Here is a 57,671-nt window from a genome sequence, read left to right on the forward strand (position 1 = left end):
GCCGGCCGCCGGGCAGCCCGTCGCGCATCGCGAAGCCCATGCCCGCGCCCTCGTAGGCGAACCCGCGGAAGCGGTCGGGAAGCTGTTCGAGTTTCTCCTCCGCCTCGGCCGGCACGCGGCACTCCACGGCGTAGGCGTACCCGCGCAGGAACATCTTGCCGACCGTTTCGAGCAGTTCGGTCGACTCCGGGGTCTTCTCGTTGAACCCGCGGACGGAACTGGACGTCTGAGAATCCGCCGGCGTCAATATGCGCCGCCTCAGGCTGCGCAGTGCACTGGTCACGTTCGCCTCCTCCTCGGTGCCACAAGGGAAACAATTCCCCGCATCATCATTCCTGCTCACACCGCGGGACCACTACTCCCAAATTGCCGAGCAGAGGACAAGTGCGTGATTGAGTTTCCAATAACCCTGCCGTTAGCCTGAGTTCTATGGTACCCACGGGAAATACGAATTCGGCAAGGCCGAATCATTCGGTCGCCGTACTGGCCACGGTGTTCGTCGCCGTGTTCGTGTCCAATGTCGACCTCTTCGTGGTGAACGTCGCGCTCCCGGACGTCGGCCGCGACTTCCACGGCGCCTCGCTGGGATCACTGTCCTGGATCCTGAACGCGTACGCCATCGTCTTCGCCTCACTGCTGGTGGTCGCCGGCCGGCTCGCGGACCGGCACGGCCAGCGGTCCGGATTCCTGCTGGGACTGGGCCTGTTCACGGCCGGCTCCGCGCTGTGCGCCGCGGCGGGCAACGTACCGGTGCTGGTCGCCGCGCGGGTCGCCCAGGCGGGCGGGGCCGCGGTGCTGCTGCCCACCTCGCTGGCCCTGATGCTCGCCGTCACCCCGGCGGCCCGGCGGCCCGCGATGGTCCGGGCGTGGAGCGCGGTCGGCGCGGTCGCCGCCGCGCTCGGCCCGGTGCTCGGCGGACTGCTGGTGCAGGCCAGTTGGCGCTGGGTGTTCGTGATCAACGTGCCGATCGGCGTGCTGGCCCTGGTGGTCGGCATCAGGGTGCTGCCCAGGCTCACGCCCGACGCGTCGGGGCCGGGCCCCGACCTGCTCGGCGCGGTGCTGCTGACCGCGTCCGTCGGCGCGCTGTCCCTGGGCCTGGTGCAGGGCAACGACTGGGGCTGGGGCAGCGGCCGGGTGGTCGGCAGCTTCGTCGCGGCCGGCGTGCTGCTCGCGCTCTTCCTGGCGCAGTCCCGCCGGCACCCGGCGCCGATGGTGGAGATGGCGATCCTGCGCATCTCCCGCTTCAGCACCGCGAGTCTGGCGACGCTGCTGTTCGCGCTGGCCTTCGCCGGGATGATCCTGTCCTCCGCGCTGTGGCTGCAGAACGTGTGGGGCTACTCGGCACTGCGCACCGGCCTGGCGATGGCGCCGGGCCCGCTGATGGTGCCGCCGCTGGCCGCCGCCTCCGGCGCGCTGATCAAGCGCTTCGGCGCGGGCCCGGTGTCCGCGGTGGGCAACCTCGTCTTCGGCGGCGGCGTGCTCTACTGGGCGGCCAACGCCGGGGCCGGCCACCACTACGCGAGCGACCTGCTGCCGGGCTTCCTGATCGGCGGCATCGGCGTCGGCCTGACCCTGCCCACTTTGACCGCGGCCGGCGCCATCGCGCTGCCCCCGCAGCGCTTCGCCACCGGCTCGGCGATCCTCACGATGGCGCGGCAGCTGGGCTCGGTGCTGGGCGTCGCGGTGCTGATCGGCATCCTCGGCACGCCGCACTCGGTGGCCGGCGTCGTCTCCGGCTACCACCACGGCTGGGAGGGGCTCGCCGCGGCCAGCGTGCTGGCGGCCGGCGCGGCGCTCGCGGTACGGCGGCCGAGCCCGGCGGGCCAGGCCCCCGCGGCCGGCGCGGCCGACTCGTCGGTGGGCGCGGGCCCGGCCTCGCTCGTCGAGCAGTGAACGCGACGGCCGGTCGCCGCGAGGCGACCGGCCGGTGTCACGCGCGGGAGGCGGCGCTCACTCGTCCAGCAGCGACCTGACGATGAGCACGGACAGGCCCGCGTGGAAGCCGGCCAGCTCGTGCTCCGCCGCGCCGATCGCGCCGGCCGCCTCCGCGCCCAGCGACGCCAGGTGGCGGCGGGCCACCTCGGCCATCGCCGGATCGCCGGCCGCGCCGCACAGCGCGAGTTCGAAGCGCATCAGGTCGCGGCGCGCCCGGGAGGGTTTCGCGAACGCCTCCGCGAGTTCGTCGCCGGACGCCGTACCGCATTCCAGGCCCGCCTCGCGGACCAGTCGGCGCAATTCCGTCAGCGCCCATTCCGCGGTGGCCTCGAAAAGCCTTCGCTTGGTCTTGAAGAGTCGGAAGAGATACGGCTGCGACACCCCGACGCGTTCGGCGATCGCCATCGTCGAGGTGGCTTCGTAACCCCATGTCCCGAATTCGATGAGTGCGGCGCGCAACACCATGGCGCGCCGCTCGTCCGCCTTCACCTCGGCGGTCAGTCCGCGACCGGGGCGGCCGCCTCCGCGAAGTGCGCGCGGATGGCCTGCCGCCACAGCTCGTACGCCGGCACCGCGGCGTCGTCGCGGGCCGCCTCCTCGGTGGCGTCGGCGAGTTCGAGGATCTCGCCGAGAGTCATGCCGTCGGTGAGCGCGTCGGCCGCGGCGGCGCTGTGCTCGGGCATGTGGCCCGCGTAGTCGCGCGCCTTGACCGCGAACGTCGCTCCCAGTCCCACCTCGGGGCGGAACTCCCCCGACAGGTCGGCGAGTTTGCGCAGGTCGGAGGGGGTCGCGCCGCCCGCGAAGGTGGCCGCGAGGCCGACGCCGCTCCACAGGTCGCGCTTGCGGTGATCGGCGAAGCCGTCCACCCGGGCCGCCACGCCCGCCACATCGGCGCCGTGGATGAACCACAGCGCCCGCCCGATGCCCTGGTCGACCGCGCGCAGGAAGTAGTCGCTGTCGCCGGCCCACGGGTAGGGGGCGGGCACGTACTGCTGGTCGACCCAGCGCTTGATGTCGAAGTAGGCCCGGTCGAAGCCGTAGCCGTCGACCGCCAGCCAGCTCATCGTCGGGAAGTACGGGGACCCGCTCAGGTCGGGCAGCACCTTTCGCCACGTCGGCCTCGGCAAACGGGCCATCGCGAAGCCTATGCCGATGTAGGTCAGGAAGATGTGCCGCTGGCCCGGCCCGAGCAGGAACTCCCGGGTACGCGCCCCGTGCATGACGTCGCGGATGGTCAGCGCCATCGTCGCGCCCTCGTAGGCGAAGCCGCGCATCTTGGGCTCCACCAGCTCCAGGCGCCGCTCGATCTCCCACTGGCTGCGGGAGTCGATGGCCCACTCGAAGCCGCAGATCACCGACTGGGGTATCGCCTCCAGTGCCTCGGTGATCGCGGAGGGCTCGACGGGGAAGCCCCGCCGCACGAACGTCACGTCCTCCAGTGAGGGCGCCATCGCAAGGCGCCGCAGCGAACCGATTACGGTCGACATCGCTCTCCTCCAGAGGCCTCGGGGTCGCCTCCCCATGGTGCTGACCGCACCGCGCCGTCGGCCTCTTCCGGATTGCCGCGTCGCGGACGGCGGGCGGGGCAGGGGCGGAGCGGAGGCCGGGCGTCGCGACGGCCGCCCCGGCGGAGCGCCGTTGACAATGATCACGCCGCCGGGTGGACTGGCGGCCGGAGCCGGGCCGTCCGACGCGCCGGCGGAGGGGACGTTCGTATGACCGGCCACGCAGGACGACCGCTGCCGCGCAGCACGCCCGCCGCCGAGGGGGTCGACGCCGCGGGCGTCCTCGCCCTGGTGGACGCGCTCGGCGCCGAGCCCGGCGTCGAACCGCACGGCCTGATGCTGCTGCGGCACGGCAAGGTGGTCGCGGAGGGCTGGTGGGCGCCCTACGCGCCGCACCGCCCGCAGCTGGTGTACTCGCTGAGCAAGAGCTTCACCTCCGCCGCCGCGGGCCTGGCCTTCGGCGACGGCCTGATCGACCTCGACGCCCCGGTGCTGCGGTACTTTCCCGAGCTGGACGCGGAGATCACCGACCGGCGGGCGCGGGCGATCCGGGTCCGGCACGTCGCGTCGATGGCCTCGGGCCACCTGTCGGACACCGTCGAACGGGCGCTGGCCGTCGACCGCGAGCACCTGGTGCGCGGCTTCCTGAGCCTGCCCGTGGACCGCGAGCCCGGCACGGTCTTCGCGTACAACCAGCCCGCCACCTACACGCTCGGCACGATCGTGCAGCGCGTCACCGGAAAGACGCTGACGCAGTACCTGCGGCCCCGGCTGTTCGAGCCGCTCGGCATCGCCGACGCCTTCTGGCGGCAGTTCCCCGAGGGGCACGACCTGGCCTTCAGCGGGCTGCACACCACGGTGGACGCGATCGCCCGGCTGGGGCAGCTGCACCTGGCGGGCGGGGTGTGGGAGGGGCGCCGGCTGCTGCCCGCCGAGTGGGTCGCCGAGGCCACCCGCCCGCACGTCGCGACCGCGGGACCCGAACCGGACCTCGGGTCGGACTGGGCCCAGGGATACGGCTTCCAGTGCTGGATGTCGCGGCACGGCTACCGCGGCGACGGCGCGTACGGGCAGTACATGCTCGTGCTGCCCGAGCACGACGCGGTGCTGGCGCTCACCTCCGACACCGAGGACATGCAGCGCGTGCTCGACCTGGTGTGGCAGCACCTGCTGCCCGCGTTCGACTCCGCGCCGGCGGCCGGTGCGGGCGCGGCGGGCGGCGACGCGGTCGGCGCGGCGGGCGGCTCCGCCTCGGGCTCTGCGGCGGCCGGCTCCGCCTCGGACTCCGCGGCGGGCGGCGACGCGGGCGGCGACGTGGCCGCGGCCGACCGCGAACTGGCCGCGCGGCTGGAGGCTCTGGCGCTGCCGCCGGGTGAGGCGGCGGGCGCCGGGCCGGGCCCCGACTGGCCCGACGAAACGCACTTCACGCGCGCGGGGACCGGTCCGGACGACGGCGCGGACGCGGAGGCGGGCCGCGCCTTCTTCGCGGCCGGCGACTCCCCTCGCGACCAGCCGAAGCTGACCGCGGCGCGGGTCGCACGCGGCGCGGACGGCGCCTGGACGCTCACCCTCACCGAGGACGGCCGCCCGCTCGACCTCCGCTTCGGCGGCGCGGGATGGACGGTCGACGCGGCCGACGACGCGCGGGCGCGCGCCGACGCGGACGGCGTCGCGGGCCCGGGCGCCGACGCCGGGCCGTCCCGGCCGCCCACCGCGGTGACCGCCGGGTGGACGGACCCGGACACGCTGGTCGCCGACGTGATGACCCCGCACCACCTGCTGGTGACGTGCTCGCGCCGCACCGGCACGTTCACCGTCCGCTGGCGCACCCGCCCGCTGCACCTGGGCCGCCTGGTCTCCTACCGCGCGCCGCGGCCGTAGCGGCGAAGCCGGGGCGGAAGGGCCGCCGGCGGGGGACGGAGCCGGGGGACGGAGCCGCGGGAACGGCAGGGGCCACGCGGCCGGGGGCGTCACCAGGCGGCCGGGGCGTAGTCCTTGAGGAAGCAGCCGAACAGGTCCTCGCCCTGCTCGCCGCGGACGATGGGGTCGTAGACGCGCGCCGCGCCGTCGACGAGGTCCAGCGGTGCGTGGAAGCCCTCCGCGGCGAGCCGGACCTTGTCGGGGTGCGGCCGCTCGTCGGTGATCCAGCCGGTGTCGACCGCGGTCATCAGGATGCCGTCCTTCTCCAGCATCTCCTGGGCGCTGGTGCGCGTGAGCATGTTGAGCGCTGCCTTGGCCATGTTGGTGTGCGGGTGGCCCGGGCCCTTGTAGCCGCGGCTGAACTGGCCCTCCATCGCGGAGACGTTGACCACGTACTTGCGCCGCGCCGCTGCCGCCGCCATCGCCGGCCGCAGCCGGCTGATCAGCACGAACGGCGCGGTCACGTTGCACAGCTGCACCTCCAGCAGCTCCACCGCGCCGACCTCGCCGACGGTCTGCACCCAGGTGTTGGTCGGGTCGAGGTCGGGGACCAGGCCGCCCGCGTCGATCGCCGTGCCCGCCTCGATGCGGGCGAGCGACGCGGAGCCGCTGACCAGCGCCAGGTCGGTGACGTCCTGCGCGGTGAGCGCCTGGCCGCGCGGCGCGGGCAGCGCCGCCGCGGTCTGGGCGCCGGACCCGAACGCGCCGAACACCTCGGAGGCCGGCAGCTCCCCCGCGGGCAGCGGCGCGGACTCGGCCGCGACCAGCTCGCTGTACGCGCGCTCGGAGCGCCGTACGGTCTGGGCCGCGTTGTTGATCAGGATGTCCAGCGGCCCCGCGGCGGCCACCGAGTCGGCCAGCGCCACGACCTGCGCCGGGTCGCGCAGGTCGATGCCGACGATCTTCAGCCGGTGCAGCCACGCGTCGCTGTCCGGCATGGCCTTGAAGCGGCGGATCGCGTCGACCGGGAACCGCGTGGTGATGGTGGTGTGCGCGCCGTCGCGCAGCAGCCGCAGGGCTATGTACATGCCGATCTTGGCGCGTCCGCCGGTGAGCAGCGCGCGCCGCCCGGTCAGGTCGGTGCGGGCGTCGCGCCGGGCCCGGTTCTGCGCGGCGCACGGCGGGCACAGCTGGTGGTAGAACGCGTCGACCTCGACGTACCGGGTCTTGCACACGTAGCACGAGCGGGGCCGCTGGAGGATGCCGGCGATCTCGGTGGTGACGCTGGTGGTCAGCTGGATGCCGAGGGTCTCGTCGTCGATGCGGTCGGCCGCGCCGGTCGCGGTGGCCTCGGTGACCGCCTTGTCGTTGGCGGTCTTGGCGGCGCGGCGCTCCTGGCGGCGGCGCTGCTTCACGGTGCGGTAGATGCCCGCGGTGGCCCGGCGCACGGTGATCGCGTCGGGGTGGTCGACCGGCAGCGAGTCCAGCTCGGCGAGCACCGACAGGCACACCGCCATCCGGTCGGGGTCGATCCCGGGCCCCGGGTCCCCGGACTCGGCCTCCACGGACTCGGCTTCCCCGGACTCGGCCTCCACGGACTCCGCCGCCGCGGACTCCGCCTCCCGCGGCTCCCGCCGCTGCTCGCCGGAGTCCGACGCCCGGGGCTCCGGCACCGCGGACGCCGGTCCCCCGGACTCCGGCGGCTCGGGCTGCCGCTCCCCCGGCTCGTGAACGTCCTGCGTGATCGCCGTCATGCCGCTGCTGCTCTCTCGGTCGCGCCCCCGGTAACGGGCCGACTTTACGTTTCGCCACGGCGGTCCTCCAAACCCGCGGGGGCGGGCGGGCGCCGGGGCGCGCGGCCGTGCGCCCCGTCCGGCCGCGCCGGAGGGCGGACGGACCGCGCGTCGGCGGTCCGCGCGGTTTACTGGGCCCCATGCCGTTGTCGCTGCCGTCCTGGGCCTCCCTGCTGTCCGCGCACGCGCCGGAGGGCGAGACGTACCTGCTGCGCCGCAGGCGCTCCCGGGCGATCGACGCGTCGTACGGCGACCGGCGGCTCGCGGAGATCCGGGCCGCGGCGACGGCGGCGAGCGGGGCGGCCGGGGCCGCGGACGGCGTCGGCGCGGGCGCGTGGCCGGGCATCCGTGCCGTGCTGGCCGCCGCGGAGGACGACGAGGACCTGGCGTTCCTGGTGCGCGGGCTCCAGTCGGTGCCGGACGTGGAGCGGTGGATCGGCGACGCGGTGGCCGCCGACCCGGACGACCCGCTGCCGCTGCTGGTCTCCGGCGCGCGGCTGCTGGCCCGTTCCGGGTACGCAGGCGTACGGCGCCCTCCGCAGGTGACCGGGCAGCAGGCCGAGATCGCCCGGGTCCGGCTGGAGAACGCCGAGGAGCAGCTCTTCGAGGTGGCCGAGCGCGAGCCGGACTGGGCGGCGCCCTGGTACTTCCTGATGGCGAGCGCGGGCGCGGGAACACGGTCCGGGGCGGCGGCCGGCGCCCGGGAGACGGCCGCGCGGCGCTTCGCGGCGGTCGTCCGACGCGTGCCGGGCCACGCCGCCGCCCACCGGCTGCGGCTGGCGCAGCTGTCGCCCGCGTGGCCCGGGGCGGGCGCGGTCGCGTCGACGGACGCGTCCGCGGACACGTGGGCGGGCGCGACGGCGACGGAGCCGGAGCAGGCGCCGGACGCACCGGTGGACGTGTCGACGGACATGTCGGCCGCCGACGCCGCCGGTGCGACGGAGCCGGAGCAGGCGCCGGACGCACCGGCGGACGTGTCGACGGACATGTCGGCCGCCGACGCCGCCGGCACTTCCGGCACCGCCGACCGGACGCACGCCGGCGACCCGTACCGGACGATGCACGCCTTCGCACGCCGGGCGATGCTGGACGCCCCCGAGGGCAGCCGGCTCGGCGAGCTGGTCGCGCTGGCCCACCTGGAGCAGTGGCGCGACCTCGGCGCCGACCCCGACTCCCCCTACCTCACCGGCGAGGCCGTGGTGGCGGCGCTGCGCGAGGCCGCGGTGCGCTCGGTGCTGCACCCGACGTTCGAGCGCCGCGCCGACTGGGCGCTGGCGGCGAACGCCTTCGCGATGGCGTTCGCCCTGGCCGGCGACCACGTCCCGGCCCGCACCCTGTTCACCCTGCTCGGCCCGCACCGCGCGACCGAGTCCCCGTGGCACCTCCTGGACGAACGCTCCCCGCTGGTCGCCTTCCGCGCCTGGCGCGCCCGCGTCGGCGCGTGACGCCCGCCGTGCCCGAGGGACGGACGAGGGACGCGTCGCTGTTCCGCGGCGCAGCGCCGTACGACGTCCGCGGCCGGCGGCCCTACGCGCCGGTCACGCCGCCGCGATGCCGCTGCGGTCACCGCCGAGATCGCCGCTGCGGTCGCCGCCGCGCCGGGCCTGGACGCCCACGGCCCGCTGCGGGAGGTCGGCCGCGGGCCCGGCACGGTGACGCTCGCCCTCGCGCGGTCACGTCGAGGAGGCGGTCGGCGCCGCCCCGGACGCCGGGATGCCGGCCGAGGCCGCGCGGCGGACGGCGCACGCGGCGACGCCCGGCGCCCGCCGGCACGCCGCCCGCCGGCACGCCGCCCGCGCCGAGGATCTGCGCGGGCTGCTGCGCGCGGCCCTGCCCGCGGGCGGGTTCGCCGGGCGCCTCCCCGACACGGAGGTCGGGATCTGGCACAAGGGGGCGGCGCGGCCGGTCCGTTAGGCTGGCGGTGATCATCACCGCCTCCGGGCCGGCCGGGCGCCGGGGGCCCGGCGTGACGGAGGCGCGTGCATGGACCTCGGGCTCAGCGGACGGGTGGCGCTGGTATGCGCGTCGACCGGCGGTCTCGGGCTGGCCTCGGCGCGGGCGCTGGCCGCCGAGGGCGCGGCGGTCGCGGTGACCGGGCGGCGCGGCGAGCTCGCGGAGTCGATCGCCGCGGAGATCGCCGCCGCGGGCGGCCGGGCGATCGGCGCGGCCGCCGACCTCACCGCGCCTGACGCGCCGGACGCGCTGGTCGACCGGGTGGTGCGCGACCTCGGGCCGGTGGACGTGCTGGTGCTCAACGGCCCCGGTCCCACGCCGGGTTCCGCCGCGGACTTCACCGCGCGGGACGCCGCGGCGGCGGTCGACCTCCTGCTGGCGCCGCACCTCGCGCTGGTCCGCCGGGTGCTGCCGGGCATGCGCGAGCGCGGCTGGGGCCGGATCGTCGCGGTCGGCTCCAGCGGCGTCGAGGAGCCGCTGGCCGGCATGGTGGCGTCCAACGCGGGCCGGGCGGCGCTCGCCGGCTACCTCAAGACCCTCGCGGGCGAGGTGGCCGCGGACGGCGTCACCGTGAACATGGCGCTGCCCGGCCGGATCGCCACCGACCGCCTGACCTACCTCGACCGGCAGACCGCCGAGCGCACCGGCCGCACCGAGGACGCCGTCCGCGACGCCGCCCGGTCCGCCATCCCGGCCGGCCGCTACGGCTCCCCCGCCGAGTTCGGCGCCCTGGTCGCCTTCCTGTCCGGCGCCCCGGCCGCCTACATCACCGGCACCGCCGTCCGCTGCGACGGCGGCCAGGGCCACGCCCTCTGACGCCGCGCCGTCTCACCCCACGTCCTGCGACTTAGGGCGTGTCCGCAAAGTCGTGTCGTCGCCCGGCGCACCGCCGGCCGGCGGCCACATGCCGCGGCCCCTGCGGCGGAACCGCGGGGGTTCCGCCGCAGGGGCCGACGGGTGGCGGGCCCCGCCCGCCTCAGCAGGCGCGCGGCCTCACGGGGCGGGACCGCAGGGGGGTGCGGGACCGCAGGGCCCTCGACGGCCCGTCAGCGGTGGGAGTTCCCCTTTCCGGGAGAGCTCCCCTTTCCGTGGGAGCTCCCCTTTCCGTGGGAGCTCCCCTTTCCGTCGTCGCCGAACGGCCACCGGTCGTGGTCGGTCCGCACGAACCCAACCGTGTAGGTGCGGCTGACCTGGCCGTTGGGCGAGGTCACCCTGATGGTGCGAGCGGTGAAGCGGTGGCCGGACGAGGTCAGGACGGCGCTGCCGTCGGTGACCTCGACCCGCTCGCCCGGCACGGCCGGGACCGCGGTGACGGCCGGGAGCTTCGCGTTGTTCGGCAGGTCGACGACGTAGGTGGAGACCTCCGGGTCGAACCCGTCGATCGCCGCGCCGCCCACCGTGACGGTGTCGACGTCGGCGGTGCTCGCCTTGGTGGCGTCCCCGAAGTTCGTCACCGTGACCTTGCCGTCGGCGCCGACCACCACGTGCGCGGCCATCGCCGCGGCGAGGTTGATCCGGGCCCAGCTCGCTCCGCCGTCCGCGGTGAGGTCCAGCGGGTAGCCGGAGTCCGTCGCGGTCTGCTCCAGGACCTCGATCCGCTGCTCGGTGGTGAGGTTCGGGAACGCCGTGATCAGCAGCGCCGCCGCGTCGGCGGGCGTCTTCAGCGCCTGCCCCGCCTTGCCCACCTGGGAGAACCCGTAGGTCAGGCGCCGGGTGTAGACGTCGATGTCCTGCGCGGTGCTCAGCCCCGCGTAGGCGTCGCCCGAGCAGGCCGCCAGCGTGTCGCCGTAGCCGTCCTCCTCGCACGTCTGCAGCAGCACGTTCTCGATCTCCGTGTGCGCCTGCATCAGCAGGGCCGCGAAGTCGGGGTCGGCCCACCGGTGGGCCACGGTGGCCATGCCGGTGATGCGGCCGCCCATCACGTCCAGCGGGTAGTGGAAGCCGAGGACGATCCGGTTGTTGCCGTACTCCGAGGTGCGCGCGAGGATCGACGGCGCCAACTCCGGCAGCAGCGTGGCGAGGATCGTGCCCGCCTCGTAGCCGCCGTAGGTGTGGCCGCTGGGGTACGAGCCGCTGGTCGCCAGGCTGCTGTACGAGCCGTCCTGCGACTCGTAGACGTCGCCGCCGTCGCCGACGAACCCGAGCCGCACGTACGGGCGCAGGTAGCCGTAGTGGTCCTTGGCCGCGTCGTGGGTGTCCAGGTTCTGCGTGACGCGGCCGAACAGCGCGCTGGTCTTGGGCAGTCGGCCGTTCTTCAGCGCGTCGCTGTAGATCTGGCCGAGCCGGGAGCCGAGGCCGTCGGCCATCGTGACGGTGGCGCTGTTGGTCGCGTCGACCTCGGCGCGGTCCACCTCCTTCTGCGTCGCCGCGTTGTTGATGCCGAGCGCGATCAGGTCGTTCTGCGCGGTGGGCTCGGTGCCGACGGGGACCTTGGTGTTGGCGCCGAGGATGTCGGTGTGCAGGTCGTCGATCCCGCTGAGCAGGTCCTCGAAGTAGTCGCTGCCGTCACCGGTCGACGGCCAGGAGTCCGAGGGGTAGCTCGCGTCGAGGGTGCCCGCGGGGAACGGGGACGGGGTGTAGCCCGCGTCGGAGGCCGCTGCCGTCCCGGTCGCGCCGGCCGACGCGGCCGAGGCGCCCGAGGAAGCAGCCGACGGGTCCGCCGGAGCCGCCGCGTCGTCCGACGTCCCCGCCAGCGTCACCGCCGTCACCGTCGCGGTGTGCCCCTTGGCCTTGCCGCCGCCCGTGGCGGTGAGCAGCGCGGTGTCCGCCGTGGCGGGCAGGTGCGCGATGGTCCCGTCGTCGAGGGCGACGGTCCAGCCGATGACCGGGAAGCCGCCGTCGCCGGCCGGCCGCCAGTCCACCCTGACCTGCTTGCCGTGGGTGGTCACGCCGGTCACGGCCGGCTTCTGCGGCTTGCCGCCCGCGGTCACCACGGGCGCGGTGGGCGCGCTCTGCGGCGAGGCGCCGACCGCGTTCACCGCCTGGACGCGCGCGGTGTACGACCGGCCGGCCGGCAACGCGGTGAAGGTGGTGGCGCGGCTGCCCGGATCGGCGATCGCGACCTGGTGCCCGTCGCCGAGGGTGACCCGGTAGCCGGTGACCGGCGAGCCGCCGGTGTCCGCGGGCGCGGACCAGGCGACCGTCACGCTGGAGCCGGAGGACGTCGCCGAGACCGCGTCGGGCGCGGCCGGCACCGTCCTCGGCTTGGTGGTGAGCGCCGAGACGGCGTGGTCGAGCGCCTGGTACCGGGCGGTGAGCGCCGCGTCCGCGGCGGAGTCGTCCGCGAGCGCGGTCTTCGCCTGGGCGAGCGCGGTGGTGAACGCCTGCCACGACGCGTCGGTGTAGCGCGCGTTCTCCAGTGCCGACGCGGTCGTCACCAGGTTCTCCAGCGTCAGCCGCGGCAGCGGGATCAGCTGGTTGGCGGCGAGGGTGAGGCTGCGCGTCTGCGTGTCGACCTCCAGCTGGGTCGCGCCGTCCGCCGTCAGCAGGGCGCGGGCGGTGGCCAGTTCGCGCTGGAAGACGCCGAAGTCGATCGTGTCGTAGCGCGCGGCGTCGGCGGACAGGCCCTGGTAGCGGTCGACGGCCTGCCGCAGCGCGGAGGTGTCGGTGGCCGGGGGCGTGTCGGCGTGGCCGAAGGTGATCCGCCCCAGGTTCGCGCCGTACGGGTGCGAGGAGTCCGGGGTGGTGACCAGCCGCAGGTGCACGTCGTGAGTGCCGGTGATCCCCTTCGGCAGGGTCAGGCTCGTCGTGCCGCCCGAGGACCACGCGCTTCCGGTGACCGGCAGCGGGACGGTGGCGTACGGCGTGCCGGGGTTGCCCGTGTCGTAGGAGTCCAGGTAGAGCTGGGCGGCCGAATCGGCGCCGCAGCGCGCGGAGTTGTTGACGTAGGTGAGGGTGAGGGTGTTCTTCGGCGTGGAGCCGAAGTCGATGTCGCCGTAGTCCAGCCAGGCGCCGTTGTAGGTGCCGCCGAGGTCGGTGGCCGAGCCCGCGTCGCTCCACCCGGCCGGCTCGCTCTTGAGCCCGCCGCCGCTGTTGGCCTTCCACGCGGTGGCGTCGAAGCCCACGGGGGCGTCCGGGGCCTGCGTCAGCGTCAGCGCGTAGACGTTGGCGACGTACGGCTGGGCGCTGGACTGGGTGCTGGAGACGAAGTCGGCGTACACGTCCTGGACGCCGGTGAAGACCTTCGGGTCCAGCGGCACGGTCGCGGTGGCGACGGTCCCCCAGCCGGAACCGGTGTAGTCCAGGGGCACGTCGACGCGTGTGGCGCCGTCCTTCGACCCCAGGTGCAGTTCGATGTGGGAGTCGGAGGCGGCCCGCGTCTGCGGCTTGTCGTAGGAGACGGTGAGGGTGTCGGCGCCGTCCCCGAGGTCGGTGGCCTTCCACTGCGCCCAGGCGCCGTCGGTGACGTTCTCGAAGATGCCGCCGGACAGCTTCAGCGGGAGCGAGCCGTCGCCGGTCGCGCTCGCGTTCGCCGCGGTCAGCGTGGCGAGGGTGGTCGAGGACTGCGAGGAGGGCGCGTTGGGCGAGAACTGGTACCAGTCGAAGTTGGACACCCACTGCTGGCCGGCCGGCGCGTGGAAGACGAACGTCGCGCCGGAGGCGGCCAGCAGCGCGGCCGGGTCGGTGACGGCGGCCTGCACGGTGGTGTAGAACTGCCAGCCGCCGGTCCCGGGCAGCGACACGGTGGCGACCACCGGTCCGTCCGCGCCGCCGGCGTGGACGTCGACGCTGCTCGGCTTCGCCGTCGGGGCCTGCGAGTTGGCGTAGCGGACCGAGATGCTCTTCGGGGCGACGCCGCCGAAGTCCAGCTTGCCGTACCGCTCCCAGGCGCCCTCGGTGACGCCGCCGAGGTCGCCGTCGGAGTAGTACGCCTCGCTGACCAGGCTCGGACCGTCCTTCTGGTCGGGGGTCTCGGCCTGGAGGACCGCGTAGCCGCCCTCGTCGATGCCGAGCGCGCCGATCGCGGCGTTCAGCGCGTCCTGCGCGGCCATCAGCGTGCCGGTGCCGGAGGCGGTGTCCGCCAGGGCGGTCCGCGCGTGCTGGAGCGCCGACTGGAAGAGCGTCCAGGAGCCGTCGGAGTAGTTGCCGCCGCGGACCAGGGACGCCTGGTCGACCAGCGTGCCCAGGGACGCCCGGTGGACCGCGGCGGCGGACACCGTGAGCGGGTCGGTCGCGGTGACCCCGGCGCCGGAAAGCGTCGAGGCCCGCACCCCGTGGGCGAACGCCGCGTCGCGGAAGCTGATGCCCAGGCGCGCGTCGACCGTCGCGGTGCCGGTCAGCGACAGCGTCGCGGTCCGCGAGCCGGTCACCGTCAGGTCGGCGGTGACGCCGTCGGGCAGGCCGGTGACGTTGGCCGCGCCGGTCCTGGTGAGGCTGGTGCCCTTGCGGGCGGCGAACGACGCCGGCCCGGACAGGGTGAGCTTCATGCTGCCGTCGAGGCGGCCGTTCGCCGCGGTGGCGACGGTGTCGGGCCGCGCGGTCACGACGGTCCCGGTGGCGCCGGTCCCGCTGCCGTCACCGGTGTCGGTGTCCAGCGAGTACGCGGGCTTGGTGGCCGCGCCCCACCGGGACGGCTTGGAGCCCATCGTGAAGTCCAGCGTGCCGCCGGCGATGATCTGCGAGTAGTCCAGCCAGGTGTTGTCGAACCGCGCGCCGTCGAGGGTCGCGCTCTGCACGTAGTAGGTGCTCGCCGAGACGCCGTCGGCCTTCACGGTGAACCGGCGGCCGTCCGCGTAGCTGATCGTCGTGGAGTCGAAGAACGGGCTGCCGATCTGGAACTGGCTGGAGCCCGCGGTCACCGGGAACAGGCCGAGCGCCGCGGCGACGAACATCGTCGACATGGTGCCCGCGTCGTTGTCCATGGTCGGCAGGAAGCCGTTCGGCGCGAGCTTGTACACCTGCGTGTCCACCGGCGGGGTGAACTCGCCGCCGGAGCTGGGGGCTTCGTTGGTGGAGCCGGTCGCGATGTAGCGGTTCCAGGTGGTGCCGGTGTAGATGGCGCGCACCCACTTCTGCGTCAGGCTGGGCTCGCCCACGTAGTTGAAGAGGTACGGCGCCTGGAGGTCGATCTCGTTGGCGTTGGAGTGCAGCATGGTGGAGCCGTCGTTCTTGGCGGAGTCCTCGCCGAACATGTGCTCCACGGCGGCCTTTCCGGCCTTCGCGCCGCCCATGGCCTTGATCAGGCCGCCCATGTCGTAGGCGTCGTACCAGTGGTACTGCCAGAGGGTGCCCTGGTAGAGGCCGGCCGCCTCGAACTTCTCGTAGTCGGCGGCCTGCCAGTCGCCGCCGGTCGCGCGCGGGGTGAGCAGGCCCACCTCGGTGCCGTCGGCCGCGGTCCACGCGCCGGACTTCACCAGGTGGTCGATGGCCATCGTGGACTGGGCGCGCAGCTTCGCCGCGTCGGCCTGCTTGCCCAGCGCGCCGGCGATCACGGACAGCGCCCACTGGTCGTAGCCGCGCTGCACGGTGGTGCCGGGGTCGCCGGAGACGTAGCCCTGCCGCAGTTGCGCGCCGGTGTAGTAGCCGGTGTAGGACAGCAGCGCCGGGTAGGCCTCGTCCAGTCGGTCGAAGTTCTTGTAGCCCTTGGACAGCGCGTCGGCGATCACCACGGCCGAGCGCTCCCAGCGCACGGTGGGCACCGAGTGGGTGAGGCTGCCGAGGGGCTTGCCCGCGGTGTGCGCGTCGGCGAACAGCTCGATCAGCGACTGCACCATGTCCCGGTAGGTGGCCGGGTCGATGTACGCCTCCACCGAGTACTTGCGGAAGTCGTCCCAGGTGGACCAGCCGTCGTAGTACGTGAAGCCGTTCGTCCGGTGCACCGATCCGTCGGCGCCGCGGTAGGTGCCGCTGGTGCTGGTGGCGTTCACCGGCAGCCCGTACATGCGGTACAGGTGCGTGTAGAACTCCTTGGTGAGCGTCTGCGTCGGGTCGGACGTCGCGGAGGCGTGCACGTCGACGGCGCCGAGGGTGCTGTTCCACTCCGCCTTGGTCCTGGCGCGCGCCTGGTCGAAGGTGAGGCCGCCGACCTCGTTGCGCTGGTCGGTCACCGCCTGCTCGGCGCTGATCGGCGAGAGCGTGATGCGCAGTTCGACGTCCTTGCCGGCCGCCGGGTCGAAGCCGAGGACCGCGCCGCTGTCCGTGCCGTCCTGCGCGGTCGCGTCGGTCAGCTTGCCGTCGTTGCCCCAGGTCTTGAGCGAGGTCACCGGGGCGTTGGTGGTGGCGGCGTAGTACAGCTGGTACGAGGCGCCGTTGAAGGAGCCGGCGATGAGGCCGGTGAGCGAGGTGGTGCCGTCGGCGAGGGTGGTCGCCTTCACGGTCGCGCGGGTGCGGCTGGTGTAGTTGTTCGCCAGGTCGAGGACCAGCTCGGGCGTGGCGCCCGCGGGGAAGCTGTAGCGCTCCAGCGCGGTGCGGGTGGTCGCGGCCATCTCGGCGTCGATCGTCCCCGGGCCCTGCGTGACCGCGGACGCGGTGCCGGACAGCGCGCCGAGGCCGGCCCGGTAGTAGCCGGGCGTCGCGATCTCGTCGTCGTGGCGGTAGGGGTGCGCGTAGGTGCTGGGCGCGGGCCGCTTGTCGTACGCCACCGAGGTGGGGACCACCAGCAGGTCGCCGCCGCCGCCCGAGCCGCCGACGCCGTCGAGGTCGGTGGCGGTGAACCCGGCGATGTGGGTCTCGTTGTAGTCGTAGCCCGAGTGGTTGCGGTTCGGCGTGGTCATCGGGTTGACCTTGGCGAGGCTGTGCGGGGCCTCGGCGCCGGGCAGGTCGTTGCCGTCGTCACCGGCCGTCGACACGAACGGGTCGACGAGCTTGGTGTAGTCCGTGCCGGACGAAGCGGGAGAGCCCGCGGGCGCGTCGGCGGCGGCGACGCCGGCGCCGGCGAGCGCGGCGGCGCCGAGCGCCCCGGCCAGCAGCGCGGCGAGCGCGGCGCGCAGCCGCCGGGACCGGCGGGCGGTTCTGCGAGGGATCGCGGGGGGTGGGGAAGCCACGGGGGCATGGGGTCTGATGGGCACGGAACCTCTCCGGCGTCGCGGTGGCGCATGCGGGAACCGGTCCGCTAGACAACGTTGTCAATCGGACTGGCCCGCACAGGGTCAGACGGCAGTGGACACGCGGGAGTATCTCCCGGCGCGTTCACGGACGTCCACCATCAGACACGGAGAAGTCGTACGGAGGGCGAACGGGAATCGCACAGTCGGGGCGGGGCGCGTGCCGCGCGCGCTTGTGGGGGGCCACGGTGCGTGGGGGTCGGACGTTGCGCCGGGCGCGGGCGGGTCTCGCAGGATGCGAGGGCTCGCCGTGACGCAGTGCCCGGCCTGGGGCGCGGCGTGACGCCCGAAGCGAGCGGGGCGGTCGGGGCACGCGGCGCGCCCGGCGCGAGTGGGACGCGGAGGGGCTTGCCACGTGCCGTGCGCAGGGCGGGCGGTGGAGGCCGACACGGCGTCGGCGCCGCGGCCTGGGCGGCACCCGGATTTCGCCGCCGCGGGAGGCGGCGACGGACCGCGCCGGACGGTCAGCCGCGCGGGAGGCGGGATGCGAGGAGTTCGGCGAGGTGGACGGACTCGCGGGTGGCGAGGTGGGCGAGTTGGGTGCGGCAGGAGAAGCCGTCGGCCAGGAGCAGGGTGCCGGCGGGCGCGGCGCGGACCGCGGGGAGCAGGGCGGTCTCGGCGACGGCGACGGAGATGTCGTAATGGCCTTGCTCGACGCCGAAGTTGCCGGCCAGGCCGCAGCAGCCGCCGACGGCGTGGAGGTCGGCGCCGGCCGCGCGCAGCAGGGCCGCATCGGCGTCCCAGCCCATCACGGCGTGGTGGTGGCAGTGGGGCTGGGCGAGGACGCGGACCCCGGTGAGGTCCGGCGGGGTCCAGCCGGGCGTGGCGGCGAGGAGTTCGGCCACCGTCCGCGTGGCGGCGGCGACCTGAGCCGCGCGCGGGTCGTCCGGCAGCAGGTCGGGCAGGTCGCCGCGGATCACCGCGGTGCAGGACGGCTCGACGCCGACGATCGGCCAGCCGGCCGCGAGCGCGGGCTCCAGCGCGTCGAGCGTCGCCGCCAACCTCCGCTTGGCCGCGTCGAGTTGGCCGGTGGAGATCCAGGTCAGGCCGCAGCACGCGGCGCGTTCGGTGAGGCGTACGCGGTAGCCCGCGTCCTCCAGCACCCGGACCGCCGCGTGCCCGGCGGCGGGCGTGAACCGGTCGGTGAAGGTGTCCGCCCACAGCAGCACGGTCGGCCGCGCGTCCGCGCCCGACGCCGACGCGAAGCCCCGGCGGAAGGTGCGCGGCGCGAAGCGCGGCAGCGGCCTGCGCGGGTCGATCCCGGCGACGCGCGCCAGCAGCGCGGCGACCGGCCGCACGCCCAGCAGCGCGTTGGCGAGCCGGGGCGCCGCGGAGGCCGCGCGGGCCCACAGTGGGAGGCGGCCCAGCGCGTAGTGGGCGCGCGGCCGCAGCCGGCGGCGGTAACGCTGGTACAGCGCCTCGGTCTTGTAGGCCGCCATGTCGACGCCGGCGGGGCAGTCCGCGGCGCAGCCCTTGCACGCCAGGCACAGGTCGAGGGACTCGGCGACCTCGGGTGCGCGCCAACCGCCGTCGACCAGGCTGCCGTTGGCCAGTTCCTGGAGGACGCGGGCCCGGCCGCGGGTGGAGTCCTTCTCGTCGCGGGTGGCGAGGAAGGACGGGCACATGACGCCGCCGGTGGAGGTGGTGTCGGCGCGGCACTTGCCGACGCCGACGCAGCGGTGCACGGCGGTCGAGAAGTCGCCGCGGTCACGGGGGTAGGCGAGGGCGAGCGGGCCGAGCGGGGTCCTCGCGGCGGCGAGCCGCAGGTCGGCGTCGACCGGGCGGGGGCGCACCAGAATGCCGGGGTTCAGCAGGTCGTCGGGGTCGAAGAGCTGCTTGACGGCGCCGAACGCGGCGATGGCCGCGGGCGAGTACATGTGGTGCAGCAGCGCGCCGCGGGCGCGTCCGTCGCCGTGCTCGCCGGAGACCGATCCGCCGTGGCGCCCGGCGAGCTGTGCGGCGCGGTCGAGGAACTCGGCGAAGGCCGCGGGGCGTTCGGCGAGCGGGAAGTCGATCCGCACGTGCACGCAACCGTCGCCGAAGTGCCCGTACATCAGGCCGTCGAGCCCGAAGTCGACCATCAGGCGGCCGAGTTCGCGCAGGTAGGGGCCGAGGCGGCCGGGCGGCACCGCGGAGTCCTCCCAGCCGGGCCAGGCCGGTGCGCCGGCCGGGGTGCGGCCGCCGAGTCCGGCGCCGTCCTCGCGGATGCGCCACAGCGCGCGGGCGGCGGCGCCGGTGACCACCGCGGCGTCCAGGCAGCCGGCGTCGCGCGCCAGCGCCCGGGCCGCGGCGACCGCTTCCGGCTCGGTGTCGCCCACGGTCTCGGCGAACAGCCAGCCGCCGCCGGCCGGCAGCACGTCGGGCACCGCGGCCGCGCCGCGGCGTTGACGCAGGACGTCGACGAGCCGGGCGCTCATGCCTTCCAGCGCGACCGGCCGGTGCGGCAGCAGCGCGGGCACCGCGTCGGCCGCCGCGGGCATGTCGGCGTAGCCGAGGACGGCCAGCGCGGTGTGCCGCGGCGCGCGCACCAGCCGTACGGTCGCCCGCAGCAGCACCGCGAGCGTGCCTTCACTGCCGACCAGGAACTTCGCGGTGTCGCCGCCGTTCTCCGGCAGCAGGTGCTCCAGCGAGTAGCCGGACACCTGCCGGGTGAAGCGGCCGAACTCGGTGCGGATCAGGGCGAGTCGGTCCCTGACGAGGCGGTCGAGGCCGGCCAGCAGCGCGCCTTCGGGGCCGGCGCCGGACGCGGCGCCGCGCGGTGAGCGCCCGGCGGTGAAGCGGACGCCGCCGCCGGTCACCACGTCCAGCTCCACGGCGTTGTCGGCGGCGCGCCCGTACGCCAGCGCCCGGGCGCCGCACGCGTTGTTGCCCAGCGCGCCGCCGATCGTCGCCCGCGCGTGCGTCGAGGGGTCGGGGCCGAAGCGCAGGCCGTACGGCGCCGCGGCGGCGGTGACCGCGTCCAGTACGGCGCCGGGCTGCACCACGGCGGTGCGCGCGTCGGGGTCGACGGACAGCACGCGGCCCATGTGCCGGGAGAAGTCCAGCACGACGCCCTCCCCCACGGCGTTCCCGGCGATCGACGTGCCCGCGCCCCGGCTGGTCAGCGGCACGCCCGTGCGGCGGCACACCTCCAGCGCGGCGAGCACCTCGTCCGCGTCCCGCGGGAACACGACGGCCCGCGGCACGACGCGGTAGTTCGACGCGTCCGAGGAGTACTCCGCGCGGCGCCGCGTCCCGGCGTCGACGTCGCCGACGCCGGCTCTGCGCAGTTCTCGGGCCAGCCCGGTTTCTCGTGCACTCACGTCCACGGTCATCTCCTCCCGCCGCCATCATCCGCCCCGGCCGCGCGGTGCCCGTACGACGCGCCGTCGTAACGGGTCCCGCGGCCTTCGGACCACCACCGGCCCTGTCCCACCGTGGCCGCTCGCGCCGCGAAGACCGGCCACCCACCTGCCCCGAACAGCCCGTCCCCGTCCGCACCACCGTCGTGGCTCGTCGCGCAGTTCCCCGCGCCCCTGAAAAACCGGCATCCCGCCTGCCCCGAACAGTCCGTCGCCGTCCGCACCGCCATCGTGGCTCGTCGCGCAGTTCCCCGCGCCCCTGAAAAACCGGCATCCCGCCTGCCCCGAACAGTCCGTCCCCGTCCGCACCGCCGTCGTGGCTCGTCGCGCAGTTCCCCGCGCCCCTGAACTCGACGCTCAGCGCGTAGGCCGAACAGGAGCCCCGCGGCCCGGCAGGAACTCGACCCGCAGCGCACATGCCACCCGAGGGGGCGGTCCGGGGGTGTCCCCGCAGGACTTCGAAAACAACACCGGCGGAAAGCAGGCAACGAGACGAGTCACTTTCGAAGTCCGAGGAGTCACCCCCGGGACGACCCCGACCCGCAAACGCAACCCAGCGCACCCGGCCAGGGCAACGCCCAGCGCCACCGCAGCACAGCCGCGCCCGGCCGGCCCAACGCCCAGCGCCACGGCAACGCAGCCGCGCCCGGCCGGCCCGGCGCCCGGCGCCATGCCGACGCAGCCGCGCCTGGGCAGGCACAGCGCCAAGGGTTATGGGGGGCCGGGGCGGACGAGGCCGGTCTGGTAGGCGATGACGACGAGTTGCGCGCGGTCGCGGGCGCCGAGCTTGCTCATCGCGCGCTGCACGTGAGTGCGCACGGTGAGCGGACTGACCACCAACTCCCGCGCGATCTCCGCGTTCGACCTGCCCTCGGCCGCCAGCGCCATCACCTCGCGCTCACGAGCGGTGACCGCGTCCAGCGCCCCGGGCGCGACCACCGCGTCCCCCGGCTCCGGCGTCGCGAGGTACCGCGTGATCAGCGCCCGCGTGGCCGCCGGCGACAGCAGCGCCTCGCCCGCCGCCACCGTGCGGATGCCGTCGAGCAGCCCGTCCGCGGTGACGTCCTTGCCGAGGAAGCCGCTCGCCCCGGCCCGCAGCGCCCGCGCCACGTACGCGTCGGTCTCGAACGTGGTGAGGATCAGCACCCGGGTGTCCGGCAGTCCGGGGTCGCCGCAGATCGCCTCGGTGGCCGCGAGGCCGTCGGCGCCGGGCATCCGGATGTCCATCAGAACCACGTCGGGGCGGTGTTCGCGGGCGAGCCGGACCGCCTCGTCGCCCTCCGCCGCCTCGCCCACCACCGTCATGTCGTCGTTGGCCTCGATCAGTATCCGGAACGTCGCCCGCAGCAGGGTCTGGTCGTCGGCGAGCAGCACGCGGATCGTCATCGGGTCCATCCGGTCCTGGGGTTCGGGGTACGGAACAGGGGTCTGCGGGGCAGCACATACGGAGTCGGGGGCACGGAATCGTCGGCACGGAATCGTCGGCGCGAACCCGGCGGCGAGGACCCGCCGCTGCGGACCCGCCGGCGCGGAACCCGGGCGCACGGGACACGATCGCACGCGCGCGGCGCGGCCGTGGACGGGAGCCGCACGAAGGCGCACGGCGCGACGCCCCTCACGGGTCCAGCGGCAGCTCCACGGTGACCGCGAACCCGCCCTCCGGTCGCGGCCCCGCGCGCAGCCGGCCGTTCGCGGCCTCGGCACGCTCCCGCATGCCGATCAGTCCGAACCCGCCGTGCGAGCGGAACCCGCCGGCGATCCCACCGTCCGAGCCGGAGCCACCGTCCCCGGCGGAGGCGCGCGCGGACGGGCCGCCGCCCCGGCCCTCGTCGCTGACGGTCAGGACCAGCCGGTCGGCGCCGTACACGAGCCGCACCCGCGCCGCGTCGACGCCCGCGTGCTTGGCGACGTTGGTCAGCGCCTCCTGCACGATGCGGTAGCCGGTCAGGTCGGCGACCGGCGGCAGCGGCCGGCGCGGGCCCTCGGCGGTGACCGTGACGCGCAGCCCCGCGGCGGCGAACGCGGCCACCAGGCCGGGCAGTCGGGCCAGCCCGGGAGCGGGTTCGAGCGGCGCGTCGGGGTCGGGGTCGGCGCCCGGCCGGGCGGGTTCGTCGGCGTCCTCGGGCCGGCGCAGCAGCCCGACCGCCGCCTTCAGCTCGCGCAGCGCCGCCGCGGTGGTGCGGGACAACTCGCCGAGCAGCGCCTCGGCCTCCCGCGGGCGGGCACGGGCGAGGTACGCGGCGGTGCCGGCCTGCGCGTTGGCCAGGGCGAGGTGGTGCGCGACCACGTCGTGCAGGTCGCGGGCGATGCGGACGCGCTCCTGTGCCACCCGGTGCCGCGCCTCCTCCTCACGGGTGCGCTCCGCCTCCTCCGCGCGGGCCCGTACCGCCTCCAGGTACGCCTGCCGACCGCGCACCGCCGCGCCGAGCACCAGCGGCAGCACCAGCCAGAAGACGGTGCCGACCGTCGTGAGCTTCCAGGACTCGTGGTTGCGGTCGGACAGCAGGGCGGGCAGGACGACCACGGCGACCGCGGCGCCGCCGCACGCCCGGACGGCCCGCTGCGGGGAGCGCGCCGCCAGTTCGTAGAGCGCGACGACGAGCGGCAGCATCAGCAGCGGCGAGAGCAGGTAGCCGGCGGCCCCCAGCGTTCCGGTGCAGACCGCGGTGAGCAGGGTGACCGTGCCGGGCGCGCGCCGCCGCCACAGCAGCGCCAGGCAGGCGCCGGCCGCCGTCGCCGCGCCGCCCCACCAGCCGAGCGGACCCTGCGCGTACTGCCGGGCGGTCGCCGCGTACAGCACGAGCAGCAGCGCCGACTCGACCAGGCGCGGGTGGAGGTCGGCGAACCGCCGCCAGCTGGGGGGCATGGGTGTCTCCGCTACGGATTCCGGGTGCTCGGTCCAGGATGCCGGGTGCGCACCGCCCGCCCGCGGATCTCGGCGCGGCGGCGCGGGGCGCACCCGGGGCGGCGCTCACACGTGCTGCGTGTCCCGCCGCCCGCCGTCCGGCGCGACCGCGAGGCCCGGCCGGCCGCCGCCGAGCGACGCGCCCTCGACGTCGACCCGCGGCAGCACCCGCTCCAGCGGGCGCGGCAGCCACCAGGCCGCCCTGCCGAGCAGCGCGAGCACCGCGGGCACGAAGGCCATCCGGACCACGACCGCGTCGAACAGCACGGCGCTCGCCAGGCCGAAGCCGACCATCTTGACCATGGTGTCGCCGCCGGTCATGAAGCCGCCGAAGACGGCCATCATGATCAGCGCCGCGGCGGTCACCACCCGTGCGCTGTGCCGGAAGCCGGTGACGATCGCTTGGCCCGGCTCCTCGCCGTGCACGTACGCCTCGCGCGTCCGGGAGACGAGGAAGACCTCGTAGTCCATGGCCAGGCCGAAGACGATGCCTACCAGGAAGATCGGCATGGTGCTCATGATCGGCCCGGTCTCGTCGACGCCGAGGAGGCCGGCGCCGTGGCCCTGCTGGAAGACGGCGACGACCGCGCCGAGGGACGCGAGCACCGACAGCAGGAACCCGAGCGCGGCCTTGAGCGGCACCAGCAGCGAGCGGAAGACCACCAGCAGGAGCAGGAAGGCCAGACCGACCACGACCGCGAGGTACGGGACCAAAGCGTCCTGCATCTTCCGGGCCACGTCGATGTTGAGCGCGGTGGTGCCGGTGACGTCGAAGGTCGCGCCGGTCGCGGACTCGATCGCCGGGCGCTCGTGGCGGATGGTGTGCACGAGGTCGCCGGTCTGCCGGCTGGTCGGCGCGGTGGACGGCGTCGCGGACAGGACGGCGGTGTCGCCCTCGGCGTTGAAGCGGGCCGGCGAGACCGAGACGACGCCCGGCGTGCCCGCCAGCTCGTCCGAGACCGCGGCGACGGCCGCCTTCGGGTCGTGCGCGTGGGTGGCGTCCACGACGACGGTCAGCGGGCCGTTGAAGCCGGGGCCGAAGCCGCGGGCGAGGTCGTCGTAGGCGCGGCGTTCGGTGGTGCCGGTGGACTTCGCCTCGTCGCCGGGCATGCCCAGGTGCATGTCCGCGACCGGGAGGGCGAGCGCGCCGAGCGCGGCGACGGTCGCGACCAGGACGGGCACGGGGTGGCGCCGCACGAGGCGCGCCCACCGGCTGCCCGCGTTCTCCCGTTCGCCGCTCCCCCGCCCGGACCGGGCCGGGCCGCCGGGGCGCTTCGCGCCGCCTTTTCGGACCCGCCGCGCCAGCACCGCGTCCGGCCAGAAGCCGAGCACCGCGGGGACCAGCGTCAGCGCGACCAGGACGGCGGTGACGACGGTGCCCGCCGCGGTCAGGCCCATCTTGGTCAGGAAGGGCACGCCGACCACCGACAGACCGGTCAGCGCGATGACCACGGTGAGGCCGGCGAAGACCACCGCGGAGCCCGCGGTGCCCACCGCGCGCCCGGCCGCCTCTCCGGGCGCGTGGCCCTCGCCGCGCTCCTCGCGGTAGCGGGAGACCACGAACAGCGCGTAGTCGATGCCCACCGCGATGCCGAGCATCATGGCCAGCTCCGCGGTGGTCCCGGGCAGTCCGAAGGTCGCGGCGAGCGCCGTGATCCCGGCGATGCTGGCGCCCACCCCGACGGCGGCGGTGATCAGCGGCAGTCCCGCCGCGGCCAGCGAGCCGAAGGTGATCAGCAGCACCACCGCCGCCACCACGATGCCCAGCGCCTCGCCGATGCCGTCCCCGGGGTCCTTGGACACCGCGGAGCCGCCGGCCTCGACGGTCAGCCCGGCCCCGGCGTCCCTGGCCTGCCGCACGGCGTCGGTCAGCGTCTGGCGCGCGCCGTCGCCGAGGTCGTCGTCGGACACCGTGTACGTGACGGTGGCGTACGCGGTGCCGCCGTCCTCGCTGACCCCTCGGTCCACGCCGGAGCCGGCGCCCGTCTCGCCGCCAGAGCCGCCGCCCGTCGCGCCGCCGCCGAACGGGCCGACCACGTCGGCGACCTGCGGCCCGCGGGAGACCGTCGTCACCAGGGTGTCGATGGCGGCGCGGCTCGCGGGCTCGGTGACCTTGTGGCCGTGGGGCGCGACGAAGACGATACGGGCGTCCGCGCCGTCCGCCTCCGCGCCGGGGAAGCGCTGGTCGATGAGGTCGAACGCGCGCTGCGCCTCGGTGCCGGGCATCGAGGACGAGTCGTCGGGGCCGTCGGCCGCGCCGACCGCGCCGAGCATGACGGCGGCCAGCACCGCCGCCCACAACAGAGCCACGCGGCGGCGCCGGTGGAACGCCCACCGGCCGAGCCGGTACAGATGAGTCGCCATGGAAGAGATCTCCGAATCCGCTCTCGGGAACCTCTCCAGGCTTTCCGGCCGGCCTTGTCACCCGCGTCGTGCCACCGCCGACAATCCGGCGTACTGCACGTGCAGTACGCCGGGACGTGCGGCACGCCGGGCTCGGGACGCCGGCCCGGAGGACGTCACCCCCGGGGCGCGACCGCCGCGACGTCAGTCCCGGGGCGCGACCGCCTCGCGGTACGGGCGGAAGAACTCGCGCAGCTCCCGCGCGTACAGCTCGGGCTCCTCGAACGCCGCGAAGTGGCCGCCGCGCGGCGGCTCGGTGATCCGCACGGCGTGCGCGGTGCGCTCCAGCCAGGCGCGCGGCGGGCGGACGATGTCGCCGGGGAACAGCGCGAAGCCGGAGGGGACGTCGACGCGGCGGGTCAGCTGCTCCACCGGGATCGCGCCGTTCGCGCTGTACATCCGCATCGAGGAGCCGATCGTGCCGGTCAGCCAGTAGAGCGTGACCAGGGTCAGGATCTCGTCCCTGGTGTAGGAGCGCTCGATGTCGCCGCCGCAGTCGCTCCACGCGCGCAGCTTCTCCACGATCCACGCGGCGAGGCCCGCCGGCGAGTCGCTCAGTCCGAAGGCGGCGGTCTGCGGCTTGGTGCGGTGCATCGCGCCGTACGCGCCCTCGGTGGCGCCCCAGGCCGCGGCCTGCCGCATCCACTCCCGCTCCTCGGGCGTCAGCTCGGCCGGGTCGCCGCCGAACACCGGCAGCCCGCCGTCGGTGCGGTGCACGGCCACCACCCGGTCGGGGTGGTCCAGGGCGAGGTAGCGGCTGACGTGGCTGCCGATGTCGCCGCCCGCGGCGCCGAAGCGCGGGTAGCCGAGCACGTCCATCAGCTCGGCCCACAGGCCGGCCACCGCGATGGAGTTCAGCGGCGCGCCGGCGGGCGCGTCGGAGTAGCCGTAGCCGGGCATGTCCGGCACGACGACGTCGAACGCGTCGGCCGGGTCGGCGCCGTGCGCGCCGGGGTCGGTGAGCAGCGGGACGACCTTGGCGTAGCGCCAGAAGCAGTCGGGCCAGCCGTGGCTGAGCACCAGCGGCAGCGCCCGGCCGGCCGGCGCGACCGCCTTGGCGTGCACGAAGTGGACGGCGCCGGAGTAGGGGGCGGTTCCGGCCGGGCGGGCGCCCCCGCCGGAGGGGGTGCTCCCGGCCGGGGCGCCGCCGGAGGGTCCGCCGCCGAGCCGCACCCGGTAGCGGGGCAGTCGGCCGAGCGCGGCCTCCTGGGCCGGCCAGTCGAAGCCGTCCGCCCAGTACGCGACGAGGTCGCGCAGATAGTCCAGGTCGGTGCCCAGCGACCAGCCGGCGTCCTCGGGCGCGTCGGGCCAGCGGGTGGCGCGCAGCCGTGCGCGCAGGTCGTCGAGCGCGGCGGCGCTCGCCTTCGGCGCGAAGGGCTCGGGGCGGTGGGTGGCGTCGTCCGGCATGCCGCCCACCCTACAAAGGCGCGGGCGGGCGGCCCCCCGGCCGCGCCGCGCCGCGCGCACCGACGCCGCGGAGGCACCGAGACACGGACATCCCGACGCCGCGACCACACCGGTGGGCGGGCCGCGGTGGTCCGCGACCCGCCCGTGGTGCGCGGCGACGAGCGCCGCTGCCGTCGCTGCTGTCGCTGCTGCCGCTAGTCCAGCGTCGCGGCGAACAGATGCATGCCGGGCAGGTTCGGCAGCGTCACGTACGCGGCCTGCTTGCCCGCGGTGAGCGGGAGCGAGGTGGCGTAGAGGCTGACCTTGTGGGGTCCGCTGCCGTTCGGCGGCTGGTTCCAGTTCGCGGCGGTGGCCACGAGGGTGTCGCCCGGGGAGGGCGAGTTGGCCCACCAGTCGGCCAGGGCCACCGGCGAGGTCGAGGTGGTCCCGTCGGTGTAGGTGACGGTGAAGTCGCCGCTCTGGTTGCCCGGTCCGCCCGCGCCGAGCAGGTGGAGCGTGCCGCCCGCGCCGGACAGCGGGATCACCTGGCCCTGGGTGGCGACGTTGTCCGGGGTGCCCGGGGGGACGTCCGGCCAGGTGAAGGTGGTCGTGCCCGCGGTGACCGGCTGCCCGGGCCTGATGCCGACCGCGGCCAGCTCCTGCGCGGAGAAGCTGTAGCCGGAGCCATCGAAGTTCGCCGCCGCGGGGTCGGAGTCGTCGCTGATCCCGATGTTGTCGAAGGCGGCGGTGAAGCTCGGGTACGGCGTGGTGACGGTCGCCACGGCCTGGGTGGCGCGGGCGTGGCCGACCTTCTCCTCGGCGTAGGCGGCGTCCAGCGTCAGCTCCTGCGAGCCGGGCTTCGCGGTGGCCGGCGGGGTCACCGTGAAGGTCAGCTTCGTGGTGGAGTGCGCGGCGGCGTGCTTGATCCGGACGACGCGCGGGCTGACGGTCCAGCCGGCCGGCACGCCGGGCGTGACGGCGACGTCGCGCACCGGCACGTCGGCGTCGTTGACGAAGGCGCCGCCGATCCGGACCTGCCGGGCGGGGAGGATGGACGGGGCCTGGAGGGTGACGCCCTGCGAGCCGTAGCTGCGCACCACGCGCACCGAGCCCCGGGCGGGCAGGTCCCGCGAGGAGTCGCCGACCATGAGGCCGTAGGCGCCGTCGGCGACCTGCCAGTTCTGCGTGGTCTCGTTCCAGGTGCGGAAGTCCGAGGCGGGTACCTGGAAGGTGACGCGCCGGGTCTGCCCGGGCTCCAGGCTCACCTTCTGGAAGGACTTCAGCTGCGCGGGCGGCTCACCGGTCGCCGCGGGGTCGCGCACGTAGAGCTGCACGACGTCCGAGCCGGCCCTGCGGCCGGTGTTGGTGACGTCCACACTGGCCCGCACGGCGCCCAGCGAGGTGGTGGAGGGCGCGGAGACCTTCAGCGCGCCGAACCGGAAGTCGGTGTAGGACAGGCCGTAGCCGAAGGGGAACAGCGGCTCGATGTCCTTCGCGTCGTACCAGCGGTAGCCGACGTCCAGGCCCTCGGAGTACCGCACCTTGCCGTCGGCGCCCGGCCACTGGGCGGCGGTCGAGGCGGGCACGTCGTCGAGGCTCTTGGGGAAGGTCACGGGCAGCTTGCCGGACGGGTTCACGTCGCCGAAGAGCAGCGAGGCGATGGCGTTGCCGTCCTCCTGGCCGGGGTACCACGCCTCGAAGACGCCCTGGACCGAGTCGAGCCACGGCATGGTGACCGCGGAGCCGGTGTCGAGCACCACGACGGTGTGCGGGTTGACCGCGGCGACGGCCTTGATCAGCGCGTCCTCGTCGGCGGGCAGGTCGATGTTCGGCAGGTCGCTGCCCTCGCCCTCGACGTTGCTCGCGAAGACCACGGCCACGTCGGAGGACTTGGCGGTGTCGACGGCCTGCTGCAGCGGGGTGCTGGGGCCGCCCGGCGGCTGCCAGCCGAAGTCCAGCAGCGAGCCGCCGCCGGCCTGGTAGTAGTCGATCTCGATCGCGACCTTCTGGCCGGCGGTCAGGGTGACGGTGCCGGTCTCGGTGGTGCCGCCCTGGTCGCGCCAGTTGTCGATGATCTGCCGGCCGTCGACGAGCAGCCGACTGCCGTCGTCGCTGGTGACGGAGAAGGTGTACGTGCCGGTGCTCGGCGCGGTGAGGGTGCCGGTGTACTTGGCGGACCAGTTGCTCGCCGGGACCTTGGGCAGGGGCGGGCTGCCGTTCCAGCCGAAGTCGACCAGGTCGGTGTTGGCGGTGGTCAGCGGGGTGCCGGACAGGTCGGTGCCCTGGTAGTACGTGCCGGTGAGGCCGTTGCAGGCGCCGGCGCTGGGGGTGAGCACGGAGGGCGGCAGCGGCGGCAGGGCGCCGTACGGGGTGTCGCCGGGCGCGTAGTTCACGGTGACGTTCTTGCCGGCGCGGGCGGCGATGCCCTGGTAGGGGGTGACGACGGAGTCGGCGGCGACGGCCGCTGAGCCGCCGCCGGAGGTGAGGGCGCCGGGTCCGGCGTCGCGGCCGATGACCGCGATGGAGGACTTCCTGCTCGGCGAGAGCGGCAGCAGGCCGCCGTCGTTCTTCAGCAGCACGGTGCCGTCCTCGGCGACCTTCCTGGCGACGGCGACGTGCGCGGGCGTGGTGACCACGGAGTCGGGCGTGCCGGTGGGCGTCCTGGTGAACAGGTGGTAGTCGAACATCTCGGTGAGGATCGGCCGCACCAGGTCGTCCAGGGTGGCGGTGGACACCTGCCCGTTCAGGACGGCCTGCTTGAGCGCGTCGCCGTAGAACTGGCCGGAGGGCATCTCCATGTTCAGCCGTGCGTCGGCGGAGGCGACGGTGGAGTGGGTGGCGCCCCAGTCGGAGGTGACGAAGCCCTGGTAGCCCCACTGGCCGCGCAGGACCTGCTTCATGATGTAGGGGTCCTGGCAGGCGGGCCGGCCGTTGATGAAGCTGTAGGAGCACATCAGCGACGCGGGCTGGGCGTCCTTGACGACGGCGGCGAACTGGGAGAGGTAGATCTCCTGCTCGACCCGCTGGTCGATGATCGCGTCGTCGTCGCTGTTGTTGCGGTTGGCCTCCTGGTTGTAGACGGCCCAGTGCTTGAGCTGGGCCATCTCGCCGGTGCTCTGGATGCCGTCGACGTCGGCGGTGCCGATCTCGCCCGACAGGTAGGGGTCCTCGCCGTAGGTCTCGAAGGCGCGGCCCCAGCGCGGGTCGCGGACGATGTTGACGGTCGGGCCGAGGTCGACGTCGTCGCCCTTGCCCCACTGCTCGCTGCCGACGACCTGGCCGTACCGCCGGGCCAGGTCCGGGTCCCAGGTGGCCGCGTCGGCGACCGGCGCGGGCAGTTGGGTGACGCCGGTCATCTGGTGGCCGACACCGGCGGGCGAGTCGTCGAGGGTGAGCTTCGGTATGCACAGGCGCGGCACGGCCGGGACGGTGCCGGCGTAGTCGCCGCTGTTGTCGCCGTGCAGTTCGCCGATCTTCTCGTCCAGCGTCATCGCGGCGAGCAGGTGGTCGACGCGCTGGTCGACCGGTGCGTGCGAGGTGACCCACGGGCAGGCGGAGGTGTCCGCCGCCGGCTGCGCGGACGGAGGCGCCGCGTGCGACGTCCCCGCCTGTGAAAGGAAGAGGACAGAGGTGACTGCGACGGTCAACGCAGAAATACGCCTGCGCCGCAATCGGGGCGAAGTGGTACGCATGACACGAACTCCCTTGGGTCGTCGGGCCGGTGCGACATCGTTGTCTAGGACGGGAGCCGAACCGCGGTGTCCGCAGCACGCACGGTCAGCGGTCGGAACCGGGGGATATATCTGCCTCCTACCGGAGAAAACCCGTAGACTCCCCGGCATGGACGGCATCGACTCGGCATCGCTCTCGGCCCGGCGCAGGCGCACGAGGGACCAGGTTCTGGCGATCCTCGCGCAGCACAGCAGCGGGCTGACCCGGGCGAGCCTGAGCCGGATGACGGGGCTGTCCGCGAGCGCGATCAGCGACTGCGTGTCGTCGCTGCGGTCCAGCGGGCTGGTGGCCGAGTCGCCCGCGCCGGGCAGCGCGACCGGCCGCGGCCGGCGGGCGACGGTGGTGAGCCTGGTGGGCGACGAGGGCGTGGTCGTCGGCATCGACTTCGGGCACGCGCACGTGACGGTCGCCGCGGCCACCACCGGCGGCGAGGTGCTGGCGCGCCGCACCGAGACCCTCGACGTCGACCACCGCCCGTCCGCGGTCCTGGACGTGGCCGCCGGGCTGACCCGGGAGTGCGTACGGGCCGGCGGGCACACCATGGAGGAGGTGCGGGGCATCGGCGCCGGCATCCCCGGGCCGCTGGACATCCGCACCCACGTGGTCCGCCCGCCGACCATCCTGGCCGACTGGGTGGGCCTGGCCCCGGCCGACGAACTCGCCCGCAGGCTCGGCCACCCGGTGGCGATCGGCAACGACGCCGACATGGGCGCGCTCGGCGAGCAGGCCTACGGCGCCGCCCGCGGCCTGGAGGACTTCCTGTACGTCAAGGCGTCCCACGGCATCGGCGCCGGCATCGTGATCGGCGGCCGGCCCTACCGCGGGGCGACCGGGATCGCCGGCGAGATCGGCCACACCCAGCTCCCGGACGCGGTCAACTGGTGCCGCTGCGGCAGCCGGGGCTGCCTGGAGACGGTGGTGTCGATCACCACCGTGCGGCAGCAGCTCGCACACGTGCTGGCCACGCACCAGCAGACGCTGGACGAGCACGAGGTCCCTCCTTTGTCCGAGGTCGCCGACAACCCGGCCGCGGCGCGGGTGCTGGCCGAGGCCGGCCGGACGGTCGGCCGGGTGCTGGCCGACCTGGTGAACTGCCTGAACCCGTCGGCCGTCGTGCTGGGCGGCGAACTCGGCGCGGCCGGCGAGCCGTTCGCCGCCGGCATCCGCGAGTCCGTGGCCCGCTACGCCCAGCCCGCCAGCGCGCAGGCCGCCGAGGTGGTCACCGGACGGCTCGGCGCGGACGCGGAGGTGCGCGGCGCGATCGCGACGGCGGTGGCGGCGACGCAGCTGCGGATGACGGGCGCGGTCTGACGGGTCGCGGGCGGGTCGGCCGGACCGGCTGGAGCTGCCCCGCCGGCCCGGCCCGGCGGCTCAGCCCGAGGTGGCGTGGAACTCCGCCCAGTCGAGGTTGATCGAGCCGTTGTCGCCGGCCCCGTAGGAGACGGTGACCACGGGCGCGGTGCCGCTGACCGGGATGTCGTCGAAGGTGACGGTGCCCCAGTCGTCCCAGCTGTCGGAGACCTTGGGGAACGACACCTGGCGGACCGCCTTGCCGTCGACCGACAGCGTCATGGTGCGCGCGTCGCCGTTGGCGTTGGCGTAGCGCAGCGTCAGCGAGCCGGTGCCGGCCGCGGACGTGGCGCGGTGCAGGGTGAAGGACGACGCCGCGCCCTGCGCCCACAGGCCGTCGACGAACGCCCGGCCGCTGTAGCCGGTGTGGTTGACGTTGGTCTTGACGCCGCCGGTGTTCAGCGCGTCCTCGGCCTCGATGTGGTCGGGCGCCGGGCAGCCGCGCAGCGCGGACGTGCCGGGCAGGTCCGGGCACCGGTCGGCCGAGTCGCGCACGCCGTCCTTGTCCCGGTCGCCGACGACCGCGCCGGTCAGGGTGATGTCGACGGTGTGCCGGCCCTTGAGCGACGCCGGGAGGCTGTGGCCGGGCACCCGCCGGCCGTCCACGGTGAACGAGCGTATGGTCGCGCCCGCGCCGTGCAGCGCGACGGTCAGTGTGGCGTCACGGTAGTGCAGCCCGCTGAGCGTGGCGTCGCCCCAGCCGGCCGGCAGGGTCGGCGCGAAGCTGACACCGTTGTCAGAGAACGACAGGCCGAACAGTCCGGAGTCGATCATGTTGAGGTAGGCGGTGGCGGACCAGGTCTGGTCCGGCTGCGAGCCCCAGTGGAACTTCACGTCGTCGCCCAGCCGCTGGTAGCCGCCGTCCACGACGCCGGTGTGGCCGTTGTAGATCTCCCAGAACCCGCTGTTGCTGTCGGCCAGTTCGGCCAGCCGCGCGGTCTCGGAGGCGAAGCCCTGCTGGGCTCCCTGCTGGGCCAGCGCCCGCGCCCACAGCCCCTGCACCACCGGCCAGACGATGGCGTTGTGCCGGCCCGGCTGGTCGTCGGAGTAGCGGGTCCAGTTCGGGTAGGTGTCGGGCATGCCCCAGGTCATCTCGGTGGCGTGCGCCACGACGGACTTCGCCTGGGCGGGGCTCGCGATGCCGAAGAGCACCGCGAAGGCCAGGCCGGTGCCCTCCTGGTATGCGCCGGTGGTGCCGTCGGCGAGCAGCATGTAGTTGTAGCTGCCGGTCTTCTTGTTCCAGAAGTGCTGGTTGATCGCCTGCTTGAGCGCCGCGGCCTTGTGCCGGTAGGCCGCGACCTCCTTCGCCGGGCGGTGCAGGCGGGCGGCCATGCTCGCGGCGTTGGTGTAGGCGGCGTAGTAGACCTCGTTGGTGCTGAGGAACATGCCGGTCGCCACGCCCGGCCACGGCATGGAGCCGGTGCTGACGGACTCGGTGGCGTCGGCCGGCGGCGCGGGGTAGCCGGCGATGCCGTCGTTGAAGAAGGACGCGCCGGTGAACAGGCCGTAGGTGGAGTTGTAGCCGGCGGTGCTCGCGTGCTCGCGGATGGCGAGGGTGTCCGCGGCGGTCTGGTACGCGTCGCGCAGGAAGGACGTGTCGCCGGTGACCAGGTACTGGTTCCACGCGGCGGTCACCCAGATGACCTGGTCCCACTGCTGGTCGTCCTGCTGGATCTGCAGCTTGCCCGAGGCGTCCTTGTCGACCGCCGACCACAGGGTGTTGCGGGCCAGCGCGGGGTCGAGCAGGCTCGCGGCGTTCCAGCTGTTCACCGAGGCGTCGCGGGTCCACGGCTGCGGGTAGCCGCCGCCGGCCCGCAGGATGCCGACGCCGGTGTCCATCAGCCCGCTCTTGTCGTAGACCGCGGGGTCCCAGGTGATGGTGTTCGTCTTCAGCACGTTCGTCAGCGCGGCCTGGTAGGCGGTGCCGTACAGGGCCTGGCTGTCGGAGTTGGCGAACGTCAGCGTGGGAGCGGCGGGCGCCGCCGCGCCGGGGCCGTCGTCGGCCGCGTCCACCGCGCCCGCCCCGTACAGAACGGTGCTGAGCGCCAGTACGCCGGCCGTCATGATGCCGGTGACGCGTGTGCGCCGCCCGGTCGTCGGTCTGAACCTCATGGCACGTACCTTCCTCGGCGCCGGGTGCGGCGCCGCAGAGGCGGAGGATTCCGCTGCCCCTCGGACGCATGCCGTGGGCATCGGAGTTCGACCGTAGTGAGGAAAAAGTCAGCACGTCAACATTCCTGCAAGAAGTCCATGAAGCGCCGATCGCACGGCAGTTGCTCACCGCAGGTCACCGGAAGGTGCCCGAAAACCGCGTCGGTGTGGGCCTTTTGATGGCGTATTGGATGGTTCGTCGCCCTGCCCGCGAGTGCGTCGCCCGAGGAGAAGGGCGGTCCGCAGGACGAGACAGAACGCCTGCTCCACCCCTATTCGCCGTTGAGCGGCTGATTGGTTGAGCAGTTTCAACCGGTCGGCGTCCGGTGTGCGGGGCTGTGTCCCGGCGCCCGGCGGATTTCACTCTTTCCGGGTGCCGCGCCTCCGTTTGCAACCTCGCGCTGTCCCCCGTCCGGGCGAGCGCCCGCAGCAGGCGCCCGGCCGGCGGCGCGCCGCCCCGCCGGTTGGCGCGTCAGCCGGGTGGTTTGCGCAACCCGGGGCGCGAAGCCGCCCCCGCGCGCCGTACCGGCGGCGGCGCCGCGCTGTTTGGCCGGTGGGCGCGGCGGGCGGTGCCCGTCACCGGCCGCCGCGCCCCGCCCGCCCCGTACGTCTCCCGGGGGCACAGTGCCAGGCAACCCGCCCGGTTCGGACAGCCCGCGCAGCCCGGCAGGTCCGGGCAGCCAGGAAAGCAGCGCAGGACCGGGCACGGCGGCGCCGCCCCCGTCCGCCGGCGGCGCACCGCTGACCAGCCTCGGCACCGAGGCGGCGCGCCAACTCGCCACCACCGCCAAGTCCGAGCCGCAGATGCGGGCGATCAGCTCCCGGTGGCTGCTGAGGACGCTGCCGTGGGTGGACGTGTCGGCCGGCGTGTACCGGGTCAACCGGCGGCTGCGGCTGCGACCGGGCAGCGGCCGGGTGCGCTTCGAGCAGAACGGCGCGGACGACGTCAAAGTGGTCCCCGAGACGCTCGCCGAGCTCCCGGCGCTGCGCGGGTGCCCGGACGCCGAGGCGCTGCGCAAGCTCGCCGCCGGCTACCGGGTGCGCCGGCTGGAGCCCGGCCAGGTGCTCGCCGAGCGCGGCCGGCCGGTCAAGGAGACCTTCCTGGTGGTGCATGGCCGGCTGACCCGGTTCACCTCCGGTCCGTACGGCGAGGAGGCGTCGCTCGGGGTCGTCGCGAACGGCGAGCCGCTGGGCGAGGAGGTGTTCGTCGGGGCCGAGCCGCGCTGGCAGGTCTTGGTCCGGGCGGACACCGCGTGCCTGCTGCTGGCGCTGCCGCGGACCGCGGTGAAACGGTTGACCGACCGCGCGCCCGCCCTCGCCGCCCATCTGGCCGGCCACGCCGAGCGGTCGGCCCGGCCGGTCAACCGCGCGGGCGAGGCCGACCTGCCGGTCCGGGCCGGCCACACCGGCGAACCGGTCATCGACCCGGGTTTCGTGGACTACGAACTCAGCCCCCGCGAGTACGAGCTGTCGCTGACCCAGACTGTGCTGCGGGTGCACAGCCGGGTCGGCGACCTCTACAACGAGCCGATGGACCAGACCCACCAGCAGCTGCGGCTGACGGTGGAGGCGATCCGCGAGCGCCAGGAGTGGGAGCTGGTCAACAACCGGGACTTCGGGCTGCTCCACAACACCGACTACGACCAGCGGATCAGCTCCTCCTCCGGGCCGCCGACGCCCGACGACCTGGACGAGCTGCTGGCGATGCGGCGCGACACCACCGTGCTGTTCGCCCACCCCAAGGCGATCACCGCGTTCTTCCACCAGTGCACCCTGCGCGGCATCGCGCCGCGCACCGCGGACCTGGGCGGCCACCAGGTGCCGGCCTGGCGCGGCGTCCCGCTGCTGCCCTGCGGCAAGATCCCGATCAGCGGGCGGCACACCAGCAGCATCGTGGCGCTGCGCACCGGCGCCGACGACCAGGGCGTGGTCGGCCTGCGCCCCGCCGCGCTGCCCGAGCAGCGCGAACCGGGCCTGAACGTCCGCTTCATGGGCATCGACGCGACCGCCGTCGTCAGCTACCTGGTCACCGCCTACTACTCGATGGCGGTGCTGGTCCCCGACGCGGTCGGAATCCTGGAGAACGTCCGACTCGGCCGGCCGGCCGAGTGACCGAGTGGAGTACGGAATTGAACGCTGCCGCCAGCACGTCCACCGCCCCCGGTCCGCTCCCCCGGCCGCCGAGCCCGGTGCGCTCGCTGCGCGCCCGGCGCGGCGGCGCGGTCCCCGGGCTCAGGTACCGGCCGGTCGCCCCCGCCGATCCGGAGAAGGTGCGCGAGGTCGACCGCAGGCTGGAGGAGTGGGCGCGCCGCCTGGACCTGTTCCCCCGGCCTGGAAGGGGGACTTCGCCGGTTTCCAGTTCGGCCGCGCGGTGGTGCTGCAGCACCCGGGCGCGGTGGACCTGGACCGGCTGACCGTGGCCGGGGAGCTGCTGCTGGCCGAGAATTTGGTGGACTCCTGCTACTGCGAGGAGGACGAGGGCCGGGGCGCCTCGCACCGCGGCCTCGGCGGCCCGCTGCTGATGGCCCAGTCGGCGATCGACCCGCACCACGGCACCGCGCGGTCGCAGGAGCAGTGGCTGCTCGGCATGCAGTCGGACGGGCCGCTGCGCTCGTACCACTGGGCGATGAAGGACTACGCGGCGTTCGCCACGCCCAGCCAGACGAATCGTTTCGTGCACGACATCGCCCGGCTGCACCTGGGCTACCTCGCCGAGGCCGCCTGGGCCGAGACCCGCTATTGGCCGCGGATCTGGGAGTACCTGGTGATGCGGCAGTTCAACAACTTCCGTCCGTGCCTGTCGATCGTGGACGCGGTGGACGGCTACGAGCTGCCGGACATCCTCTACGCCCGCCCGGAGATCCAGCGGATCACCGCGCCGGCCTGCAACGCCACCACCATCGTCAACGACCTGTACTCCTTCACCAAGGAGCTGGCCGGCGACCCGACGCACCTCAACCTGCCGCTGGTGGTGGCCGAGAACGAGGGGCACGGGCTGAAGGCCGCCTATCTGGAGTCGGTCGAGATCCACAACCGGATCATGGCGTCCTTCGAGGAGGAGGCCGCCGCGCTGGCCGCGACCAGCCCGCTCGTCGCGCGGTACGCGCAGGGGCTGTCGGACTGGGTGGCCGGCAACCACGAGTGTCACGCGACCAACACCCACCGCTACCACCTGCCGGACTACTGGTAGGCCGATCACTGGCAGGCCGCATCCGATGCACCGCCGCATATCACCGCGATCCGAGGAGATTCTTCGTTGACCACGCACAGCCCCGCCACCACCACGGCGTCCCTGCCGATCCCGGCCCAGTCCACGTACCAGGCCCGCGTCGCGGACTACTGAAACACCGAGCAGAACCCGGTCAACCTCGAACTTGGCAGGATCGACGACCTCTACCACCACCACTACGGCGTCGGCGACGTCCGCTGGTCGGTGCTCGACGAGCCCGACTCGGCCCGGCGCCGGGAGCGGATCACCGGCGAGCTGCACCGGCTGGAGCACGCGCAGGCGGTGCTGCTCGCCGAGCGGCTGGGCCCGCTGTCGCCCGACGACCGGGTGTTCGACGCCGGCTGCGGACGCGGCGGCGGCAGCGTCACCGCTCACCTGCGCTACGAGTGCTACGCCGACGGCGTGACGCTCTCCGCGAAGCAGGCGGATTTCGCCAACGAGCAGGCCCGCGCCCGCGGCATCGACGGCAAGGTGCGCTACCACCACCGCACCATGCTCGACACCGGCCTGCCGACGGGCGGGTTCGCGGCCTCGTGGAACAACGAGTCCACGATGTACGTGGAGTTGGACCTGCTGTTCGCCGAGCACGCCCGGCTGCTGCGCCGCGGCGGCCGTTACGTGGTGATCACCGGCTGCTACAACGACACCTACGGCCGCGCCTCGCGCGAGGTGTCGCTGATCAACGCGCACTACATCTGCGACATCCATCCGCGCTCGGCGTACTTCAAGGCGATGGCCGCGCACCGGCTGGTGCCGGTGCACGTGGAGGACCTGACCGCGGCCACCATCCCGTACTGGGAGCTGCGCAAGCAGGCCGACCACCTGGTGACGGGCGTGGAGGACGCGTTCTTGACGGCGTACAAGAACGGCAGCTTCCAGTACCTGATGATCGTCGCCGACCGGGTCTGACCCGATGTGCCGGGCCCGTCGCGGCGGGCCCGGCTCAGGGCAGACGGGTGGTCAGGTCGTCGTCGGTCACCGGGCGCAGCACCCGGCAGGGCGCGCCGACGGCGACCACCATCGGCGGGATGTCGCGCGAGACGACGCTGCCGGCGCCGATCACCGATCCGTAGCCGATCCGGACGCCGGGCAGCACCACGGCGTTGCTGCCGATCCACACCTTGTCCTCGATCACGATCGGCTCGGAGAAGCGCGCGAAGTCCACCCGCCGGGCGGGGTGCACGGGATGGCCGGTGGTGGTGAGGGTCACGCCGGGCGCGATCATCACGCCGTCGCCGATGCGGATGTCGACGTCGTCGACGAAGGTGAGGTTGACGTTGCCGAAGAAGTCGTCGCCGATGTGCACGTTGCTGGCGAAGGCCGCGTGGAACGGCGCGAGCAGCACGCAGCGCTCCCCCACCGATCCGAGCGCGGCCTCCAGCAGCTCGCGCTTGCGCCGCTCGTCGCCCGGCGGCGTCCTGTTGTACTCGAAGACCAGGTCGGGGCGGCGCCGCGGCGCCAGGAACGCCGCCTCCGACTCGGTGTAGACCAGCCCGCGGCGGATGCGCTCGCGGACCGCCTCCTGTTCGCCGCCCGTCACGCGCGATCCACCCTCCCCGCCCCGGCCCCGCGGGGCCCTTGCCGATCGAAGCGGCCCCTACCGTAGCAATCGCGGCGGACGCGCCGGCGGCGCCCCGGTCAGGAGGTGAGGCCGACGAGTTTGCCGACCTTGCGGCCCTCCTCCATGTCCCGGTGGGCGGACGGGATGTCGGCCAGGGCGTAGGTGTGCACCGGGCCGAGGCTGGTGCGGCCGGAGGCGATGCCGTCGAGGTAGTGCTGCAGCACCTCGGCCGGCAGGTCGGAGGCCGAGCCTCCGTACGCCGACAGCCGTACGCCGCGCGGCAGGTAGCCGCCCGGGTAGAAGTCGTGCACGACCCACTCGTTGGAGAGCATGCCGGCGAAGCAGACGGTGCCGTGCACGCGGGCGGCGCGCAGGGTGTCCGGCAGGGTGGGGGCGCCCACCAGCTCCAGCGCGGCGTCCACGCCCTCGGGCAGCAGCCGCCGCACCTGCGTGGCCACGTCGCCGTCGTCGACGAGCGGGTGGTCCACGCCGTGCCGCGCGAGGTCCGCGGTGCGGGCGGGGTTGCGGGTGGTCGCCAGCACGGTCGCGCCGAGGTCCTTGGCGAGCGTCGTGACGGCGAGGCCGAGCGCGGAGGTGCCGCCGCGGATCAGCAGGGACTGGCCCTTGCGCAGATCGAGTCCGACGGTCAGCGAGCCGTACGCGGTCTGGAGCGTCTCCGGCACCGCGCCGATCACGGACCACGGCAGGTCCGAGTCGAACGGGATCACGCAGGAGCGGGGCACGGCGGTGTACTCGGCGTAGCCGCCGTCGAAGGTCCGGCCCATGCCGCCCATCATCGCGACGACCCGCTGCCCGCGCGGCAGCAGCCCGTCCGGGTCGAGGTCGACGGTGCCGGCGGCCTCGATGCCCGGGACGCGGGGGAAGGTCACCCCTTCGGCGAGGCCGAGCCGGGTGTGCAGTTCCGAGCGGTTGAGGCCGAACGCCTCGACCTTGATCCGGACGTGGCCGGGTCCCGGCTGCGGCACGGGCAGTTCGCGCAGCCGCAGGCTGCCGGCCGGGCCGGGTGCGTCGAGGACGATCGCGCGCATGGTGGCGTTCAAGGGGTCTCCTCGGGGGTGGTGCCAGGGGTCGGGGCGGGTGCGGGGGCGTGGCCGGCCGGGGCGTCGGCGCGGCCGTCGGCCGGGGCCGCCGGTGCGCCGTCCGCGTCGAGCTGTTCGTGGAGCCAGGCGCGCTCCGCGCGGCTGCTTGCGCGGGCGATCAGGAGCATGCCGCGGCGGTAGGGGTCGGCGACCTGCTCCGCGCGGATCGGCGTGCCGTCCCCGTCGTAGAAGAAGCTGGCCGGCGTCTCCAGGAAGTCCAGCCGGCGGCGCAGCACGGCCCGCCGCTCGGCGGCGTCGGGCAGCCTGGACAGGAAGGCGAGCAGCGTGAAGAACCGGGTCTTGTCGGTGATCTCCTGCTCGCCCGGCTGCCGCAGCCGCTCCAGCAGGTGCGCCCGGCCGGCCTCGGTCAGGGTCAGCACGTGCCGCTGGGCGGCCGACGTGCCGGGTTCGCTCCGGCGCTCCAGCAGCCCTTTCGCCACCAGGCGGTTGACCGCCGGGTAGAGGCTTCCGTCGCTGACCGGCCGGGCGTGGCCGGTCAGGTGGGCGACCCTGCGCCGCAGCTCGTAGCCGTGCAGCGGGCCGTCGGCGAGGAAGCCGAGGATGGTCAGTTCCAGCATGGGACCAGTGTGCACCTCGATTCGAGGTATGTCGAATCGAGGTGCACACTGTCGCTCGGCCGGCCGGCGGCGCGCCGGGGACGGCGGGCACACCGGGGACGACAGGCGCGCCGGGGACGACAGGCGCGCCGCGCACGCCGGGGACGCCAGACACAGCAGGCACACCAGGCACATCAGGCACACCGGGGACACCGGGGACGCCAGACACACCGGGCGTCAGTCGGTGTCGCCCTCGTCCCGGACGAAGTCCACCCGCTCCTGGCTGACCGGGTAGCCCGCGGCGGCGAAGTGCGCGGCCATGGGCGTGTTGGTCCGGTCGGTCGCGGCGGCGATCCGCGTGGCGCCGAGGTCGACCAGGTCGTGGGTGCACTCCAGCAGCAGGTCGTAGGCGTAGCCGTGGCCGCGCTGCTCGGGGACCACGGCGATGAAGCCGACGCAGCGGTCGGTCGTGTTCGCCGCCGGCACGTGCAGGCCGGCCACCTCGCCGTCGGGGGTGTACGCGACCCGCCGCCAGTGCGAGGGCGACGGCATCCGGTCCAGGATGCCCAGCGTCTCGTCCAGCGCCGCGTCCAGGCCCCGCGTGTCGAGCATGCGCCGGTCGTGCGCGTCCAGCGTGCCGGTCATGGTGCGGGCCATGACCGCGCGGAAGGCGGCGTCGTCCGGTTCCGGCCGGCAGACCAGCCGGCCGGTGCGCGGCGGCAGCGGGTCGACGCCGGCCGTCCAGGTGTAGCGGTACCGCTCGACGAGCTTGCGCAGGCCGGCCCGCTGCGCCGCGGCCATCCGCTGCTCGGCGGCGGCGCGCACGTCGGGCAGGTCGCGCCAGCCGGGCGGCAGCAGCAGGCTGTACTCGGCGTACAGCGGCGCGGCGCGCAGCAGCCGGACGGCCGCCTCCGCCTCGCCGGGCGCGAAGTCGAACCAGTCGAGCGCGACGGGCTCGGTGTCGCCGGGCTGGCCCCACCACGCGGCGCGGGCCACGACGCGCTCGCCGCGCAGTGCGACCCAGGACCACTCGGGGCGGTACTCGCCGCCCGCGTCCGTCGTGGCGAAGTGCTGCCCGACCAGTGCGCGGCCCAGCCGCGGGTCGTCGGGGAGCGAGGTGAACAGAGCGGTCTCGCCCGCCGTGAGCGCGCGGAAGACCAGGTCGGGACCGCCGGAGGAGCGCGGAGCGACCGCGCCGCCGGGAAAGGCGGAGGGGGAGGCGGAGGGAGAGGCGGAGGGGGAAGCGGAGGACGAAGTGACCGGCGGACGGCCGGTTGCGTCAGACATAGGGGTCCTTCGGGAGCCGGGGTTGCGCTCCCGCGGGGATCAACGACGCCCGGTGGAAGGGCGGGAGCGCGCATGACGGGTGACGTTCATCGCTCTCGCCTCCTTCCGGTCCTCCTGGGCGTTGCCGGCATCCTAGCCGCAGCGCTCCGGCCGGCCGCCACCCCTTTTCAGTTCTGGCGGGTGGGCCGCACGGTGATGTCGCCGATCTCGACGTCGTCGGGCTGCTCGACGGCGAAGGCGACGGCCCGGGCCACCGCGTCGGGGTCGATGCCGAGCGTCGCCATCCGCTCCCGCACCTCCGCGCGGATCTCGGGGTCGTCGATGTAGTCGACCAGTTCGGTGCGCACATAGCCGGGCGAGATCGACGTGGTGCGCAGGACGCCGTCGGTGGACTCCTGCCGCAGCGCCTCCAGCAGGGTGCGGACGGCGTTCTTCGTACCGGCGTAGACGCCCTGCGTCGGGACGATCTTCAGGCCGGAGGTGGACACGATCGTCACCAGGTGGCCGCGGCCCTGGCGGCGGAACTGCGGCAGCGCGGCGGCGATGCCGTGCAGCACGCCGCGCACGTTGACGTCGATCATCGCGTCCCAGGCGGCCACGTCGAGGTCGGTGAACAGCGCGTTCCTGGCGATCCCCGCGTTGCTCACCAGGACGTCGAGCCGGCCGAAGCGCTCGACCGCGGCGGCCACGAGCCGGTCGAGGTCCTCGCGCCGGGTGACGTCGGTGGGCACCGCCTCCGCCCGGCCGCCCGCGGCCCGGATGCGGTCCACCAGGGCCTCCAGCCGGTCCGTCCGCCGGGCGCCGAGCACCACGGCCGCGCCCCGCTCCGCCATCCGCAGCGCGGTGGCCTCGCCGATGCCGCTGCTCGCGCCGGTGACGGCCACGACCTTGCCGCCGATCCCGTCGGCTCCGCCGCTCCCGTCGCCCGCACCGGTCCGGTCGTTCCCGCCGATGTCGCTGACCGCACTCATCGCAGTGCCTCCCGCTCTAAACTGACAGTTGTCCGGTTACCTCTCCACCGTACCGGACAACTGTCCGGTCAGTCTCCCGCCGTCGGAAGCGAGGCGCGCATGCCCGATGTCCCCGCCCGTGCCAGCCGCTCGGACGCGGTCGCCAACCGCGAGCGGATCGTCGCCGCCGCCCGCGCGGCGCTGGTCGACGCGCCGGAGTCGGCCGACGACCTCAAGCTGCACCTGGTCGCCAAGGCCGCCGGGGTCGGGCAGGGCACCCTCTACCGGCACTTCCCGACCCGCGGCCATCTGCTCGCCGAGGTCTACCGCGAGGAGATGGGCGAGCTGGTCGACACCGTGCCCGGCCTGATCGCCGCGCACCCGCCGGTGGAGGCGCTGGTCCGCTGGTTCGACCGGCTGGTCGCCTACGCGCGGGTCAAGCGCGGCGTGATGGCCGCCATCGAGGCGTCGGCCTGGCAGGACCTGTACGCCGACCAGCACGGCCGGCTGCACGACGCGCTGACCGCGCTGCTCGACCACGGCAGGGCGGCCGGCGAGCTGCGCGAGGACGCCGACGCCACGGACGTCATCCTGCTGCTCGGCGCCCTCTCCCGGGTCCCCGCGGCGGAGTGGGAGCCCCGGGCCCGCACGCTGGTCACCGTCATCGCCGACGGCCTGCGCCGCTGACCCCGGCCGGCCGGGCGGCCGGCATCAGGTCGCCGCCGCGGGCGACGCGTTCACGCTGGTACGGCAATCCGGAAGAAGCGGAACAGCGGTGTCCGGGACGCATGATGGCGCCCGGCGCGGTGATCTCCCGGCCGTGCGGGGCGAGGTGCGACGCCGCACGACGCGGGCGGACCGGTCCTTCGTGCGACGACCCTGCCACCCCGTGGGAGCGAGCCTTGGTGACGATGCGAGCGAAGTCCGGGAACCCGTCGCGGTCCGGGGGCTTCGAGCACCCGGCGGCCTTCTGGTTCGGGGTGCTGGCGTGCACCGCGGGCGTACTGCTCCACCTGCCGATGTACATCGGCGCGCGGGACATGCACTACCACTTGCGCGGGATGCGTCCGGACACGCCCATGATCGTCGGGATGGCGCTGATCGGCGTCGGGCTGGCGGCCGTGCTCTACGGGCTGATCCCGCGCGGCACCTCCGCCATCGTCGAGTCGGCCGCCCGGATCAGGGTCCGCACCCTGGACGACGCCCCGGTCAACCGGCAGCACGTGGCCCTGCTGGTGGTGATGGCACTCGCGGTGACGATCGACGTGATGAAGCCGACCGCGCTGGCCTTCGTCGCCCCCGGCTTCGCCCAGGAGTACGGCCTGAAGTCGCCCGGCAACCCGCACGGCCACACCCCGGTGTCCTGGCTGCCGCTGACCGGGATCGCCGGGACGGTGATCGGCTCGTGGCTGTGGGGGTGGCTCGGCGACCGGATCGGCCGCCGAGCCTCGATCATCCTGGCGGGCGTCCTCTTCGTCACCACCTCCATCTGCGGCGCGATGCCCGGTTTCGGCTGGAACCTTCTGATGTGCTTCTTCATGGGCATCGGCGCGGGAGGCATGCTGCCCATCACGTTCACGCTGATGGCCGAGACCATCCCGGCGCGGCACCGCGGCTGGCTGATGGTCCTGATCGGCGGCGACATCGCGGGCGCGTACGTGATCACCAGCTGGCTGTCCGGAGCGCTCACCCCCACCTACAGCTGGCGCATCCTGTGGCTGATCAGCCTGCCCACCGGGCTGCTGCTCCTGCTGCTCAACCACTGGATCCCGGAGTCGCCGCGCTACCTGCTGGCCCGCGGCAGGCGCCGGGAGGCGGACGCGGTGATGCGGCGCTACGGCGCGACCGCCGAGGAGGAGCCCGCGCGGGAGGCGGAGATCGAGCGGGACGTCGACCGCGTCGGCTGGGCCACCCTCATGCGCCGCCCGCTGGCCGCCCCGACCCTCGCGATCACCGTCCTGGGCATCGGGGTCGGCCTGATGACGTACGGCTTCCAGCTGTGGGTGCCCACGAACCTCCAGCGGCTGGGCTACTCCACGGTCAACAGCGACTACGTGATCCGCAACGCCGCGGTGCTCGGACTGCCGCTCACCGTGCTGTGCGCGTGGATGTACGGCGTGTGGGGCAGCCGGAAGACGATCGTCACCGTCACCGCGGTCACCGGCGCGACGCTGCTCGGCTTCGTGATCGCCGGCGGCTCGCTGGCCCACCACCGGCCGGCGCTGTCGCTGCTGCTCGTGGTGCCGCTGTCCGGGGTCAGCTCGGTCGTGGCGGTGGTCGCCGGGTACGCCGCCGAGATCTATCCGACGCTGGTCCGCTCCCGCGGCACCGGTCTCGCGGCCGGCATGACCAAGGCGGGCGGCGTGCTGATCCTCGCGCTCACCGTCGCGGCGGCGTCCGTGCCGTCCATCTCCCTGACCGCCCTGCTCGGCGCGGTGCCGCTGCTGCTGGCGGCCGTGCTCTTCCTGTGGATCGGCCCGGAGACCAAGGCACGGCCGCTGGAGGACATCGGCCAGGAGGTCATGCGGGGCGGTCGCGCAGGAGCCGGGTGACGAGCGTGAGCGCGGACCAGTCCAGGCGGCCGCGGCGGGCGACGGCGAACGCGCGCAGCTCGACGCGGGGCTCGGCGAGGGGGAGCAGCCGGACGGGCCCGGCGGCGCAGGGGCGCTCGGGGCCCGGGGCGTCGGGGCGGCCGGAGCCCTCGGGGCCGCCGGAACCCTCGGGGCCGCCGGAACCCTCGGGGCCGCCGGGACCTTCGGGGCCCTCGGGGAGCAGGCCCACGCCGAGTCCCGCCGCGATCATGTCCCGCACCAGGTCGAGACTGTCGGCCCGGTGGGTGACGCGCGGCGTGAAGCCGGCCATGGAGGCGAGCGTGCGGATCACCGTCTCGTCCGCGGTGTTGCGGGAGTTGACGATCCAGTCGTGATCGGCGTACCGGGCGAAGACGTCGAGCGCCGGCGCGGGGCGGGCGGGTGAGCCGGGCGGCACGGGGCCGGCGCGGCGCCGGTGCGCGCCGGCGCCGGACGCCGCGGGGACGCCCAGGCCCCAGTGGGCGGTCCACAGCGGCGTGGCGCGCACGGCGGGGTCCCGCGCGGCCGGCGCGAGGTTGTAGTCGTAGGTCAGCGCGAGGTCCACGGCGTCCTCGGCCAGCAACTGCAGCGCCTCGGCGGGTTCGTGCTCCCGGATCAGCACCCGGACCCGCGGGTGGCGCGCGGCCAGCTCCGCGACCACCGGCAGCAGGCGGGAGCCGATGGCGGTGGCGAAGCCGGCGACCCGGACCGTGCCGCTGGGCTCGGCCTCCGGGGCGAGGTCGTGCCGCGCCGCCTCGACCGAGGCGAGGATGCCCACCCCGTGCTCGGCCAGCCGCCGCCCGGCCGGGGTGAGGCGGACCCGCCGGCCGTACGGCTCGGTCAGCGGCACGCCCATCTCGCCGGACAGCGCGGCGATCTGCTGCGAGACGGTCGAGGTGGTCGTGCCCAGCGTCTCGGCCACCGCGCGCATGGACCCCAGCCGGGACAGTTCCACGAGCATCCGCAGTCGGCGTGTCTCCATCCCCCGATTGTCCAGGATCACTGAACGGAATGTTCAGTGATTCCACGTGGACGCGAACGGTCGCCGTCGCGTCTACTGGGCGCGTGAGCCTGCCGTCCGAGAATCCCGCGCACCCGTCGCGCACCCGTGCCGAAGGGTGTCTCGGGCTGCCCGGGAGGAGCCCGGCCGGGAGGGGAACGCGACTGCCCGGGAACGCGGCCGGCGCGCTGATGGCCCTGGGCTCCATGTCCACCGTGCAGCTCGGGCTGGCACTGTCGGTGCCGCTGGTGGACCGGTTGGGGCCGCTGGGGACCACGGCGCTGCGGGTCGGGTGGGCGGGCGTGCTCCTGCTGCTCCTGGTCCGCCCGCGGCTGCGGGAGTTCGGCCGGCGCGATCTGGCGGCGTGCGCGGTGCTGGGCGCGGTGAGCGCGGGCATGATGCTGTTCTTCATGCTGGCCGTGGTGCGCCTGCCGCTGGGCACCGCCAGCGCGCTGGAGTTCCTCGGCCCGCTCGCGGTGTCGCTGCGGGGCCCGGGCCGCGGCGGCGGGTACTGGGCGGTGCCGGCCGCGTGCGGCGTGCTGACGCTGACCCGGCCCTGGCACGGCGGCATCGACCTCGGCGGGGTGGGCTTCGCGCTGGCCGCCGCCGTCTGCTGGGCGTCGTACATCCTGCTCACCCAGCACGTGGGCGACCGCGTGACCGGCCTCGACGGCCTCGCGCTCTCGATGCCGGTCGCAGGCGTGCTCACCCTGGTCGTCGCCGCTCCGCGCGATCTGCACCGGGTCACCTGGCCGCTGCTGGCCGCGATGCTGGGGCTGGCCGTGCTGAGCGCGGTGCTGCCGTTCGCGCTGGAGTTCCTGGCGCTGCGACGGCTGACCGCGTCCGCGTTCGGCACCCTGATGAGCCTGGAGCCGGCCGTCGCACTGCTGGCCGGGCTGCTGGTGCTGGGCCAGCGGCCGGGCCTGATACCCGCGTGCGGCGTCCTCTTCGTGGTGGCGGCGGGAATCGGCGCGACCCGCGGCGGTGCGCGCGGGACCGCGGACGCCCCGGGCGCCGCTCCCGCGGCGCGGCAGCCGGCCCGGTCGGCTCAGCCGCCGGCCGGTTCACTCCTTGACGGCCACGAGCACGCAACTGTCGCCCACCTGCCAGACCGAGGTCACGTCCTGGAAGCCGGCGCGGCGCATCAGCCGGGCGTGGTCCTCGGCGGTGAGGCGCCAGTGGGCGGTGCGGCCGCCGCGCAGGGCCCGTTGACGCTGCTCGCGCTGGGCGAAGAGGTCGGCGAGCTGGGGGTCCTGGGCGGCGGCGTGCCACCAGGTGTGCCAGTCCTCGGCCGCCCGTGCGCCGGAGCGTTCGGCCCGGCACCGGCCGACGTGCGCGGTGAGCCGGGAGGAGGCGGCCGTGCGGGGTGGGAAGTGGTCGCCGTTGACGACGACGCCGCCGGGCCGCAGAAGCTGCGCCAACTGGCGGTAGGTGCGCAGCAGTTCGGCCTCGGGGAGGTAGTGCAGCGCGGTGGTCGACACGGCCGCGTCGAGCGGCCGTCCCAGGTCCAGCGCGTCGGCCCAGCCGTCCGCGCCGATCACGGCGTCGACGTAGCGGGCGATGTGCCCGTGGTGCGCGCGGCCGAGTTCGAGCAGGACCGGGTCCATGTCGACGGCCACGATCTCCGCTCCGGCGATCCGGGCCGCGAGCCGGGCGGCGAGCGATCCGGGGCCGCAGCCGAGGTCGAGCAGCAGGGGCGCCGCGCGGCCGGCCACGACGTGTTCGACCACGTCGGCGATGACGGTGAACCGCTCCTCGCGGTCCACGGCGTAGTGCTGCTGCTGGCGCTCCCAGCGCTCCACCCACGCCTTGGCCGCGGTCGTGCTCACACCCATGGGAGCGGCTCACCTCTTCCGTCCCTCGCTCCGCGTGCGTCCGGGAGGAGTCTACAACCGGAAACGGTTTTCATTGCGCAACGCATCACCGCAGCGTGCCGGGGCGGGGGCGGGGCGGCCCGGGCCGGGCGCTCGCCGCGCGGGCGGCCCCCGCGCGGGGGCCGCCCCCGGCACGCCCGGCGTCGTGCTCTTGCCCGGCGCGTCACTCCAGGGCGGCGAGGACGGCGATCAGCCGGTCGACCTCCTCCCGCGAGGTGTACACGTGCAGGCTCACCCGGACCGCGCCGTGCGCCGCGTCCGCGCCCGCCTGGCAGAGGCTGTCCGCCCGCACCATGAACCCGTGGCTGTACAGCACGAAGCCCAGGTCGTCCGAGGGGATCGCGCGGTGGCGGAAGGAGACGATGCCGCGGCGGCGCTGCTCGCGCGGCAGCGGCGTGTCGGCGGCCAGGCTGGTGGCGCACCCCAGGACCTCGTACGCGGGCAGGCGCCGCAGCGCGTCGGTCAGCCGGCTGGCCAGGTCCGTGGTCCAGCGGTCGATCCGTTCGGTGCCGGCGGCGTCCAGCCAGTCGAGGGCGGCTTCGAGCGAGGCGATGCCCACGGTGTTGGGCGTGCCCTCCCAGCCGCCGGGCCGCAGCGCGGGCCCGCGCGTCCCGCGCTCCCAGATCGCGCCCGTCCCCGGCAGCGCGAGCGCCTTGTGGCCGGAGAAGACCACGAAGTCCACGTCCAGCCCGCCGGAGTCGTCGGAGCCGTCCGGGCCGCCGGGCTCGCCGGAGCCGCCCGAGCCCAAGCCGCCCGAGCCGGAGCCGCCCGGGCCGCGGGGCTCCGCCCGGGCCACCCGCACCGGCAGGTGCCCGACGCTCTGCGCCGCGTCCAGGCAGATCGGCACGTCCGGGCCGACCGCCTCGCGGATGCGGCCCACGTTCATGTCGCCGCCGTAGACGTGGTGCACGTGCGTCGCCGCGACGAAGCGCAGCCGGGGCCCGGCCATGGCGCGAAGGGCCCGGTGGTCGTAGTCCCCGGACGCCTCCTGGACCGGCAGCGCCCGCACCCGTACCGCGACGCCGCGCGCCGCCAGCAGCCGCTGCGCTTCCAGCCACGGGTCGAGGTTGGCGCGGTGGTCGGCGAACGGCACCAGGATCTCGTCGCCGTCGCGCAGGATCTCGGGGAGCCAGTCGCGGGCGATGGTGCGCAGGCCCTCCGTCGTCCCGCTGGTGAAGTGCACGGCCGAGCGCTCCGGGTCCGGGTCGCCGAGGAACTCCTTGACCCGGCGGCGGGTGCGCTCCACGAGCCGCGTGGTGCGGTTCGCCCAGGGGTAGGTGCCGCGCCCGGCGTTGGCGTTGGACGTGGTCAGGTAGGAGGTGACGGCGTCCAGCACGGCCTGCGGCTTCTGCGCGGTGGCGGCGCTGTCGAGGTACGCCGTCCCGGGGTCGGCCGCGAGGATCGGGAACTGCCGCCGCAACTCCCGCTGCCACGCGTCGAGTCGGACGTCCGCGTCCGGCGGACGCGCGGTGCCGGGTGCGCCGGGAGCCGGCTTCTGACCTCCCGACTGCCCGGCCCCCGGCCGCCGTTCGCGCCCGGCGCCGGCCGGCTGCGCGCTCACTCGCGCACCAGCGGCGCGCCCGCGTCGCGCCATCCGACGATGCCACCGGCCAGGCTGCGCACGTCCGGGTGGCCCAGCCGGGTGAGCAGCGCGGCGTAGCGCAGCGACTTCTCGCCGACCGGGCAGGCCAGCAGGACCGGGCGGCTCTTGCTGAACGGCAGCCCGGTGCGCACCAGTTCGTCGAACAGCTCGTCGACGATGTTCACCGAGCCCGCGATGTGCAGCGCCGCGTAGGCGTGCGGGCCGCGCAGGTCCACCACGAGCGGGCGCGGCTCCGGCCCGGTGATCCACTCCAGCGCCTCGTCGGCCTCGACGGCCTTCGCCGTCTCCCGTGCCTCCGCCTCGCCGAGCGCCGACACCGAGGGGCCGGCCGCGGCGGGCGCCCCCAGCAGGTCGGGGCGGCGGCTGCGCACGTAGCTCAGATAGCTCTCGGCGCGGTCGCACACGATGAAGACCGCCACCCGCCGTTCGTCACCGGTGAGTTCGGCGTCCACCCCGCGCAGATGGCGGACCGCGCCGTGGTACGCGGCGCCGCCGGTGGGCCCGGAGAGCAGGCCGCAGCGGCGGATCAGGGTCAGCATGCCGTCGATGGCCTCCTGGGAGGTGACGGACTCGATCGCGTCGTAGGTGCCGGGGTCGAACAGGCCGACCTGGTGCACCTCGTCGATGGTGCGGATGCCGGGGACGAAGTCGGACTTGTCGGCGACCAGGCCGAGCACCCGCACCGAGGGGTCGCTCGCGCGCAGCACCTGCGCGACGCCGGTCGAGGACCCCGCGGTGCCGACGCAGGCGACGAACCAGTCCGGCGCCCTGCCGCCGAGGTCCGCGACGATCTCCGGGCCGGTGCCGGTCGCGTGCGCCTCGACGTTGCGCGGGTTGTAGTACTGGTCGGTGTGCAGATACGTGCTGCCCGGCTCGGACAGTGCCTGGTGGAATCGGGTCAGCGGGTCGTCGGTGTCCGTCGGGTCGAGGCACTCGCTGCGGCCCGGCAGCTCCTCGATCTCCGCGCCGAGCAGCAGGAGCAGATCCTTGACCTCGGGCACCCGCATACGGTTGGTGACGCTCTTGAACCGCAGCCCGTGCATCCCGGCCAGCAGTGCCAGCGCCTTGGCGGTGTTGCCGGAGGACAGCTCCACGACGGTGCTCTCGCGGTCCGCCGCCGCTTCCAGCAGCGGGCGCGCCATGTGCCAGGCGGGCCGGTCCTTGACCGAGCCGAACGGATTGAGCATCTCCAGCTTGGCGTACAGGTCGATGTGCCGCAGGCCGTGCACCGACGGGTCGATCCGCACCAGCGGCGTGTCGCCGATGGCGTCCACGATGCTGTCGTACCTCATGTCCGCTCCCCTCCCGCGGCCTCGGCCGGCCGAGCGTCCTCGTCCGCCGGTCGCACCGGCCCGTAATCCTCCTCGTCCACCGGCCGCACCGGCCCGTCATCCTCCTCGTCCACCGGCCAGTAGTCCTCGTCCGGGCGCCAGTGCCAGCCGTCCGCGCGCCGCCGTACGGCGACCGTGCGCGCCGTCGGCTGCCGCTGGGCGTTGTGGGCCCGGAAGTCCATCGCGTAGCCCGCGGTGTTGGCGAAGGCCAGCAGGTCCCCAGGGCGCGGCAGCCGGGGCAGGAACACCTTGCGGCGCGTCAGCAGGTCCGCCTCCAGGCAGAGGTTGCCCGCGAGGTACACCCCCGCGGCGGCTCCCGCCGGCTCGCCGCCGGGCCCGGCGGCCGGCGCCCCGCCGGCCGACCCGCCGCCCCGGGACTCCCCGTTCTGCGTCCCGCCCCGCCCGCGGGGCACGAGCACCGGGTCCACGAGCACCCCGTGCTCCTCCAGGCTGATGTCGCCGCTGTTCGCCGCGAGCCGCACGATGTGCTCCGACGGGTCGTCGGGCGAGGCGCGCACCTCCACGACCCGGGCCAGCGACAGCCCGCACTGGTCGACCAGCGCGCGGCCCGGTTCGCTGTACACCTCGTGGAGGTGCTCCAGGAGCAGCGTCGCCGCGGGCCGGCCGAAGGAGGGGGCCAGGCTGAGCAGGTCGTCGAGGTAGGCGGGCCCGGCGACCGCGCGGTGCGCCGGGTACAGCGCGGCCGAACCGCGCACCGTGCCGTGCTCGTTGCGCAGCCCGTAGCCGTGGCCGCGCCAGGCCAGCGGCGGGCGGGCGCCGCGGACCGCGTCGGTGAGGGCGGTGGTGTACCGGTCCCACTCGGCGGCGTCCTCGACGTAGCCGACGCCGAACCCGCCGCCGACGTCCACCGCGCGCGGGCTCAGGCCGTGCGCGAGGCAGGCGTCCAGCACCCTGACGCACTCCTCCAACGCGTGGACCTTCTCCTCGACGCCGACCGTGTCCAGGTGGTAGCCGACGCCCGTCAGCTCCACCGCGTCGCGGTGCCGGGCCGCCGCCGCCAGCAGCGCCTCCGCCTCCCGCACCGGTGTGCCGAAGCGGCTGCGCCGGGCCAGCACCCGCACGCCGCCGCCCGCGCGATGCCCGGACTCGAAGTCGCCGAGACGCAGCAGTACGGGCACCCGTGCGAAGCCGTGCGTGCGCACCAGGGCGGCGAGCCGTTCCAACTCCCCCGGCGAGTCGGCCTGGACGGTCGCGCCGACGCGCGCCGCCAGCCACAGGAACGCGGTGTCCTTGGGCCCGGTGGCCAGCACGCGGTCGGCGGTGAACCCGCAGCCCAGCGCGTGCGACAGCTCCCCGGCGGAGGCCGCGTCGACCCCGATCCGGCCCCCGGCGGCGGCCAACTCCCGCAGCAGCGCGGTCGAACGGTTCGCCTTGTGGGCGAAGTACACCCGGCCGGTGAGGCGGTGGCGGCGGTAGACGGCGAGGAAGCGGCCGGCGTTGTCCACGGCGCGCCGCGGCGCGAGCACGTTGAGGGGCGACCCGAGCCCGTCGACCAGCCGGTGGAGGAAAGCGCCGTCCGCCAGTAACGAGCGCAGGGGCTCCTCGACGCGCGGCCTGAGATAGAGCGGCTGCTCCAACGACGGGCTCCTCACCTCGGCGCGGTTCCGATCATTAAGTGATAATGGAAACGGAATTCACTTCAGCATGATCGGCGGGGTGAGAGCGTGTCAAGAGCGGGTGTGCCGCGCGGAGTTCGGGCGCGGACCCGCGGCCGTCGCGGCCTCGCGGTCGATGAGCGACCAGACCTGCGCGATGCGGCCGGCGCGGAACCGGTAGAAGACATGCTCGGCGAAGGCGACGCGCCGCCCGGTGGGCTCGGCGCCAAAGAACCTGCCGGTGGGCGTGCAGTCGAACCACAGGCGGCACGCCACGGTGTCGCCGTCGGTCAGCAGCAACCGCGGCTCGAAGCGCAGGTCCGGGACCGCCCGGACATCGGCCGCGATCATGTCGGCGTAACTTCGGCGGGTCAACGCCTCGTCGTTGTAGGTGAGTTCGTCGTGCACGAAGCGGTCGAGGTCGGCGAACCTGCGGTCGTTCAGCGCGTCGAGGTAGGCCAGGTAGACGGTTTCCAGTTCGGTGCGGGGCACGGGGTCTCCTCCGGGAGGTCGCGGGGACGGGACGGTCGCAGGGGTCGCGGGGGTCGCGGGGGGGTCGGACGGTCATCGTCGCGGGGGTCGGACGGTCACCGGGGATCGCGGGGGTCGGACGGCTGCGGGGCGGGAGGGCCGGCTGCGGGGCGGGCGGGCCGACTACGGGTGCAGGACGAGCTTGCCGACGTGCTCCCTGCGGGCGAGGTCGCGCTGCGCCTGGGCGGCCCGGTCCAGCGGGTACGTGGCCGCGACGACCGGCCGGACCGCGCCGCCGCGGGCCAGGTCCGCGAGCAGGGCGAAGTGCGCGGGCGTGTGCATCGCCGAGCCGATCACCTGCGCGTTGTGCAGGTAGAGCCGGCGGACGTCGAACGCCACGTCGTAGCCGCCGAGCGCGCCGGCGATCACCCACCGGCCGCCCTCCCGGAGCAACGGCAGCCCCGCGCCGACCAGTTCGCCGGCCACCACGTCCAACCCGACGTCCACACCCTGCGGCGCGGCGGCGCGGAGCTGCCCGACGAGGTCCCCGGCGCGGTCGACCACCGCGTGCGCGCCGGCCTCGCGCACCGCGCCGGCCTTGGGAGCGCTGCTGACGGCGACGACGCGCGCCCCGCGGGCGCGGGCCAGCTGCACCAGCGCGAGCCCGACGCCGCCGGAGGCGCCGGAGACCAGGGCGGTCTCCCCCGCCCGCAGCCGGCCGCGCTCGATCATCCCGAGGGCCGTGCCGTAGGCGGTCGGCAGCGTCGCGAGCTGGTCGTCGGTGAGCGGTGAGTCCGACATGTCGTGCACCCGCTCCGCCGGCGCGGTCACGTACTCCGCGTAGCCGCCGTCGCGTTCGCTGCCCATCAGCCCGACCGGGTTGGCGTCCGGCCCGTCGGCGTCGTAGACCGCCGGGTCGACCACCACACGGCGTCCCACGAGGTCCGCCGGCACGCCCGCGCCGACGACCGCGACCCGCCCTGCCGCGTCGGCGCCCTGGACCCGCGGGAAGTCGATCGGCCCGCGCCAGCCGGAGAGCGTCGTCGGCGCGCCCGGGCGGCCGTACGCCCCCTCCCGGGTCCACAGGTCCGTGTTGTTCAGCGCCGCGGCGACGACCCGGACCAGCACCTCGCCCACACCCGGGCGCGGGACGGCCACGTCCGCCTGCTGGAGGACCTCCGGCCCGCCGTGCCGCGTGATCCGCACCGCCCGCATGCGGGCGGGTACCGGGTCGGGCGCACCGCCGGGCACGCGGTCGGGCGCACCGCCCGGCGCACGGTCGGGCACGTGTTCGGTCGCGTCCATCGTCCGGACCTCCTCGCCCCGTCAGAGATATACTGTTCTGTGAACACTTCCAGCGTAACCCCACCGGCGCAGGAGGCACCCGTGCCGGAGTCCCGGCCCATGACCTCGGCGGCGCGCCGCATCGCCGCCGCCGCCGAGGAGCTGTTCTACGAGCGCGGCATCACGGCGGTGGGCGTCGATCTGATCGCCGAGCGGTCGGGCGTGACCAAGCGGACGCTGTACAACCGCTTCGGGTCGAAGGACGAGCTCGTCGCGGTCTGCCTCGCCCAGCGCGACCGGCGCTGGCGCGCGCTCGTGGACGCCGCGGTCGAGGCCGCCGACACTCCCGCCGACGCCGTCACCGCGCCTTTCGAGGCGCTGCGGACCTGGAGCCGGAGCAACGCGCGGGGCTGCGCGTTCCTCAACGCGCTGGCCGAACTCCCGGACCCCGCGCATCCCGCGCACCGCGTCGCCGCGGACCAGAAACTGTGGCTGCGCGACCTGTTCGCACGGCTCGCGGCCGAGGCGGGCTGCGCCGGCCCGGCGACCCTGGCCACCCAGCTCTTCGTCCTGCACGAGGGCGCGCTGGCCGCGCGACCCCTTCCCCTGGACACCCTCGCGACGACCACGGCGCTGGCGCGCACGCTGGTGGCCGGCGCGCTTCAGCCGGCCGAGCGGGCTCCCCTCGCGCGTTCGTAGTGCCGGCGGGCCTTCATGCGGTTGCCGCACTGGGCCATGGAGCACCAGCGGGCGCTGTTGCTCTTCGAGCGGTCGATGAGGAAGAGGGTGCACTCCTCGGCGTTCTGGCACGGCCGCAGCCGGCCGGGGCGGTGCGGGCCAGCGCATCCCAGGCGAGGACGGCCCGTACGGCCAGGGCCCGTCCGGGCGGCGTCACCAACGTCCAGGCGATGCCGGACTCGCCGGCCTCCGCGCGGTAGCCGACGCCTTCCAGCACCGGCCCGAGCGCGGCCGGCCCGGCCGACCCCTGGACCAGCGCCTGGAGCACGTCGCGGGTCCGCCGCAAAAAGACGATGTCCTCACCGTCCTCACCGCGCTCACGGTCCTCGCGGTCCTCGCGACGGTCGCGGGCCACCGGCTCTTCTACCGCGAAGCAGGGTCGCCGGACCGGCCGGTGGTCGTGCTGCTGCACGGCTTCCCGACGAGTTCGTTCATGTTCCGCGACCTGATCCCCCGGCTCGACGGCTACCGGGTGATCGCGCCGGACCACCTCGGGTTCGGGTTCTCGGACGCGCCGGGCGTCGAGGAGTTCGACTACGGCTTCGACGCCCTCGCCGACCTGACCGCCGGCCTGCTGGACCAGCTGGGCGTGCGGCGGTACGCGCTCGTCGTCCAGGACTACGGCGCCCCGATCGGCTGGCGGCTCGCCCTGCGCGACCCCGAGGCGGTGACCGCGGTGGTCACCCAGAACGGCAACGGCTACGACGACGGGTTCGTACCCTCCGGATGGCAGGCGGTCCGGGACTACCAGCGGGAGCAGTCCCCGCGGAACGAGGCGGCGCTGCGCGGCGCGTTCACCCTGGAGGCGATCCGGGCCCAGTACACCACCGGCGTCGCCGACCCCAGCGTCCTCAGCCCCGAGACCTGGACCCTGGACCACGCGCGCATCTCCCGTCCGGGCAACGCCGAGGTGCAGCTGAAGCTGTTCCTGGACTACGCGACGAACCCGCCGCTGTACCCGGCGCTGCACGACTGGCTGCGCAGCCGGCGGGTGCCGGTGCTCGCGGTGTGGGGCGACGGCGACCCCTTCTTCGGCCCGGCGGGCGCGCACGCCTTCGCCCGCGACACCGACGACGCCGAGATCCACGTCCTGACGGGCGGCCACTTCCTCCTGGAGAGCGCCGGCGAGGAGGCCGCAGCCCTGATCCGCGCCTTCCTCGCCGCGCGGCTGCCGGCGGCCTGAACGCGACGGCGGGCCGGGTGGGGGCGCCGCCCGCGCGGCGGGGCGGCGATGCGGGCGGCCAGCGACGCGGGCGGGCCGGGCCGTCCGGCCACGCCCGGTCACGCCGGGCGCGGCGAATTGCGTCCCGCACAGGGATGTCGCCGCCCCACCATGCTGGCTACCCTTGACCCCGGACTCATGGGAGCGCTCCCATGAGCCCGCGGCATCCGGTCCTCGCACTCCGGAGGACCCTCTCCCCCACGAGAGCACGGAGGACGACTGTGACACCCCTCAACCGCACCCCGCGCGCCGCCGAGGCCGCCGCGGGCGGGTCGCGGCTGCGCAAGGCCATGGCCGTCGGCCTGGCCACCGGCCTCGCCGCCGTCGGCATCGCCTTCAGCACCCAGATGAGCGCGGGCGCCGCGCCGCAGGGCAGCCTCCCGTCCGGCACCCAGTTGTACAAGGACCCCAACTCGCAGGTCGTCCGCTGGGTCGCCGCCAATCCCGGCGACTCCCGCGAGCCGGTCATCGCCCGGCGGATCGCCTCCCAGCCGCAGGCGATCTGGTTCGCCAACTACACGCCCTCCACCGTCACCAACGACGTCCGCACGGTGACCTCGGCCGCGGCCGCCGCCGGGCAGGTGCCGGTGCTGGCGGTGTACGAGATCCCCAACCGCGACTGCGGCGGCGCCTCCGCCGGCGGCGCGCCGGACCTCGCCTCGTACGACGCCTGGGTGCGCAGCTTCGCCGCCGGTCTGGGCAGCGGACAGTCGATCATCATCCTGGAGCCCGACTCGGTCTCCCTGACCACGTGCCTGTCCGCGCAGGCGCAGGCCGACCGGTTCGCCTCGCTCTCCCGGGCGGGGGCCGCCATCCACGCGGCCGCGCCCAACGCCAAGGTGTACCTGGACGGCGGCCACTCGGCCTGGAACAGTGCCTCGGAGCAGGCCAACCGGCTGCGCAGCGCCGGCATCCTGACCAA

36 protein-coding genes and 4 pseudogenes (2 of these 40 cut by a window edge) are annotated in these 57,671 nt (G+C 74.8%); 15 read left to right on the forward strand and 25 right to left on the reverse strand.

Going from position 1 to position 57,671, the window contains the following annotated elements; translation table 11 throughout:
- Positions 1 to 343, reverse strand: a pseudogene (locus VSR01_RS37650) (DUF1702 family protein) (its annotated part extends 659 nt beyond the left edge of the window); the annotation flags it as partial.
- A 149-nt stretch (positions 344 to 492) separates the two neighbouring features.
- On the opposite strand from VSR01_RS37650, the gene VSR01_RS06280 reads away from it, so the two are divergent.
- Positions 493 to 1,893, forward strand: coding sequence for an MFS transporter (locus VSR01_RS06280; protein ID WP_326448286.1), 1,401 nt, complete (start codon positions 493 to 495; stop codon positions 1,891 to 1,893).
- A 57-nt stretch (positions 1,894 to 1,950) separates the two neighbouring features.
- On the opposite strand, the gene VSR01_RS06285 is transcribed toward VSR01_RS06280, so the two are convergent.
- Positions 1,951 to 2,400, reverse strand: coding sequence for a TetR/AcrR family transcriptional regulator (locus VSR01_RS06285; RefSeq protein ID WP_326448287.1), 450 nt, complete (start codon positions 2,398 to 2,400; stop codon positions 1,951 to 1,953).
- Positions 2,401 to 2,432: 32 nt separating this feature from the next.
- Positions 2,433 to 3,422 carry a DUF1702 family protein gene (locus VSR01_RS06290; protein WP_326448288.1) on the reverse strand — a complete coding sequence of 330 codons (990 nt, stop codon included), beginning with the start codon at positions 3,420 to 3,422 and terminating at the stop codon, positions 2,433 to 2,435.
- 228 nt (positions 3,423 to 3,650) lie between these two features.
- Between VSR01_RS06290 and VSR01_RS06295 the strand changes: the two genes are divergently transcribed.
- Positions 3,651 to 5,321 carry a serine hydrolase domain-containing protein gene (locus VSR01_RS06295; RefSeq protein WP_326448289.1) on the forward strand — a complete coding sequence of 557 codons (1,671 nt, stop codon included), beginning with the start codon at positions 3,651 to 3,653 and terminating at the stop codon, positions 5,319 to 5,321.
- Positions 5,322 to 5,410: 89 nt separating this feature from the next.
- Here VSR01_RS06295 and VSR01_RS06300 read toward each other — a convergent pair whose 3' ends face one another.
- Positions 5,411 to 6,817 (reverse strand): SDR family NAD(P)-dependent oxidoreductase, encoded by a 1,407-nt coding sequence (locus tag VSR01_RS06300; protein ID WP_326453513.1) that lies wholly within the window; start codon positions 6,815 to 6,817, stop codon positions 5,411 to 5,413.
- Positions 6,818 to 7,233: 416 nt separating this feature from the next.
- Here VSR01_RS06300 and VSR01_RS06305 point away from each other — a divergent pair, with 416 nt between their 5' ends.
- The 3 genes from VSR01_RS06305 (at position 7,234) to VSR01_RS06315 (ending at position 9,862) form a co-directional block, all read left to right on the forward strand.
- Entirely contained in the window at positions 7,234 to 8,538 is a 1,305-nt protein-coding gene (locus VSR01_RS06305) for a hypothetical protein (RefSeq protein WP_326448290.1), read from the forward strand.
- 268 nt (positions 8,539 to 8,806) lie between these two features.
- Entirely contained in the window at positions 8,807 to 9,007 is a 201-nt protein-coding gene (locus VSR01_RS06310) for a hypothetical protein (protein ID WP_326448291.1), read from the forward strand.
- A gap of 69 nt (positions 9,008 to 9,076) precedes the next feature.
- A complete protein-coding gene (locus VSR01_RS06315; RefSeq protein WP_326448292.1) occupies positions 9,077 to 9,862 on the forward strand; it encodes an SDR family NAD(P)-dependent oxidoreductase in 786 nt (261 codons plus the stop codon).
- A 230-nt stretch (positions 9,863 to 10,092) separates the two neighbouring features.
- Here the strand turns inward: VSR01_RS06315 and VSR01_RS06320 are convergent, their stop codons facing one another.
- The 7 genes from VSR01_RS06320 to VSR01_RS06350 all read right to left on the reverse strand — a co-directional run bounded on the left by VSR01_RS06320 (position 10,093) and on the right by VSR01_RS06350 (position 30,770).
- Positions 10,093 to 17,028 (reverse strand): glycoside hydrolase domain-containing protein, encoded by a 6,936-nt coding sequence (locus tag VSR01_RS06320; RefSeq protein WP_326448293.1) that lies wholly within the window; start codon positions 17,026 to 17,028, stop codon positions 10,093 to 10,095.
- Positions 17,029 to 17,552: 524 nt separating this feature from the next.
- Entirely contained in the window at positions 17,553 to 20,390 is a 2,838-nt protein-coding gene (locus VSR01_RS06325; RefSeq protein ID WP_326448294.1) for an FAD-binding and (Fe-S)-binding domain-containing protein, read from the reverse strand.
- A 750-nt stretch (positions 20,391 to 21,140) separates the two neighbouring features.
- A complete protein-coding gene (locus tag VSR01_RS06330; protein ID WP_326448295.1) occupies positions 21,141 to 21,815 on the reverse strand; it encodes a response regulator transcription factor in 675 nt (224 codons plus the stop codon).
- 229 nt (positions 21,816 to 22,044) lie between these two features.
- The gene (locus VSR01_RS06335) at positions 22,045 to 23,295 is read right to left on the reverse strand and encodes a sensor histidine kinase (protein WP_326448296.1); all 1,251 of its coding nucleotides are present in this window, start codon (positions 23,293 to 23,295) and stop codon (positions 22,045 to 22,047) included.
- A gap of 105 nt (positions 23,296 to 23,400) precedes the next feature.
- Complete coding sequence (locus VSR01_RS06340) at positions 23,401 to 25,698, reverse strand: MMPL family transporter (protein WP_326448297.1); 2,298 nt, start codon at positions 25,696 to 25,698, stop codon at positions 23,401 to 23,403.
- 183 nt (positions 25,699 to 25,881) lie between these two features.
- Positions 25,882 to 27,144, reverse strand: coding sequence for an epoxide hydrolase family protein (locus VSR01_RS06345; RefSeq protein ID WP_326448298.1), 1,263 nt, complete (start codon positions 27,142 to 27,144; stop codon positions 25,882 to 25,884).
- Positions 27,145 to 27,338: 194 nt separating this feature from the next.
- A complete protein-coding gene (locus tag VSR01_RS06350) occupies positions 27,339 to 30,770 on the reverse strand; it encodes a glycoside hydrolase family 3 C-terminal domain-containing protein (protein WP_326448299.1) in 3,432 nt (1,143 codons plus the stop codon).
- A gap of 193 nt (positions 30,771 to 30,963) precedes the next feature.
- On the opposite strand from VSR01_RS06350, the gene VSR01_RS06355 reads away from it, so the two are divergent.
- Positions 30,964 to 32,166 carry an ROK family transcriptional regulator gene (locus tag VSR01_RS06355; protein ID WP_326448300.1) on the forward strand — a complete coding sequence of 401 codons (1,203 nt, stop codon included), beginning with the start codon at positions 30,964 to 30,966 and terminating at the stop codon, positions 32,164 to 32,166.
- A 60-nt stretch (positions 32,167 to 32,226) separates the two neighbouring features.
- Here the strand turns inward: VSR01_RS06355 and VSR01_RS06360 are convergent, their stop codons facing one another.
- Positions 32,227 to 34,317, reverse strand: coding sequence for an MGH1-like glycoside hydrolase domain-containing protein (locus VSR01_RS06360; protein ID WP_326448301.1), 2,091 nt, complete (start codon positions 34,315 to 34,317; stop codon positions 32,227 to 32,229).
- Between the two features lie 663 nt (positions 34,318 to 34,980).
- Between VSR01_RS06360 and VSR01_RS06365 the strand changes: the two genes are divergently transcribed.
- From VSR01_RS06365 to VSR01_RS06375, 3 genes and pseudogenes are all read left to right on the forward strand, one after another.
- Positions 34,981 to 36,468, forward strand: coding sequence for a family 2B encapsulin nanocompartment shell protein (locus VSR01_RS06365; RefSeq protein WP_442785405.1), 1,488 nt, complete (start codon positions 34,981 to 34,983; stop codon positions 36,466 to 36,468).
- A gap of 17 nt (positions 36,469 to 36,485) precedes the next feature.
- Positions 36,486 to 37,546 (forward strand): annotated as a pseudogene (locus VSR01_RS06370) (terpene synthase family protein).
- Between the two features lie 66 nt (positions 37,547 to 37,612).
- Positions 37,613 to 38,494: pseudogene (locus tag VSR01_RS06375) on the forward strand (geranyl diphosphate 2-C-methyltransferase).
- Between the two features lie 34 nt (positions 38,495 to 38,528).
- Here the strand turns inward: VSR01_RS06375 and VSR01_RS06380 are convergent.
- The 5 genes from VSR01_RS06380 to VSR01_RS06400 form a co-directional block, all read right to left on the reverse strand.
- A complete protein-coding gene (locus VSR01_RS06380) occupies positions 38,529 to 39,125 on the reverse strand; it encodes a sugar O-acetyltransferase (RefSeq protein ID WP_326448302.1) in 597 nt (198 codons plus the stop codon).
- Between the two features lie 98 nt (positions 39,126 to 39,223).
- Positions 39,224 to 40,195, reverse strand: coding sequence for a zinc-binding dehydrogenase (locus VSR01_RS06385; protein ID WP_442785651.1), 972 nt, complete (start codon positions 40,193 to 40,195; stop codon positions 39,224 to 39,226).
- Between the two features lie 8 nt (positions 40,196 to 40,203).
- Positions 40,204 to 40,824, reverse strand: a complete 621-nt coding sequence (locus tag VSR01_RS06390; protein ID WP_326448304.1) for a PadR family transcriptional regulator — start codon at positions 40,822 to 40,824, stop codon at positions 40,204 to 40,206.
- A 216-nt stretch (positions 40,825 to 41,040) separates the two neighbouring features.
- Positions 41,041 to 42,090, reverse strand: a complete 1,050-nt coding sequence (locus VSR01_RS06395; RefSeq protein WP_326448305.1) for a GNAT family N-acetyltransferase — start codon at positions 42,088 to 42,090, stop codon at positions 41,041 to 41,043.
- A gap of 167 nt (positions 42,091 to 42,257) precedes the next feature.
- Positions 42,258 to 43,061: an SDR family oxidoreductase gene (locus VSR01_RS06400; protein ID WP_326448306.1), complete on the reverse strand. Its 804-nt coding sequence runs from the start codon at positions 43,059 to 43,061 to the stop codon at positions 42,258 to 42,260.
- Positions 43,062 to 43,160: 99 nt separating this feature from the next.
- Here VSR01_RS06400 and VSR01_RS06405 point away from each other — a divergent pair, with 99 nt between their 5' ends.
- Both VSR01_RS06405 and VSR01_RS06410 read left to right on the forward strand, forming a co-directional pair.
- Positions 43,161 to 43,727, forward strand: a complete 567-nt coding sequence (locus VSR01_RS06405) for a TetR/AcrR family transcriptional regulator (protein WP_326448307.1) — start codon at positions 43,161 to 43,163, stop codon at positions 43,725 to 43,727.
- A gap of 224 nt (positions 43,728 to 43,951) precedes the next feature.
- On the forward strand, positions 43,952 to 45,592 hold the full coding sequence (locus VSR01_RS06410) for an MFS transporter (RefSeq protein WP_326453515.1): 1,641 nt from the start codon (positions 43,952 to 43,954) through the stop codon (positions 45,590 to 45,592).
- Here VSR01_RS06410 and VSR01_RS06415 read toward each other — a convergent pair.
- On the reverse strand, positions 45,561 to 46,592 hold the full coding sequence (locus VSR01_RS06415; protein WP_326448308.1) for a LysR family transcriptional regulator: 1,032 nt from the start codon (positions 46,590 to 46,592) through the stop codon (positions 45,561 to 45,563). The genes VSR01_RS06410 and VSR01_RS06415 overlap by 32 nt on opposite strands.
- Before the next feature lie 428 nt (positions 46,593 to 47,020).
- Between VSR01_RS06415 and VSR01_RS06420 the strand changes: the two are divergent.
- Positions 47,021 to 47,512, forward strand: a pseudogene (locus tag VSR01_RS06420) (EamA family transporter); the annotation flags it as partial.
- Between the two features lie 162 nt (positions 47,513 to 47,674).
- Here VSR01_RS06420 and VSR01_RS06425 read toward each other — a convergent pair.
- The 6 genes from VSR01_RS06425 to VSR01_RS06450 form a co-directional block, all read right to left on the reverse strand.
- Positions 47,675 to 48,445: a class I SAM-dependent methyltransferase gene (locus VSR01_RS06425; RefSeq protein ID WP_326448309.1), complete on the reverse strand. Its 771-nt coding sequence runs from the start codon at positions 48,443 to 48,445 to the stop codon at positions 47,675 to 47,677.
- 202 nt (positions 48,446 to 48,647) lie between these two features.
- A complete protein-coding gene (locus VSR01_RS06430) occupies positions 48,648 to 50,045 on the reverse strand; it encodes an aminotransferase class V-fold PLP-dependent enzyme (protein WP_326448310.1) in 1,398 nt (465 codons plus the stop codon).
- Positions 50,042 to 51,379, reverse strand: coding sequence for a pyridoxal-phosphate dependent enzyme (locus VSR01_RS06435; protein WP_326448311.1), 1,338 nt, complete (start codon positions 51,377 to 51,379; stop codon positions 50,042 to 50,044). The genes VSR01_RS06430 and VSR01_RS06435 overlap by 4 nt, the downstream gene beginning before the upstream one ends.
- Positions 51,376 to 53,016: a Y4yA family PLP-dependent enzyme gene (locus VSR01_RS06440; protein ID WP_326448312.1), complete on the reverse strand. Its 1,641-nt coding sequence runs from the start codon at positions 53,014 to 53,016 to the stop codon at positions 51,376 to 51,378. Before VSR01_RS06440 ends, VSR01_RS06435 begins: the two co-directional genes overlap by 4 nt.
- A 90-nt stretch (positions 53,017 to 53,106) precedes the next feature.
- Positions 53,107 to 53,526 carry an ester cyclase gene (locus VSR01_RS06445; protein ID WP_326448313.1) on the reverse strand — a complete coding sequence of 140 codons (420 nt, stop codon included), beginning with the start codon at positions 53,524 to 53,526 and terminating at the stop codon, positions 53,107 to 53,109.
- Positions 53,527 to 53,688: 162 nt separating this feature from the next.
- The gene (locus VSR01_RS06450; RefSeq protein WP_326453516.1) at positions 53,689 to 54,720 is read right to left on the reverse strand and encodes a zinc-binding dehydrogenase; all 1,032 of its coding nucleotides are present in this window, start codon (positions 54,718 to 54,720) and stop codon (positions 53,689 to 53,691) included.
- Between the two features lie 189 nt (positions 54,721 to 54,909).
- Between VSR01_RS06450 and VSR01_RS06455 the strand changes: the two genes are divergently transcribed.
- A complete protein-coding gene (locus VSR01_RS06455) occupies positions 54,910 to 55,488 on the forward strand; it encodes a TetR/AcrR family transcriptional regulator (RefSeq protein ID WP_326453517.1) in 579 nt (192 codons plus the stop codon).
- Here the strand turns inward: VSR01_RS06455 and VSR01_RS06460 are convergent.
- Positions 55,452 to 55,694 carry a CGNR zinc finger domain-containing protein gene (locus VSR01_RS06460; RefSeq protein WP_326453518.1) on the reverse strand — a complete coding sequence of 81 codons (243 nt, stop codon included), beginning with the start codon at positions 55,692 to 55,694 and terminating at the stop codon, positions 55,452 to 55,454. The two genes, VSR01_RS06455 and VSR01_RS06460, sit on opposite strands and share 37 nt — an antisense overlap.
- Before the next feature lie 227 nt (positions 55,695 to 55,921).
- Between VSR01_RS06460 and VSR01_RS06465 the strand changes: the two genes are divergently transcribed.
- Together VSR01_RS06465 and VSR01_RS06470 are read left to right on the forward strand one after the other, a co-directional pair.
- Positions 55,922 to 56,710 (forward strand): alpha/beta fold hydrolase, encoded by a 789-nt coding sequence (locus tag VSR01_RS06465; RefSeq protein ID WP_326448314.1) that lies wholly within the window; start codon positions 55,922 to 55,924, stop codon positions 56,708 to 56,710.
- A 260-nt stretch (positions 56,711 to 56,970) separates the two neighbouring features.
- Positions 56,971 to 57,671, forward strand: the 5' end (the start) of a protein-coding gene (locus VSR01_RS06470) for a glycoside hydrolase family 6 protein (RefSeq protein ID WP_326448315.1). 739 nt of this gene lie beyond the right edge of the window; only the first 701 of its 1,440 coding nucleotides appear in the window; its start codon is at positions 56,971 to 56,973; its stop codon lies beyond the right edge, outside the window.

Origin of the sequence: Actinacidiphila sp. DG2A-62 (genome assembly GCF_035825295.1) — a bacterium.
GTDB lineage: Bacteria > Actinomycetota > Actinomycetes > Streptomycetales > Streptomycetaceae > Actinacidiphila.

Excerpts from the sequence above, each read along its gene's own strand:
- VSR01_RS06450 (WP_326453516.1), bottom strand. The coding sequence starts at position 54,720 with ATGCGGGCGGTGCGGATCACGCGGCACGGCGGGCCGGAGGTCCTCCAG.
- VSR01_RS06355 (WP_326448300.1), top strand. The coding sequence starts at position 30,964 with ATGGACGGCATCGACTCGGCATCGCTCTCGGCCCGGCGCAGGCGCACG.
- VSR01_RS06305 (WP_326448290.1), top strand. The coding sequence starts at position 7,234 with ATGCCGTTGTCGCTGCCGTCCTGGGCCTCCCTGCTGTCCGCGCACGCG.
- VSR01_RS06335 (WP_326448296.1), bottom strand. The coding sequence starts at position 23,295 with ATGCCCCCCAGCTGGCGGCGGTTCGCCGACCTCCACCCGCGCCTGGTC.
- VSR01_RS06315 (WP_326448292.1), top strand. The coding sequence starts at position 9,077 with ATGGACCTCGGGCTCAGCGGACGGGTGGCGCTGGTATGCGCGTCGACC.
- VSR01_RS06410 (WP_326453515.1), top strand. The coding sequence starts at position 43,952 with ATGCGAGCGAAGTCCGGGAACCCGTCGCGGTCCGGGGGCTTCGAGCAC.
- VSR01_RS06310 (WP_326448291.1), top strand. The coding sequence starts at position 8,807 with ATGCCGGCCGAGGCCGCGCGGCGGACGGCGCACGCGGCGACGCCCGGC.
- VSR01_RS06395 (WP_326448305.1), bottom strand. The coding sequence starts at position 42,090 with ATGTCTGACGCAACCGGCCGTCCGCCGGTCACTTCGTCCTCCGCTTCC.
- VSR01_RS06330 (WP_326448295.1), bottom strand. The coding sequence starts at position 21,815 with ATGACGATCCGCGTGCTGCTCGCCGACGACCAGACCCTGCTGCGGGCG.
- VSR01_RS06455 (WP_326453517.1), top strand. The coding sequence starts at position 54,910 with ATGACCTCGGCGGCGCGCCGCATCGCCGCCGCCGCCGAGGAGCTGTTC.
- VSR01_RS06300 (WP_326453513.1), bottom strand. The coding sequence starts at position 6,817 with ATGGCGGTGTGCCTGTCGGTGCTCGCCGAGCTGGACTCGCTGCCGGTC.
- VSR01_RS06415 (WP_326448308.1), bottom strand. The coding sequence starts at position 46,592 with ATGGAGACACGCCGACTGCGGATGCTCGTGGAACTGTCCCGGCTGGGG.
- VSR01_RS06385 (WP_442785651.1), bottom strand. The coding sequence starts at position 40,195 with ATGCGCGCGATCGTCCTCGACGCACCCGGCCCGGCCGGCAGCCTGCGG.
- VSR01_RS06295 (WP_326448289.1), top strand. The coding sequence starts at position 3,651 with ATGACCGGCCACGCAGGACGACCGCTGCCGCGCAGCACGCCCGCCGCC.
- VSR01_RS06435 (WP_326448311.1), bottom strand. The coding sequence starts at position 51,379 with ATGAGGTACGACAGCATCGTGGACGCCATCGGCGACACGCCGCTGGTG.
- VSR01_RS06390 (WP_326448304.1), bottom strand. The coding sequence starts at position 40,824 with ATGCTGGAACTGACCATCCTCGGCTTCCTCGCCGACGGCCCGCTGCAC.
- VSR01_RS06425 (WP_326448309.1), bottom strand. The coding sequence starts at position 48,445 with ATGGGTGTGAGCACGACCGCGGCCAAGGCGTGGGTGGAGCGCTGGGAG.
- VSR01_RS06290 (WP_326448288.1), bottom strand. The coding sequence starts at position 3,422 with ATGTCGACCGTAATCGGTTCGCTGCGGCGCCTTGCGATGGCGCCCTCA.
- VSR01_RS06345 (WP_326448298.1), bottom strand. The coding sequence starts at position 27,144 with ATGCCGGACGACGCCACCCACCGCCCCGAGCCCTTCGCGCCGAAGGCG.
- VSR01_RS06405 (WP_326448307.1), top strand. The coding sequence starts at position 43,161 with ATGCCCGATGTCCCCGCCCGTGCCAGCCGCTCGGACGCGGTCGCCAAC.
- VSR01_RS06340 (WP_326448297.1), bottom strand. The coding sequence starts at position 25,698 with ATGGCGACTCATCTGTACCGGCTCGGCCGGTGGGCGTTCCACCGGCGC.
- VSR01_RS06400 (WP_326448306.1), bottom strand. The coding sequence starts at position 43,061 with ATGAGTGCGGTCAGCGACATCGGCGGGAACGACCGGACCGGTGCGGGC.
- VSR01_RS06360 (WP_326448301.1), bottom strand. The coding sequence starts at position 34,317 with ATGAGGTTCAGACCGACGACCGGGCGGCGCACACGCGTCACCGGCATC.
- VSR01_RS06285 (WP_326448287.1), bottom strand. The coding sequence starts at position 2,400 with ATGGTGTTGCGCGCCGCACTCATCGAATTCGGGACATGGGGTTACGAA.